This is a genomic window from Acetobacter garciniae (assembly GCF_017377735.1).
Lineage (GTDB): Bacteria > Pseudomonadota > Alphaproteobacteria > Acetobacterales > Acetobacteraceae > Acetobacter > Acetobacter garciniae.
Genome location: NZ_JAFVMH010000002.1, coordinates 689,814 through 746,107 on the forward strand (window position 1 = coordinate 689,814; position 56,294 = coordinate 746,107).

50 protein-coding genes, 1 other RNA gene and 1 pseudogene (2 of these 52 cut by a window edge) are annotated in these 56,294 nt (G+C 63.7%); 30 read left to right on the forward strand and 22 right to left on the reverse strand.

The features are described from left to right. The 6 genes from uvrB to J2D77_RS07030 form a co-directional block, all read left to right on the forward strand. Positions 1–494, forward strand: the 3' portion of a protein-coding gene (uvrB, locus tag J2D77_RS07005) for an excinuclease ABC subunit UvrB (protein WP_207845528.1). Its footprint begins 1,783 nt before the window's first position; 494 of the gene's 2,277 nt are visible here — the last part of the coding sequence; its start codon lies off the left edge, out of view; the stop codon is at positions 492–494. A 111-nt stretch (positions 495–605) separates the two neighbouring features. Further along, positions 606–1,271 carry a 2OG-Fe(II) oxygenase gene (locus J2D77_RS07010; protein ID WP_207845529.1) on the forward strand — a complete coding sequence of 222 codons (666 nt, stop codon included), beginning with the start codon at positions 606–608 and terminating at the stop codon, positions 1,269–1,271. Positions 1,272–1,330: 59 nt separating this feature from the next. Continuing rightward, entirely contained in the window at positions 1,331–4,102 is a 2,772-nt protein-coding gene (locus J2D77_RS07015) for a M16 family metallopeptidase (RefSeq protein WP_230975560.1), read from the forward strand. A gap of 167 nt (positions 4,103–4,269) precedes the next feature. Continuing rightward, a complete protein-coding gene (locus J2D77_RS07020; RefSeq protein WP_207845530.1) occupies positions 4,270–4,773 on the forward strand; it encodes a hypothetical protein in 504 nt (167 codons plus the stop codon). A 236-nt stretch (positions 4,774–5,009) separates the two neighbouring features. Continuing rightward, on the forward strand, positions 5,010–6,560 hold the full coding sequence (locus tag J2D77_RS07025) for a hypothetical protein (protein ID WP_207845531.1): 1,551 nt from the start codon (positions 5,010–5,012) through the stop codon (positions 6,558–6,560). Further along, entirely contained in the window at positions 6,557–7,336 is a 780-nt protein-coding gene (locus J2D77_RS07030; protein WP_207845532.1) for a glycosyltransferase family 2 protein, read from the forward strand. The genes J2D77_RS07025 and J2D77_RS07030 overlap by 4 nt, the downstream gene beginning before the upstream one ends. 112 nt (positions 7,337–7,448) lie before the next feature. On the opposite strand, the gene J2D77_RS07035 is transcribed toward J2D77_RS07030, so the two are convergent. Both J2D77_RS07035 and J2D77_RS07040 read right to left on the reverse strand, forming a co-directional pair. Next, positions 7,449–8,774, reverse strand: a complete 1,326-nt coding sequence (locus tag J2D77_RS07035; RefSeq protein ID WP_207845533.1) for an NAD(P)/FAD-dependent oxidoreductase — start codon at positions 8,772–8,774, stop codon at positions 7,449–7,451. A 146-nt stretch (positions 8,775–8,920) separates the two neighbouring features. Then, a complete protein-coding gene (locus J2D77_RS07040; RefSeq protein WP_207845534.1) occupies positions 8,921–9,970 on the reverse strand; it encodes a lysine-2,3-aminomutase-like protein in 1,050 nt (349 codons plus the stop codon). Positions 9,971–9,990: 20 nt separating this feature from the next. Between J2D77_RS07040 and epmA the strand changes: the two genes are divergently transcribed. The 3 genes from epmA (at position 9,991) to J2D77_RS07055 (ending at position 12,497) form a co-directional block, all read left to right on the forward strand. Further along, positions 9,991–11,016, forward strand: coding sequence for an EF-P lysine aminoacylase EpmA (gene epmA / locus J2D77_RS07045; protein ID WP_207845535.1), 1,026 nt, complete (start codon positions 9,991–9,993; stop codon positions 11,014–11,016). 87 nt (positions 11,017–11,103) lie between these two features. Continuing rightward, positions 11,104–11,523: a hypothetical protein gene (locus tag J2D77_RS07050; protein WP_207845536.1), complete on the forward strand. Its 420-nt coding sequence runs from the start codon at positions 11,104–11,106 to the stop codon at positions 11,521–11,523. A gap of 2 nt (positions 11,524–11,525) precedes the next feature. Beyond that, entirely contained in the window at positions 11,526–12,497 is a 972-nt protein-coding gene (locus tag J2D77_RS07055; RefSeq protein WP_207845537.1) for a fasciclin, read from the forward strand. 246 nt (positions 12,498–12,743) lie between these two features. Here J2D77_RS07055 and J2D77_RS07060 read toward each other — a convergent pair whose 3' ends face one another. Genes J2D77_RS07060 through J2D77_RS07070 form a run of 3 tightly spaced genes read right to left on the reverse strand, consistent with a single transcriptional unit; the run spans position 12,744 to position 15,058 of the window. Next, on the reverse strand, positions 12,744–13,424 hold the full coding sequence (locus J2D77_RS07060) for a thiamine phosphate synthase (RefSeq protein WP_207845538.1): 681 nt from the start codon (positions 13,422–13,424) through the stop codon (positions 12,744–12,746). A 34-nt stretch (positions 13,425–13,458) separates the two neighbouring features. Next, a complete protein-coding gene (locus J2D77_RS07065) occupies positions 13,459–14,373 on the reverse strand; it encodes a class I fructose-bisphosphate aldolase (RefSeq protein WP_207845539.1) in 915 nt (304 codons plus the stop codon). Positions 14,374–14,428: 55 nt separating this feature from the next. Beyond that, on the reverse strand, positions 14,429–15,058 hold the full coding sequence (locus tag J2D77_RS07070) for a hypothetical protein (protein WP_207845540.1): 630 nt from the start codon (positions 15,056–15,058) through the stop codon (positions 14,429–14,431). Between the two features lie 54 nt (positions 15,059–15,112). Between J2D77_RS07070 and J2D77_RS07075 the strand changes: the two genes are divergently transcribed. The 5 genes and pseudogenes from J2D77_RS07075 (at position 15,113) to J2D77_RS07095 (ending at position 17,567) form a co-directional block, all read left to right on the forward strand. Then, a complete protein-coding gene (locus J2D77_RS07075; RefSeq protein ID WP_207845541.1) occupies positions 15,113–15,517 on the forward strand; it encodes a hypothetical protein in 405 nt (134 codons plus the stop codon). A 3-nt stretch (positions 15,518–15,520) separates the two neighbouring features. After that, positions 15,521–15,751: pseudogene (locus J2D77_RS07080) on the forward strand (cell division protein ZapA); the annotation flags it as partial. 117 nt (positions 15,752–15,868) lie between these two features. Then, positions 15,869–16,024, forward strand: a non-coding RNA gene (gene ssrS, locus J2D77_RS07085) — 6S RNA. After that, positions 16,011–16,706 (forward strand): 5-formyltetrahydrofolate cyclo-ligase, encoded by a 696-nt coding sequence (locus tag J2D77_RS07090; RefSeq protein ID WP_207845542.1) that lies wholly within the window; start codon positions 16,011–16,013, stop codon positions 16,704–16,706. Before ssrS ends, J2D77_RS07090 begins: the two co-directional genes overlap by 14 nt. Before the next feature lie 30 nt (positions 16,707–16,736). Beyond that, positions 16,737–17,567, forward strand: coding sequence for a TIGR00282 family metallophosphoesterase (locus J2D77_RS07095; RefSeq protein ID WP_207845543.1), 831 nt, complete (start codon positions 16,737–16,739; stop codon positions 17,565–17,567). Between the two features lie 60 nt (positions 17,568–17,627). On the opposite strand, the gene J2D77_RS07100 is transcribed toward J2D77_RS07095, so the two are convergent. Together J2D77_RS07100 and J2D77_RS07105 are read right to left on the reverse strand one after the other, a co-directional pair. Continuing rightward, complete coding sequence (locus J2D77_RS07100; RefSeq protein WP_207845709.1) at positions 17,628–18,473, reverse strand: TIGR01459 family HAD-type hydrolase; 846 nt, start codon at positions 18,471–18,473, stop codon at positions 17,628–17,630. Positions 18,474–18,499: 26 nt separating this feature from the next. After that, on the reverse strand, positions 18,500–19,576 hold the full coding sequence (locus J2D77_RS07105; protein WP_207845544.1) for a quinone-dependent dihydroorotate dehydrogenase: 1,077 nt from the start codon (positions 19,574–19,576) through the stop codon (positions 18,500–18,502). A gap of 165 nt (positions 19,577–19,741) precedes the next feature. Between J2D77_RS07105 and J2D77_RS07110 the strand changes: the two genes are divergently transcribed. Further along, complete coding sequence (locus J2D77_RS07110; protein WP_207845545.1) at positions 19,742–20,416, forward strand: hypothetical protein; 675 nt, start codon at positions 19,742–19,744, stop codon at positions 20,414–20,416. A 97-nt stretch (positions 20,417–20,513) separates the two neighbouring features. Then, positions 20,514–21,593, forward strand: coding sequence for a DNA polymerase IV (gene dinB / locus J2D77_RS07115; protein WP_207845546.1), 1,080 nt, complete (start codon positions 20,514–20,516; stop codon positions 21,591–21,593). Positions 21,594–21,673: 80 nt separating this feature from the next. Here the strand turns inward: dinB and ggt are convergent, their stop codons facing one another. The 3 genes from ggt to J2D77_RS07130 all read right to left on the reverse strand — a co-directional run bounded on the left by ggt (position 21,674) and on the right by J2D77_RS07130 (position 25,721). Further along, the gene (gene ggt, locus J2D77_RS07120) at positions 21,674–23,482 is read right to left on the reverse strand and encodes a gamma-glutamyltransferase (protein WP_207845711.1); all 1,809 of its coding nucleotides are present in this window, start codon (positions 23,480–23,482) and stop codon (positions 21,674–21,676) included. A gap of 92 nt (positions 23,483–23,574) precedes the next feature. Continuing rightward, a complete protein-coding gene (map, locus tag J2D77_RS07125) occupies positions 23,575–24,375 on the reverse strand; it encodes a type I methionyl aminopeptidase (RefSeq protein WP_207845547.1) in 801 nt (266 codons plus the stop codon). Between the two features lie 266 nt (positions 24,376–24,641). Then, the gene (locus J2D77_RS07130) at positions 24,642–25,721 is read right to left on the reverse strand and encodes a D-alanyl-D-alanine carboxypeptidase family protein (protein ID WP_331000077.1); all 1,080 of its coding nucleotides are present in this window, start codon (positions 25,719–25,721) and stop codon (positions 24,642–24,644) included. A 372-nt stretch (positions 25,722–26,093) separates the two neighbouring features. Here J2D77_RS07130 and clpS point away from each other — a divergent pair, with 372 nt between their 5' ends. Beyond that, positions 26,094–26,474 carry an ATP-dependent Clp protease adapter ClpS gene (clpS, locus tag J2D77_RS07135; RefSeq protein ID WP_207845549.1) on the forward strand — a complete coding sequence of 127 codons (381 nt, stop codon included), beginning with the start codon at positions 26,094–26,096 and terminating at the stop codon, positions 26,472–26,474. A gap of 186 nt (positions 26,475–26,660) precedes the next feature. After that, positions 26,661–29,012 carry an ATP-dependent Clp protease ATP-binding subunit ClpA gene (clpA, locus tag J2D77_RS07140; protein WP_207845550.1) on the forward strand — a complete coding sequence of 784 codons (2,352 nt, stop codon included), beginning with the start codon at positions 26,661–26,663 and terminating at the stop codon, positions 29,010–29,012. 233 nt (positions 29,013–29,245) lie between these two features. Here clpA and J2D77_RS07145 read toward each other — a convergent pair whose 3' ends face one another. Beyond that, complete coding sequence (locus J2D77_RS07145; RefSeq protein ID WP_220556025.1) at positions 29,246–29,776, reverse strand: hypothetical protein; 531 nt, start codon at positions 29,774–29,776, stop codon at positions 29,246–29,248. Positions 29,777–30,060: 284 nt separating this feature from the next. Next, entirely contained in the window at positions 30,061–30,975 is a 915-nt protein-coding gene (locus J2D77_RS07150; RefSeq protein ID WP_207845551.1) for a polyphosphate kinase 2 family protein, read from the reverse strand. 105 nt (positions 30,976–31,080) lie between these two features. On the opposite strand from J2D77_RS07150, the gene J2D77_RS07155 reads away from it, so the two are divergent. Further along, positions 31,081–31,689 carry a YqgE/AlgH family protein gene (locus J2D77_RS07155; RefSeq protein ID WP_207845552.1) on the forward strand — a complete coding sequence of 203 codons (609 nt, stop codon included), beginning with the start codon at positions 31,081–31,083 and terminating at the stop codon, positions 31,687–31,689. A gap of 156 nt (positions 31,690–31,845) precedes the next feature. On the opposite strand, the gene rapZ is transcribed toward J2D77_RS07155, so the two are convergent. Next, positions 31,846–32,832 (reverse strand): RNase adapter RapZ, encoded by a 987-nt coding sequence (gene rapZ / locus J2D77_RS07160; protein ID WP_207845553.1) that lies wholly within the window; start codon positions 32,830–32,832, stop codon positions 31,846–31,848. A 249-nt stretch (positions 32,833–33,081) separates the two neighbouring features. On the opposite strand from rapZ, the gene J2D77_RS07165 reads away from it, so the two are divergent. Beyond that, entirely contained in the window at positions 33,082–33,543 is a 462-nt protein-coding gene (locus J2D77_RS07165; RefSeq protein WP_207845554.1) for a RidA family protein, read from the forward strand. A 4-nt stretch (positions 33,544–33,547) separates the two neighbouring features. Here J2D77_RS07165 and J2D77_RS07170 read toward each other — a convergent pair whose 3' ends face one another. Next, positions 33,548–35,377 carry a stimulus-sensing domain-containing protein gene (locus J2D77_RS07170; RefSeq protein ID WP_407927085.1) on the reverse strand — a complete coding sequence of 610 codons (1,830 nt, stop codon included), beginning with the start codon at positions 35,375–35,377 and terminating at the stop codon, positions 33,548–33,550. Between the two features lie 41 nt (positions 35,378–35,418). Next, the gene (locus J2D77_RS07175) at positions 35,419–36,132 is read right to left on the reverse strand and encodes a response regulator transcription factor (RefSeq protein ID WP_207845555.1); all 714 of its coding nucleotides are present in this window, start codon (positions 36,130–36,132) and stop codon (positions 35,419–35,421) included. A gap of 236 nt (positions 36,133–36,368) precedes the next feature. Here J2D77_RS07175 and J2D77_RS07180 point away from each other — a divergent pair, with 236 nt between their 5' ends. From J2D77_RS07180 to J2D77_RS07215, 8 genes are all read left to right on the forward strand, one after another. Further along, complete coding sequence (locus J2D77_RS07180) at positions 36,369–36,935, forward strand: nucleotide exchange factor GrpE (protein ID WP_207845556.1); 567 nt, start codon at positions 36,369–36,371, stop codon at positions 36,933–36,935. Positions 36,936–37,163: 228 nt separating this feature from the next. After that, entirely contained in the window at positions 37,164–39,068 is a 1,905-nt protein-coding gene (gene dnaK, locus J2D77_RS07185; RefSeq protein WP_207845557.1) for a molecular chaperone DnaK, read from the forward strand. Positions 39,069–39,214: 146 nt separating this feature from the next. Continuing rightward, positions 39,215–40,351: a molecular chaperone DnaJ gene (gene dnaJ / locus J2D77_RS07190; RefSeq protein WP_207845558.1), complete on the forward strand. Its 1,137-nt coding sequence runs from the start codon at positions 39,215–39,217 to the stop codon at positions 40,349–40,351. Between the two features lie 5 nt (positions 40,352–40,356). Continuing rightward, complete coding sequence (gene dapB, locus J2D77_RS07195; RefSeq protein ID WP_207845559.1) at positions 40,357–41,148, forward strand: 4-hydroxy-tetrahydrodipicolinate reductase; 792 nt, start codon at positions 40,357–40,359, stop codon at positions 41,146–41,148. A gap of 192 nt (positions 41,149–41,340) precedes the next feature. Then, positions 41,341–42,528, forward strand: coding sequence for a methionine adenosyltransferase (metK, locus tag J2D77_RS07200; protein WP_207845560.1), 1,188 nt, complete (start codon positions 41,341–41,343; stop codon positions 42,526–42,528). A 42-nt stretch (positions 42,529–42,570) separates the two neighbouring features. Next, positions 42,571–43,296 carry a tRNA (guanine(46)-N(7))-methyltransferase TrmB gene (trmB, locus tag J2D77_RS07205; RefSeq protein WP_207845561.1) on the forward strand — a complete coding sequence of 242 codons (726 nt, stop codon included), beginning with the start codon at positions 42,571–42,573 and terminating at the stop codon, positions 43,294–43,296. A 95-nt stretch (positions 43,297–43,391) separates the two neighbouring features. Continuing rightward, the gene (purH, locus tag J2D77_RS07210) at positions 43,392–44,969 is read left to right on the forward strand and encodes a bifunctional phosphoribosylaminoimidazolecarboxamide formyltransferase/IMP cyclohydrolase (RefSeq protein WP_207845562.1); all 1,578 of its coding nucleotides are present in this window, start codon (positions 43,392–43,394) and stop codon (positions 44,967–44,969) included. Positions 44,970–45,102: 133 nt separating this feature from the next. After that, the gene (locus J2D77_RS07215; RefSeq protein WP_230975563.1) at positions 45,103–45,879 is read left to right on the forward strand and encodes an OB-fold nucleic acid binding domain-containing protein; all 777 of its coding nucleotides are present in this window, start codon (positions 45,103–45,105) and stop codon (positions 45,877–45,879) included. A 228-nt stretch (positions 45,880–46,107) separates the two neighbouring features. Here J2D77_RS07215 and glyS read toward each other — a convergent pair whose 3' ends face one another. Continuing rightward, positions 46,108–48,168 (reverse strand): glycine--tRNA ligase subunit beta, encoded by a 2,061-nt coding sequence (glyS, locus tag J2D77_RS07220; RefSeq protein ID WP_207845563.1) that lies wholly within the window; start codon positions 48,166–48,168, stop codon positions 46,108–46,110. A gap of 4 nt (positions 48,169–48,172) precedes the next feature. Then, entirely contained in the window at positions 48,173–49,057 is an 885-nt protein-coding gene (locus tag J2D77_RS07225; RefSeq protein ID WP_207845564.1) for a glycine--tRNA ligase subunit alpha, read from the reverse strand. A 307-nt stretch (positions 49,058–49,364) separates the two neighbouring features. On the opposite strand from J2D77_RS07225, the gene J2D77_RS07230 reads away from it, so the two are divergent. Beyond that, complete coding sequence (locus tag J2D77_RS07230) at positions 49,365–50,108, forward strand: DUF2076 domain-containing protein (protein ID WP_207845565.1); 744 nt, start codon at positions 49,365–49,367, stop codon at positions 50,106–50,108. 209 nt (positions 50,109–50,317) lie between these two features. On the opposite strand, the gene J2D77_RS07235 is transcribed toward J2D77_RS07230, so the two are convergent. The 4 genes from J2D77_RS07235 to J2D77_RS07250 all read right to left on the reverse strand — a co-directional run bounded on the left by J2D77_RS07235 (position 50,318) and on the right by J2D77_RS07250 (position 54,311). Beyond that, positions 50,318–50,863 carry a helix-turn-helix domain-containing protein gene (locus J2D77_RS07235; RefSeq protein ID WP_331000078.1) on the reverse strand — a complete coding sequence of 182 codons (546 nt, stop codon included), beginning with the start codon at positions 50,861–50,863 and terminating at the stop codon, positions 50,318–50,320. A 171-nt stretch (positions 50,864–51,034) separates the two neighbouring features. Further along, the gene (gene lnt / locus J2D77_RS17245; protein WP_230975564.1) at positions 51,035–52,912 is read right to left on the reverse strand and encodes an apolipoprotein N-acyltransferase; all 1,878 of its coding nucleotides are present in this window, start codon (positions 52,910–52,912) and stop codon (positions 51,035–51,037) included. Positions 52,913–53,028: 116 nt separating this feature from the next. Continuing rightward, positions 53,029–53,877, reverse strand: coding sequence for a GNAT family N-acetyltransferase (locus tag J2D77_RS07245; protein ID WP_207845567.1), 849 nt, complete (start codon positions 53,875–53,877; stop codon positions 53,029–53,031). Continuing rightward, the gene (locus J2D77_RS07250) at positions 53,874–54,311 is read right to left on the reverse strand and encodes a Fur family transcriptional regulator (RefSeq protein WP_230975565.1); all 438 of its coding nucleotides are present in this window, start codon (positions 54,309–54,311) and stop codon (positions 53,874–53,876) included. The genes J2D77_RS07245 and J2D77_RS07250 overlap by 4 nt, the downstream gene beginning before the upstream one ends. 343 nt (positions 54,312–54,654) lie before the next feature. On the opposite strand from J2D77_RS07250, the gene J2D77_RS07255 reads away from it, so the two are divergent. Then, positions 54,655–54,891, forward strand: a complete 237-nt coding sequence (locus tag J2D77_RS07255) for a sulfurtransferase TusA family protein (protein WP_207845720.1) — start codon at positions 54,655–54,657, stop codon at positions 54,889–54,891. A 183-nt stretch (positions 54,892–55,074) separates the two neighbouring features. Here the strand turns inward: J2D77_RS07255 and rho are convergent, their stop codons facing one another. Beyond that, positions 55,075–56,294 carry the 3' portion of a transcription termination factor Rho gene (gene rho, locus J2D77_RS07260; protein ID WP_207845569.1) on the reverse strand. It continues 79 nt past the right edge of the window, so the window shows 1,220 of its 1,299 coding nt (coding positions 80–1,299); its start codon lies off the right edge, out of view — the gene reads right to left on this strand; the stop codon is at positions 55,075–55,077.

Here is a 56,294-nt window from a genome sequence, read left to right on the forward strand (position 1 = left end):
CCGACAAGATGACGGACTCGCTGGCTTACGCGGTGGAGGAAACCGCCCGGCGGCGCGAAAAGCAGACTGAATGGAATACGGCGCACGGTATTACGCCCCAGAGCGTGCGCAAGCAGATCGGCGATATCGTGAGTTCTGTTTTTGAACAGGATTACGTGACGGTCGCCCCCGACCAGGATACGGGTGTGGCCGAATTTGTCGGCAAGGATCTGGGGGCCGCCATAGCCGGGCTGGAAAAACGCATGCGCGAAGCCGCCGCCGAGCTGGAGTTTGAAACCGCAGGCCGCTTGCGCGATGAAATCAAGCGGCTGGAAGCCCTGCAACTGGGGATCGAGCCCCCACCCCCCACGCCAAGCGCGCAAAAGCCCGGAACGCGGCGCAGCGCCAAGCAGCAGGTGCCGCGCCCGCTGGGGCCGGGCGGTGGCGGATACGAACCCAAAGCCCGGGGCGGCAAGGCTGGCGGCGGCAAGGGGCGCGGCCGCAGCCGGGCCTAGGGCAGGGGGCGAAAACCCGCGGGGCTTGTCTCGGGCCCGCAACCCTCCTACCGTCGGGGGGGTAGAGAGAGGGGTTTTTTGCCTCTTTGGAATGTTCCGAGCACTTGAGCGATGACCGTGTCAGATACCACCATCCAGCCGGATTACGAGGCCCTGTCCAGCGCACCCGTGTGTTCCGATCCTTTCGAGCATGTGCTGGTGCCGCATTTCATCCGCCAGGCCGATTTGCACTGCCTGTTCGCCAGCCTGCCGCATATCCCCTCGGGCGGGTCTTTCCCGCCCGGTTCGCTGTCGCTTTCGCCGCTGGTGCAATCCCTGGTGCGGGAAATGGAAGGGCCAAGGCTGCGCCAGATGATTGGCGACAAGCTTGGCCTGGATCTGTCGGACGCACCCTGCATGCTGACCATGCGGGGCCGCACGCGTGAAAAGGACGGGCGCATCCATACGGATTCCCTGGCCAAACGGGTGACGATCCTGCTGTACCTCAACCCCTCGGACGATACCTGGACCCGGCAGGAAGGGTGCCTGCGCCTGCTGCGCGGCCCGCACGATATAGAGGATTACGCGCGTGAAGTGCCCCCCGTGGATGGCACGTTGCTGATCTTCCCCAACGGCCCCACTACATGGCACGGGCACCGGCAGTTTGTCGGGCAGCGTTATACCATACAGCTCAATTACATGACGCGTGACGCCATGGCGCGGTCCGAACTGCGCCGGCACCGGCTGTCCGCGCTGGCCAAGACCATGGCGTTGCCCGGTCTCGGTTCCAAGGGGTAGCCCCACGGCTAACCCTTGCGACCGCGCTTAAATTTCCAACAAGAACAGGAAGCCTGCTTATGATGTGTACTGCCTCAACGATCCGTCGCAAACGGTTGGCTCTGCTTGGCGTGGCCATGGCAGCCATGGCCGTCGCAACGGGGGGTGGTGCAATCTGGCCCTGCGCGCCCGCACAGGCGCAGGAAATGGAACACGACATGGGGCCGGGCATGCCCTCTGCCCTTGTGCCCGCGGTGCTGAGCAGCGCGCAGGTGGTCCGCGCCACCCTGCCCAACGGGTTGAAGGTGGTGATCGTGCCCGACAGGCTGGCTCCTGTGGTAACGACCGAAATCAATTACCTGGTGGGCTCGGCCGAAGCCCCGCAAGGCTTTCCCGGCACGGCGCACGCGCTGGAACACATGATGTTCCGTGGCAGCAAGGGGCTGGACAAGGACCAGTTGGCGGCAATCGGCACCCGGCTTGGGGGCAGCTACAATGCCGATACGACCGAGGATGTCACCCAGTATTTCTATACCGCACAGGCGCATGACCTGCCGGTTCTGCTGAAAATAGAAGCCCTGCGCATGAACGGGCTGAGCCTGTCGGAAGAGGACTGGAGCAAGGAACGCGGCGCCATCGAGCAGGAAGTCTCGCGCGATCTTTCAAGCCCGGCTTATCTGTACCTGTCGCAGTTGCAGGAAATCCTGTTCGCGGGCACGCCCTACGCGCATGACGCATTGGGCACACGCCCGTCCTTCGACAAGACGAAGGCTGCCGATTTGCGCGCCTTTTACGAAAAATGGTACGCGCCCAACAATGCTGTTCTGGTCATTGTAGGCGACGTCAACCCCGTGACGGCCCTGCAACTGGTGCAGGACACGTTCGGTTCCATACCGCGCAAGACCCTTCCGGCCCGCTCACCCGTCAAGCCCGTGCCGCCGCCCGCGAAAACCCTTTCCCTGGCGACGGATTATCCGGTCGGGTTCGCAACTTTGGCCTACCCGCTGCCGGGTTCCTCCGCCCCGGATTTCGCGGTGGCGGATATCCTGTCCGATGTCCTGGGCAGCCAGCGTGGTGCCCTGTATGACCTCGTGCCCCAGGGCAAGGCGCTGTTCGCCGGGTTTGAATTCGCGCCCAAGAAAGAAGCGGGCTTCGGCCTGGCCCTTGCCGCCTTTCCCAAGGGGGGGGATGCGACAAAAGCCATGAACGACCTGCGCGGCGTCATGGAGACGATCCGCAGGCAGGGCGTTCCCGCCGAACTGGTGGAAGCCGCCAAGCGGCGCGAGATCGCGCAGCTTCAGTTCGCCGCCAATTCGGTCAGCGGTCTGGCATCCATCTGGTCCAACGCGCTGGCTTTCCAGGGCCTGGATTCGCCGGGCGATCTGGTGGCCGCGTATCAGGCGGTCACACCCGAGGCGGTGAACAAGCTCGCCGCCCGGCTTCTGGACCCCGCCCATGCGGTCTCCGCCGTGCTGAGCCCCGAAAGCTCGGGGCAGGCTGTCGCGGGCTCGGGCTTTGGCGGGGCGGAATCCTTCGCCAGCGCGCCTGACAAGCCGGTCAAGCTGCCAGATTGGGCCGAAAAGGCATTGGCCCAGCTTGAAAAACCCCAGCCCACGCCCCTGCCTTCGGTCGCGACCCTGCCCAATGGCCTGACCCTGATCGTCTGGCCATCGCATGTCAGCCACACGATCCAGCTTTCGGGCCAGATCAGGCAGGCCCCGTCCTTGCAGGAACCCGCCGGGCGCGACGGCGTGCATGACATAACCGAGGCCCTGTTCTCTTACGGCACGACCACGCATGACCGCCTGGCGTTCCAGAAGGCGCTGGACGATATTCCCGCCTGGGAAGATGCGGGTGGTTCCTTCTCGCTACGCGTGCTGACACCGGATTTTGAAAAAGGCGTGGCCCTGCTGGCCGAGAACGAACTGCATCCCGCCTTCCCCGAAAAGGACTTTACGGTCGTGCGCATGCAGACCGCGCAGTCCCAGGCGGGGGAACTGGCATCTCCCGGTCATCTGTTCAACAGGGCCGTGAAAATTGCCGTCCTGCCACCCAAGGACCCGGCCCTGCGTGAGGCCACGCCGCAAAGCATCCTCAGCGTGACGCATGATGACGTCATGCGGTATTACCAGCAGGTCTGGCGCCCGGACCTGACCACCATTGTCGTGACCGGCGACATAACGCCCGAGAAAGCCCGCGCGGTTGTCGAAAAAGCCTTTGGCGGCTGGAAGGCTGAAGGGCCCAAGCCGGTTGTCGATCTGCCCACCGTGCCGCTCAGCCACGCATCGCGCGCGACCGTGCCCGACAAGAGCAGCGTGCAGGACGAAGTGATCCTGGCGGAAACGCTGGGGCTGACCCCGACCCATCCCGAACACTTCATGCTCCAGCTCGGGAACGAGGTTCTGGGCGGGGGGCTGTTTTCTTCACGCCTGTATCGCGACCTGCGGGTCAAGACCGGCTATGTCTATTCGGTCGGCAGCGGGTTTGAATGGGGGCGCACGCGCGGCCTCTATACGGTGACATTCGGGGCCGATCCCGACAAGGTGGGCAAGGCGCGCGCCGCCGTATTGCGCGATATCAAGGCCATGCAGGCTGCCCCGCCCACGGGGGAGGAACTCTCCCTTGCCAAGGCGTCGCTTTTGCGCAGCCTGCCGCTGGGCCGCGCCAGCCTGGACCGGATCGCCGCACAATATCTGCACCTGGCGGAGCTTGGCCTGCCGCTCGACAATGCTGACCGGGGTGCGCTGGCATACTATGGTGCCTCGGGTGCCGATATTCAAAAGGCGTTTCGCCAGTGGATGCGCCCGGACGATCTGGCGACAGTCGTGAAAGGCCCGGCCCCTACCCTGTAAGTGGCAAAACCGTTCCGATCGGGCGCAAAGATGCTGCCTGTTATGGGAGTCTTTACCCTTTGTGGCCTATCCAGGCCGGAGTTGCAGGGAACACGGCGCTGTAACTCCGGCAGGGGATAGCCTGCCTGCCCCGATCAATCGGGCAGCGCCGCCAGGCGGAGCAGGCCATGACAAAAGCGACACAGACCCCCGTGCCTTCAGCCCCAGCGGCATCTGCCCCAGCGGCACCGGACACGACGCATGCCAGCTTGCGCATGCGCCCCCCGCGCGACCGGTCGGCCGGGCCGCCGCAGGGCATGGTATCTCCGCCGAACAACGCCCCGGCTGCAACACCTGTGGCGGCACAGCAGCACCGGGCGGTGGCCGAACAGGTCGTGCAGGCGTTGCAGGTCCAGGCGGATAGGGTGGAACAGCAGGCACTCAAGGAACGTCAGGACGCCATTTTCTTCGACGGGCAGTGGTATCTGAACGCCTATCCCGATATTGGCGCCGCCGGCATGGAACCGGTGGAACATTTCCTGAAATATGGTGCACAGGAAAAAAGAAACCCGAACGCCATCTTCAACAGCATGGCCTATCTGCGGGCAAACCCCGATGTGGCGGCTTTTGGCCCCGGGCCGTTCCTGCATTATGTCTGTTTCGGCTTTCGGGAAAAACGACCCTTGCGGTAGCGGGCTTTGCCGGTTCCTGAAGCTTTTTGAAAAAAAGCTTCACCAAAAACTTTTATCTATAAAGCAGATATTTTCTGGGCAGAATTTCGAGGTCGCCTGTTAGAAAAATATCAAGAGTATCGGGTCTATAAAATCACCTTGGAGCGTATGGCACGAGAATATCGTGGCCGGTCCTGTCCCGATGTGTCGAACGGCGCTGGCAAGGCTTTGTCCTGCAGTCATTCCTGGAAAGCATGATGGTGATTCTGACAGCCTGGAACAAGAAAGATATCAAGACCATAAGCGAATCAGGGCTGTTCGATGCCGAATTCTATACCCATGACAATACGGATGCCCAGCAATCCGGCCTGGACCCGGTCGTTCATTATGTTCTGTCCGGCGTAAAGGATGCTAGGAATCCGAACGAGAATTTCAATACCGTTATTTATTATAATCTTTACAGGAATGTCATAGGGCAGAACGAAAACCCGTTCGCCCATTATATCCGTAACAATAATCATCTCATGTTTTTTGAAAAAGGTCTTCTCCAGGATTATTCTTACGAGACGATTACAAAGCTCATCACCCGGTTCAGGACCTATCCTTTTTTTGATCCTGATGACTATATTCGCATGAACAGCGATCTTTCAACGGCGCATATTCCCGCACTCCAGCATGCCGTTCTGTATGGCATAGCCGAAGGGCGCGAGGTTTTTTCCAAACGCGCCATTGTCCGTTTTCTGGGCAATGCCTGCAAGAAGCCGCTGGACTACACCCTGTCGGGGGCCGAAAAAATCTCTGCCGGTCCGCAATCCATAGGGGTTTTCCACCACAGCGCGGGCAATTCCTTTATCGTGGAACTGGCTGAATGCCTTGTCGGGTATTTGCGCGACAGCGGCTTGAACGCCACCGTCATGACGGAAAAAACAGCGGCGGCGGATGCTCCCGATCTTTGTATTTTCTGCGCACCGCACGAATTTTTCTTTCTCGACGGCAACGAGACCTGGAAGCGCGATGAGATCATTCAGAAATCCATCATGTTCAATACGGAGCAACCGCAAACCGTGTGGTTCACACGGGGTATTCTGTATATCCTGATGTCTGCCGGTGTCATGGATCTGTGCCACCAGAACCTGGACGGTTTTGCCCTTTCCGGATTGCCGGTTTTCCATTTCGACCCACCGTTGAAACCGCAGGCCTGCCGCCTTCTTGCAGCGGACCGAACGCACCCGCTCTTTCGGGTTCTGCCCAAGGCGGCCCGGCAGGGATCTTCGCCCTTCACGCCTTTTGCCGAGCGCAGTATCGATATCAGTTTTTTCGGCAATGCCTCAGCCCGGCGTGAACGGTTTTTTGCCCGCGCGGCACGGTTCTTTTCCGATTATCGGTGCTTTTTCTATTACCGCAAGGCAGACGGGCCGATCCCGTCCACGGGGGCTTACGATATTCTCTCCCGTCTGCCACGGCTTGTTGCGGAAAATTCAAAAATTGCCCTGAATATTCACAGGGACGATAACTGTTTTTTTGAATGGCACCGTATCGTCGTGCAAGGCATGGCATCGGGTGCGGTCGTCGTTACGGAAGACTGTTTCGCTCATCCGCTTTACAAAAGCGGCGTGCATTTTCTGGCCGAATCCCCGCGGCATATTCCCAACCTGGTCGAATGGCTGGTGCGCACGCCAGATGGCCAGGAAACCGCCAGCCGGATCCAGGCCAATATGTTTGCCGTCTTGCAGGACCAGGCCATCGCCCAATCCAAGACCCGCGACCTGCGGCGATATGTATCGAGCGTGTGGAGTGCGGTGCAATGAGCGTTCTCAAGCCCTGGGACCCCGTACCTGATATTGCCTTTTTGCATAAGAAAAAAACCAGAAAGCCCAAGAACCTGGTTTCCGTCTGTGTGACCAATTTCAACTATGCCGCACTGATTGGCGACTGCCTGGACAGTATCGCCCGGCAGACCCATCGCGATCTTGAAATTGTGGTGGTGGATGACTGTTCTGGCAAGGATGCGTCCGTGCAGGTCATAACGGACTGGATGGCGGAGAACAGGGCCCGGTTCTACAGCTTGAAATGCCTGGTGAACCGCCGCAATCAGGGGCCGTCCTTTGCGCGGAACATGGCGTTCGAGCATGCCCTGTCGGATGTGGTCTTCATTATCGACGCGGATAATATGGCCTACCCCACCGCATTGGAAAAACTCTATGCAGCGCTTCAGGAAGGGCCGTTCCCCGCCGTTTATCCCCAGCTTGAGGAATTTGGCGGCCGGCAGGGCGTAGGCAGTGCGGATCTATGGGACGCCACGCGCATGCGCCGCAACAACTACGTTGATGTCATGGCGCTGATCCGCAAGACGGCGTGGGAGACGGTAGGTGGTTTCAGCCATATCGAACGTGGCTGGGAGGATTACGATTTCTGGCTGAAATTCATCGATCACGGGCTGGAGCCCGCCTACCTGCCGGAGATTCTGTGCCGCTACAGGGTGCATGACCAGTCGCGCACGGCCACGGATGCGCTGGCGGCCCATTACGACCTGGAACTGGTCATGGAATTCCGCCACCCGAGTGCGGACAATGCCGAACCCTAGGCCTGCCGAATAAAAGTTTTTGGTGAAGCTTTTTTCAAAAAGCTTCAAAGAACGTCGAAATTTGTTTAAAAAAAATACCCGGGAACTTTTATATATTTACAGGGTATTTCGTTCAGAACCCGCCGACAATGCTCAGTCTGGTGCCATCCGTAAAGCGCGACAGGCGGAACGGCGTGGGGTCCACCACCGGGGTGCGACCCGTGGCAAGGTCGGCCGTCAACTGCCCGGCTCCGGGGCCAATACCAAAGCCGTGGCCTGAAAAGCCGGTGGAAATGGTCAGTCCCGGCACGTCGGGCACGGCGTCGATCACCGGCACCGCGTCGGGCATGACATCGATCAGCCCGCCCCAGTGTTGCAGCACATGAATGGGCTCGGCCGCGGGGAACATGGTCTGCAACGCAGCGACCGCGCGCCGTGTCAACCTGATGTCGGGCATGGGGTCCAGCACGCGGGTTTTTTCGAAAACCGTAGGTGTATCCAGCGCCCAGCGGCGGGGGGTGAGCAGTTCGATCAGGAACCGGTTGTCCAGCCGGGGCCTGACCATGTCGTGTTCGGCCTTAAAGGCGGGCAGGTACTGCCGGGCCAGCCGGAACATGTCCGGGACGATGGGCACGCTCAGGTTCATGGTGGGGGCTATGTTGTAGCCGCCATCGTCGCGCTTGCGATACGCAACACTGCCCAGATAGGCCGAGGTTTCGGGCAATCCGTCAACGGGTGCGGTACGGCACACGGAAGACAGGATTTTCATCTGCGGCAGGTCCACGCCCATATTGCCCAGGAACAGGCGCGACCATGCACCCCCGGCCACGACGACCTGGCTGGTCCTGATATAGCCAAGCTCCGTCACCACGCCGCAGATCCGCCCGGCCTGGCGTTCGATCCCGCGGACGGCGCAATGCTGGATAATCTCCGCCCCCAATGTGCGCGCGGCCATGGCAATGGCGGGGGCCGCACGCTGGGGTTCGGCCCGTGCATCTGTCGGGTTGTACAGGCCCGAGCGGTAGGGCGCCCGCAATCCGGGCAGGATGTCGCGCATTTCGGCAGCACTGACGATACGGCTGCCGATCTGGAAAGGTTGCGCATCCTGCACGAACTGTTCGTGGCGCTTCTGGTCGGCAGCGTTTCGGGCCACCGCCACCACGCCGCAGACCGTAAAGCCGGTATCGAGCTTGCGGGCGGCAAATTCGTTCCAGACCCTGAAGCTTTCCATCATCAGCGGCAGTTCACGCGGGTCGCGGCCGTTACGGCGCACCCAGCCCCAGTTGCGGCTCGACTGTTCTCCCGCGATATGGCCTTTCTCGCACACGATGACCGACACGCCCCGCTGGGCCAGCGCATATGCCGTGCAGACGCCTACGATCCCGCCCCCGATGACCACGACATCCGCATTGGGCGAAGGCTTGGCGTCGGTGCTGATTTTCGTGACTTCGGGGCCCATGTCCTGCTTCCCTGCGCGTTGCCTATACCGCCGTGGCGGGTGCATTGCAGGCTAAAACGGGGCCGCACATCTTGGCAACCTGTGCGGATACGAAATGACAGGCATGGCAGCCCGGCATCGGGCAGGGTTGTGTCGGCGGGCCGGGCCTAAAGCCGGTCGAGCGTGTGGGTGCGGCCCACGGGGTCACGGACCTGCAAGGGGCCCTGCACGTAATCCGGCCCCAGCGGGACCTTGCCGTAGCCGCCGGGAATATCCAGCACATAAAGGGGCCAGGCCAGGCCCGTCACCCGCCCGCGCAGCCCCGCCAGCAGGCGCTGGCCTTCCTCTACCGGCACATGAAAGCGCGCGGTACCCGGGGCGGGGTCGAGCTGGTGCAGGTAATAGGGACGCATGCGCTGTTCCACCATGGCGCGGAACAGGTCTTCCAGTGCGCGTTCGCTGTCGTTCACGCCGCGCAGCAGGACGGACTGGCCAAGCAGGGGAATGCCCCTGCGCACGATCCGGCGCAGGCTTTCGCGTGCGGCGGCGGAGAATTCCCGCGCGTGGTTGATATGGACCGCCATCCACACCGCCTTGTCGGTTTCAAGTGCGTCCAGCAGGGCAGGGGTGATCCGTTCGGGGGCGGCCACGGGCACGCGGGTATGCAGGCGAATGGTGGTGACATGGGCCATGTCCGCAAGGGCCGCCATGATGGCGTGCAGCCTGCGCGGCGAAAGCATGAGCGGGTCGCCCCCGGTAATGATGACCTCGCGGATCTGCTCATGCGTGCGCAGCCAGTCCAGCGCGCCCGCAAGGGCCGCATCGTCCAGCACACCGCCATCGGGGCCCACATGTTCGCGCCGGAAACAGAACCGGCAATAAAGCGGGCAGACCAGCAGCGGCTTGAGCAATGCGCGATCGGCGTAGCGGTGGACAATACCCGGCACGGGGGAAAGGGCATCATCCCCGATGGGGTCGGTGCGTTCCTCGGGCGTGATGTCCAGCTCCCCTGCGGTGGGAACGACCTGGATCCCGATCGGATCGTCCGGGTGTTCGATCAGTGCTGCAAAGGCGGGGGGAATGGCGGTGGCGTAATGGCGCGCGACCTCGGCCAGGCCTGTCGCCTGTTCGGGTGCTGCCAGGCCCGCCTGGATCAGATCCTCGGGCGTGCGCAGCGTTCTGGCCGATGCAAAAGGGGGGTTGACCGCGCTAGACATGTACCGCCTCTACTCTGCCCATGTCCGCTAGCGCAACTCCTCATCCTGTCCCCGGCGGGGCCGATCCGCAGCATATCCGCGACCGCCTGCCGTATCTGCTGCGGCGCAATCTGGTCCAGCGGGGGGCCCGCGCCTTTCTGGAAAGCCGTGGCTGCGTGGAGGTGGAAACACCCTACGCCGTGCCCACACCGGGGGAGGAGGTGCACCTACTTCCCTTCCGTACCCTGCACGAAGCCCCGGATGGCGCACGAAAGGCGCTGTTTTTGCATACCAGCCCTGAATTTTGCATGAAGCGCATTGTCGCGGCCACGGGTCTTTCGGTGTTCCAGTTCGCCCGGGTCTGGCGCAATGGCGAAGGCAGTGCGTTGCATGCGCCCGAATTCACCATGCTGGAATGGTACCGCCCCGGGCTGACACTGGCGGGGCTGATGGACGAGACAGAAGCCCTGCTGCGCGCGGTCCTGCCCCCTACACTGCGTTATGGCGATGCAAGCCTGGACATGGGCGGCCCGTTCGAACGCCTGAGCATGCAGGACGCCTTCGCCCGGCATGCGGGGCTGGACCTGCTGGCCACCGGGGATGATGCAGACCTGCTGGCCCAGGCCGCAGGCTGCGCGCGACGTGCGGGGGAAAGCTGGGAAGACCTGTTTTTCAGGCTGCTGCTTGAACGGGTGGAACCCGCGATCGGGCGCGAACGTCCTACATTTCTGACCCATTGGCCCGCAAGCCAGGCCGCCCTGGCCCGCAAGGACCCCCACGACCCGCGCGTGGCGCTCAGATTCGAACTGTACGCAGCCGGAATGGAACTGGCCAACGCGTTCGAGGAACTGACGGATGCAGCCGAACAGCGCAGCCGGTTCATGGCGGACCGTGCGGCGCGCAAGGCCCAGTACCCCGCGCGGGACGACTGGCCGATGGATGAGGCCCTGCTGGCGGCCCTGGCGCATATGCCGCCCTGTTCGGGCATAGCGCTGGGGTTCGACCGGCTGAGCATGCTGGCCTGCGGCACCACGCGCATACAGGACGTCTTGTGGATAAACCACTAGTCTGCAACATTTGTCTTGATTAAGACGTTTCAGTAACTGTGGGTACTGTAACTGTCACAGAACATCTTGCCAGGATTCGGGTCTGTCATGACACATAGAAACAAATTGCTGCTGGTAGGATTGCTCACCCTCGCGGCCTGTCAGGTCCCGACCGAGAAGCAGCGCCGCGAACTGGATTCCATGATCGGCAAGCAGGCCGCCGACGTGGTTCGGACATTCGGCGTTCCCACCCGCCAGTTCATTACCGGTAATCACGCGTTTCTGGCCTATATCACCCAGGAAACCAGCTATTCCTCCATGCCCATGGGCGGTTGGGGCGGTGGCTGGGGCGGTCCTGGCTGGGGTGGTGGCTGGGGCGGCGGCGGCTGGGGTTGGGGCGGTGGCTGGGGTGGCGGCTGGGGCTGGGGCGGCAGCATGGGCACCGCCTATACCTATTCGTGCCAGACCACCTTCGAACTCGTGAACGGTGTTGTCTCCTCCTGGACAATGCGGGGCGACGGCTGCTGAGCATGCCTGCTGCCCCCTGTCCGGGCCCCGATACGCCCGCTGACGCGCCCACTGACGCGCCCACCGGCATGCCCCATGGCACATCTGCCGGCACCCCCGCTGACACGGCCATTGCCACGCCTGCTGCCAAGCCAGCGGTCAGGCCCCGCATCCGGGGTGGGGCCGCGTGGGTTGGTGTTGCCGGCGCACCCCGGCGGGTAGCGGCTGTTGCCCGTAGGGGCGGATTAGGGGTGGGCGTTGCGGGTGTATTGCTGCTGGTGTTGCCCGGGTGCCAGAGCAAGGCCCGTCAGGATGTGTATACCACCCCCGCATCCACCTGTGCCGCCCTGCTGCCCACCGTTTCGGGCACGCGGACCTATGTTCCGGCCGGGGCTTCGGCGCGTGTCCAGACAGCGCATGAAGGGGCTGGGCTTACCGAAAGCCTGCACGGAGCACCCGATAGTGCGGTCGCCTATCCGGACCCCCAGACCCCGGTCTTCTGCGATCGCCCCTTATCCGACACGCTGCCGACTTCCATAGAAATGGCCGATTATGTCCATCTGCTGAACACCACGGGTACCATGCCCCTGTTGCAGCAGGGCGGACCGTTCACGGTCTTCGGCATACCCAATGGCGCGCTGGAGGCCTATAATGCGCGCCACCATGGCCTGCTGGTCGCGGCGGCCCGCACGCCCCAGGGCCTGGCGTGGGCCCGCGCACTGGTCGATTACAGCATTGCCCGCGGCAACTGGAGTGTTGCACGTATTCGTGCCGCCGTGGCCGCAGACCCTGCGCACCGCGCCGCTATTCCCACGCTGGGCGGGCTTCCGCTTTATGCGACGGTTGAAGCTGGCAGCGGGCAGATCGTGCTGGATAACGGCCAGGGCGTGATCAGCCGCCTGTGGGTCATGGGTGTTCCGCAATCCAACGGGGTGCTGTATTTTACCCAGTCCCTGCTTGTGCCCCCAACGGTGGGGCAGGGTGCGCATGGCTGAGCACGCGCGGGCCAGGGGCTGCTTCCATAATCAGCGGTAATAAGCCGGGCGGGCCAAGCGCCTGCCCGTAATTCACGTGCTGGCGGGCACGTGCTGGCGGGCGGTCAGGGAAGGCTCAGTCCGAACTGGTGCCGAAGGGGCGGCAATGGCCCCAGCCTGACTGGTGCATAATGGCTTGTGCAGGGCCGGTGACGCGGTTTGCCGAGGTCGCCGGGCTGCACGCTCTTGCTTCGCCCCGTAGGTCTTTCAGAGCGTGGGCCAGTCGGTGGGGTTGTCCCACCACGTGGCGGATGGCATGAGAAAATCCGCCGTGCCGGAGGCCAGTTGCCGTGCGTCGTCCGGCGTGCGCGCACAGGCGACCACGGGCAGTTCCATCATGACCGACCACCACTGCGCCAGTGCCGCCACGGGAGCATTTTCGGGCTCCGCATCGGCAGTGACATGGCCCCCGTTATCGCTGCCCGCGATCTCGGGCGGCTGCGTGGCGGCGGCCTGCGTGTTTTGTGTGTTTGCGTTGCTTGCAGCGTCGGGTTCGGGGCCGAAGCTGATATAATCCGCCCCGTCCTCACCCGCCTGCATGGCCGCATCGCGGCTGGTGCCGGCGGCCACGCCCAGTTGCAATTCGTCGCCCAGCATGCGGCGGACGTCACGCACGTTCAGCGCTGTGTAATTGGCGGAAAGATGCACCCCGTCGCATCCCGTCTGCCGGGCCAGGGCGGGCCTGTCCTCCAGCATCAGGGCAACGCCTTTGGGCTGTACTGCGGCCGCAATGGCGGTGATAACCGGCAGGGCTGCCGCATCCGTCAGGCCATCGACCAGCCGCAGCAGCAGGGCTGCGGGCTGGTAGCGGTCCAGTGCGCGTTCGACAGTTGGCAGGAAAGGCTGCGCATCCGCAAGGGGCGGGGTCACCAGATAAAGTTCAGGCACTATGTCTGTTTCTCCGCCCCGGCAGTGCGTGGGCTCAGCCCTTGAAGATGGTGGTGATCTGGTCCAGCAGGGCCAGGGCTTCGGCCTTGGGGCGCTGGAAGACGTTACGGCCGATGATGGAGCCAAAGCCGCCACCGTCCTGGATCCCCTGGATGGTCTTGAGCAGGCTGTCGCTGCCGGTATGTTCACCGCCGGAGAAGATCACGATGCGACGCCCCGCGAAGGAGGACTGCACCACATGGCGGATACCGGCCGCCAGGGTGGAGACATCGACATTGTTCTTTTCATAGACGGGCTTGCACGCATCCAGCGCCACGACATCGGTCGGGGGCTTCACCTTGATGATATGTGCACCGCAAAGGGCCGCCATATGGGCCGCATAGGCGCAGACATCGGCGGCGGTTTCGGCCTTCTTGTCCAGCAGCGGGCCGCGCGGATAGCTCCATACGATCACGGCAAGGCCTGCGGCCTTGGCTTCCGCCGCCAGTTCGCGCAGTTCTTCCATCTGCTCGAAGCAGTATTCCGAACCCGGATAAATGGTAAAGCCAATGCCCACGCAGCCCAGGCGCAGCGCGTCGGCCACGGTGCCGGTCACGGCCTGGTCCTTGATGGTGGACAGGCTGTTGGAGCTGTTGCACTTCAGGATCAGCGGAATTTCGCCCGCATAGGTCGCAGCCCCGCATTCCAGCATGCCAAGGGGGGCGGCAAAGCCGTTCAGCCCGGCTTCGATCGCCAGTTCGAAATGATAGTGCGGGTCATAGGCCGCGGGGTTGGCGGCAAAGGAGCGCGCGGGGCCATGTTCAAACCCCTGGTCCACCGGCAGGATGACAAGCTTGCCCGTGCCGGCCAGCTTGCCGGTGTTGAGCAGGCGGGCCAGATTCGTTTTGCTGCCGGGGTTGTCGCTCTCATACTGGCTGAGAATTGCCTTGACCTTCGGGGTAAGCGCCATGACGGAACAGTCCTTCCTTTGCCTTGGTGTCCGGCATCTTATTTTCCGGACGTTATTATTCGCAATAACCGTGCCTGATATACGCGACAAGAGATGAAGTGGCGTGTACGCCCGCTATAAGGTCAAATGATGGCGGAGAATGCGCAGCAAGCGTGCCGCCTTCCGCCGCGAAGGCCGCGCGGGCGGCAATACCCTGGCGGTCGTCCCCCGCAAGGACCGCCAGCCGCTGGCCATGGCTGAGGGCGAGAAGTGCGTGGGCCGGGCTTGCCCCGCAATCGAGCAGGTGCACGAAGGGCAGGGCGGTCGACTCTTGCAACGCCCGCATCAGCGCCAGCCACCATACAGCCCCCATGGCCGCCCCCGCCCCGGGTGGGGAAAGAAAACCGAACAGGGCCGAAGCGGGTGGGTGATCACCCGCCCCAACGGCCGGGCCCGCACCCGGTTGCACGTTCTCCCCCGTATCTGCCCGCGTATCGTCCCCCCTGCCGGGCGAAATGCCTGCCGGGCCGGGCACCGCCCTGTTTCCCGGCGCGTTCAGCGATGGGCAGGCCCGTTGGCCCGCCTGTTCCGCCCGCACCGCGTCGATCGCGTGCAGGACCCGCAGGCCTTGCGCGTGATCGGCAATGGTGAAGAAGAGCCGGGGCAGAAAAGAAAGGCGTGAAAATGGCTTGTTTTCCATAGGCATGCTTGACGCCATCGCGTTTGCAGGTGATTCCTGCCATACAGAAAGGGAAAAAGAATGCAGGATCAAGTCGTGCAGCCGTACTCCTCCCCCGAGAATGCCAGCACGGGCGTGACGCCGCTCAGCGCCCCCGCAACGGACGACCCCGTGCTCCGGCTGGACCGCGCCCTGCAACGCATATCCTTCGTTCTGGAAAAAAGCAGGCAGAAAAAAAGCCGGGGCGATACCGACCGGCACGAACTGCTGGCCAATGTGGATGCGCTGATCCTGCGCGTGCGTGAAGCCCTGGAACGCACGGCCCCGCCGCCAGCGGTGGAGGAAGGGCCTACGGACGGCACAGTAGCCGGTGTGGCCCCGCCCGATGTGTCCCGCGCAGCCGTGCCGCAGACGGGTGCGCCCCAGGCGGTGGCCCCGAACCCATCCGTGCCCCGCCTGGGCACATCGCAGGAACGGGAGGGCTGATCCATGGCTCTTGTATCGGTGCATATCAACGGCCACAGCTACACGGTAGGCTGCGAAAACGGTCAGGAACGGCATGTGCAGGTCATGGCCCAGCAGGTGGAACGCCGTGTCCAGCGCATGCGCGACCTGGGCTTTACGGGCGAAAGCCGCCTGCTTGTCCTGGCCGCCCTGGTCATGGCCGATGAAATCCAGGACCTGGCCAGCAACCGCCTGCCCGAAGCCACGGCCGAAGCCGCGCACGAGGCCGAACGCATGCGTGCCGAACGCGCATTGCAGGCCGCCCGCCTGACCGATCTTGCCGAACGTGCGGAAACCCTTGCAGCCGAACTGGAGCGCGCCTACATAGAGGATGCGGGGCTGCCCGACGCGTGAGGCATGTCATCCCCTGGGCCGATAAGCACTTCCTAGGGAGCTGGCTCTGTTGTGGCCCTGGTCACATTACCCGGCGCCCACCTGCAAACGCAGGTCCTGGAGGTTGAAAAGACCCACGGTCATGGTGGCTCCGCACTTATCCCATCATCAGGGCGATCCGCCCGAGATCGCCGAACATAAGGCGCGCCTGCGCGCACAATGCGTGGCCAGCCTGCGCGCCCGCGACAGGCGGCATGACGCGCGGGTACTCGCCAGCCTGCAGACATTGCTTGCCAGCCAGCTTTTTACCCTGCCGGGCAGGCCCGCCACCGGTCCTTGGGGGCATGATGGGCCGGACGGAACGACTCTGCACGATCCATCTACCGCCGCAGCGCCTGCGGCCAGCGGGCGGCCACCGGCCGTGGCCTGCGTGTGGCCCCTGCCGCATGAGCTTGATCTCACCCCCCTGTGCCACTGGCTGGACCGGCAGGGCGCAACGGTTCTCCTGCCAGACACGCCCCCGCGCGGAAACCCGCTGGTGTTCCGGCAATGGCGTCCGGACTGCACCATGCTGGCCGGCCGTTTCAGGACCCTGGTGCCCGACGGTCCCGTCATGCAGCCCGATATGGTGCTTGTCCCGCTTCTGGGGTTTGACAGGGCGGGTAACAGGCTGGGTTATGGGGGCGGATATTATGACCGCACGCTGGCCGCTATGCCGCATGTCGGGCGCATAGGCTATGCGCCCTCCACGCAGGAGGTGGCCGCCCTGCCCGCCGGGCCGCATGACCAGCCCCTGCCCTGTATCGTGACCGACAAGGAGACACTCTGTTTTGACTGACCAGCCACGCCGCGCCAGAAAGTCCCGCGCGTGAAAATTCTGTTTTTGGGCGATATTGTCGGCCGGACCGGGCGCGAAGCCGTTTTGTCCCGCCTGCCGGGACTGCGCCAGACGCTGGCGCTCGATCTTGTCGTGGTCAATGCGGAGAACGCCAGCCACGGTTTCGGCCTTTCCCCCGCCATAGGAACATCGCTGTTCGAAGCGGGCGTGGATGTGATCACCCTTGGCAACCACGCCTGGGACCGGCGCGACCTGATCGGCCATATCGATGCCGAACCCCGCATTGTCCGCCCGCTGAACTACCCGCCCGGCACACCCGGGCAGGGCAGCGTAGTGGTGGACCTGGCCGACGGGCGCAGGGCCCTGGTGGTCAACGTCATGGGGCGGCTGTTCATGGACCCGCTCGACGATCCGTTCCGCAGCATTACGGACCTGCTGGCCCGGCACCGCATGGGGGCCAAAGCGGCCGGGGGCACGGTACAGGCCGTGGTGGTGGATATCCACGCTGAGGCCACGAGTGAAAAATGGGCTTTCGGGCATATGCTCGACGGCCGGGCCTCGCTCGTGGTGGGCACGCATACCCATACCCCCACGGCGGATCACCGCATTCTGGCGGCGGGCACGGCGTTCCAGACCGATGCGGGCATGTGTGGCGATTATGACAGCGTGATCGGCATGGTGAAGGAACCGGCCATAACGCGTTTCGTGCGCAAGATGCCGACCGAGCGGCTGCAACCCGCCGAAGGTGAGGCGACCATTTGCGGGCTGATGGTCCAGACCGATGACAGCACGGGCCTTGCCGTGCGCGTGGCCCCCCTGCGCCAGGGCGGATTGCTGGCCCAGACCCTGCCCGATTTCTGATCCGCCTGCCCGGCGCAACGGGGGCGGTTGGGGTGCTTGCTTGCCGTGTGGCCGGTTCTGCTACCAGACCAGGCGGGGGACGGCGGCCACGGGGTGCAGGCCCGCGCCATGGACCTCGGCCGCGGCAAGTTCCGCGTCGTTGCCGATCATTTCCTGGTGAATGCCGCCAAGAATCCACAGGCTGTCCACCCCTGCGGCGGCGGCGCCCCTGATATCGGTTTCCAGCGCATCCCCAATGGCCAGGATACGTGTGCGTGGCACGTCCAGCATGGCCAGCACGGGTTCGTACACGCGGGGATAGGGTTTGCCGATCCAGCAGACATCTCCACCCTGTTCGGCGTAGGACGCGGCCAGCGCACCCGCGCAGATCTGGCGCACCCCACCTTTGATGACCACCATGTCCGGGTTGGCGCAGATCATGGGCAGGCCACGGGCCAGGCAGGTCTGGAGTTCGGGCAGGTAGGGGTCGAGCGAGCCCGCGCCGCGGTCCAGGTCCGGCCCGGTATTGATGACAAAATCCGCCTCCCGCGCGGAGTTGACACGCCGCAGGCCCAGATCGTCATACAGTTCCTGGTCGTACGTGCCGCCGATATGGAGCATGGTATGGCCCAGCCGGGCAAACCAGGGGTCCGTTTTCTCGCGCAGCAGGCGGTGGGTTTCCTCCCCGCTGGTCATGATCCCGTCATACAGTTCGGAGGTCACGCCAAACCCTTCAAGCTGGCTGGCCACCACATGGGCCGGGCGTGGCGCGTTGGACAGCAGGACCACACGCTTGTCCGCCTTGCGCAGGGCCTGCAGGCAGGCAATGGCCCCGTCGAACGGGCGCACGCCGTCATGGACCGTGCCCCACAGATCGACGATATACCCGTCATAATGCTGTGCCAGGTCCGCAAGTCCGCCCAGCATGGGCAGGGAAGGGGGAATGTGTGCGTTCACAGGTCTGCTCCGCGAATATCGGCCAGGGTTTCAATACCGTCGCGGCGCATGATGGCCAGCATTTCCTGCTTGAGCCGCGTGACAAGGGCCGGACCTTCATAGGCGAAGGCGGTGTAGACCTGCACCAGATCGGCCCCAAGGCGAATCCGCTTGAGGATATCGGCCCCGGTTTCTATGCCGCCTGCCGCCACCAGCGTCAGCCGACCCGCCGCCACCCTGGCCGCCAGATGCAGCACGGCGGTCGCGCGCGGGGCCAGCGGGCGGCCTGACAGGCCACCGGCTTCCCCCTTGTCGGGGCTTTGCAGGTGGGGTGGGCGGGCCAGCGTGGTGTTGCTCAGGATAAGCCCGCTGGCCCCACCCGCGATCGCGGCTTCGACAATGGGGGGAATGGCGTCGTCTTCCAGGTCGGGGGCCAGCTTGACCAGAATGGGCGGGCAGTCCCCACCGTGGCGGGCGGCTATGGCGTCCAGGATGCCCTTCAGCCGTGCCGCATCCTGCAAGCCGCGCAGCCCCGGCGTGTTGGGGGAGGACACGTTCAGCACGACGTAGTTCACATAGGGTTTTACCCGCGCGACCAAGGCCGGGTAGTCCCGTTCGGGGTCGGCCCCCGTCTTGTTGATGCCGATATTGGCCCCGATCGGCACGCCGGCCCCACCACCCTTGCCCGATGGCAGGGGGCGCGTCAGCCGGGCCAGCCTGACCGCGAACCGGTCTATGCCCTGGTTGTTGAAGCCCATGCGGTTGATGACGGCCCTGTCTTCCTCAAGCCGGAACAGGCGCGGGCGGGGGTTTCCGGCCTGCGGGCGGGGGGTTACGGTCCCCGCCTCCACAAACCCGAAGCCCAGCCGGGCGAGTGGGCGCAGCACGCGGGCGTTCTTGTCGAACCCCGCCGCAATGCCGATGGGGTTGGAAAACCGCATGCCCAGTGCGCGCGTGGCCAGGGCGGGGTCATCCTCGGGGCGGCGAAAGGGAACGCCCACCCCCAGCATCAGGGCATCGAGTGCGAGCTCGTGCATTTTTTCGGGATCGAACTGGCGCAGCACCGGCAGTGCTAGGGAGGTAAGGCTGGACATGGGCTGAGTACTGCCTCAACTCCCCCCGCAAGGAAAGAAAAAAACAGAGCGCCGCATGGCGGGCCAGGGCGGTGACTTTTCTTGGTTGCAAATGAGAATGATTATCAATAAAAGGGTGTTATCGCAGAACAGGGGGATGGAGGCGACCTGCCTCCAGGACATGCCATGACAGATTCGCCCGTTTTCCTGACCGACCTGCCCGCCTCCGAAAGGCTGACAGTATGGGCCATTCGCCGTCTTGCGGGGCAGGCCACCCCCCAGGCCGCGCCCCAGTCCACACAGCCGGGGCGTTGCATGGGGCGTGCGGTGCAGTCCTCATCATCATCGTCACGGGGCAGGGGGGCGTCATCGGGCACGGCGGCTGGGCTGTTCCTGCCCTGTTTCCGGCGCGAATTCCTGGCGGTTGCCCAGGCTTTTCACGAGGCGATGACCGATATCGCGGCCCTGGAAATGCCCCGGCTCGATATCCGTTCGGGCAGCATGCTGGCCGTGACCGAGACGGAATACGCGCTTTTGCTGGCCACGGCCGCCGGCCAGAACGAGCGCGAAGCCGAAATGCACGCCGTGCTGCGCCATGTGCTGCCCTTCGGGGGGCTACGCGCACGCATGGTCAGTGCGCTGGCAACGCTGGGGGCCTGCCTGGCCGGGGCGGGCTACTGGCTGTCGCACCATGTCGCGCGCATGCCGCTCTCGCGCATGGATGAACCGGGGCGTGGGGCAATGGTGGCTTACCCGCAGGCTTTGTCCCTTTCGCGCTGGCAGGATATCGGCCTGGGCGGGCCTGCCGCCCCCGGCCTGTCGCCGGTGAATTCCTACCTGGCCGATGCAACCCGCGCCTGAGCGGGAACGACCGTAATCGTCCCGGCAAATCCCGTGTTCGCACGGGTTGTTCCTCTTCTGTTCCAGAACGGGCGAGGGCGTGCTATGGGTTGTGGCCATGACGTCGAGCCTGCGCCGCATTATCCATATCGACATGGATGCCTTTTATGCATCGGTCGAACAGCGCGACAATCCTGCCTTGCGTGGGCTGCCTGTCGCTGTCGGCCGCAATCAGGAACGCGGTGTGGTGGCCGCGGCCAGTTACGAGGCACGTAAATTCGGGGTCCGTTCGGCCATGCCGTCTTTGCTGGCCAGCAGGCGCTGCCCCAACCTTGTGTTCACCCCACCCCGGTTCGAGGTGTACCGCGCGGTCTCGGCCCAGATCCACGCCATTTTTACCCGGTTCACGCCCCTGGTGCAGCCGCTTTCGCTGGATGAGGCCTATCTGGATGTCACGCATCCTTTGCTGGACAGGCCTTCGGCCACCGCCATCGCGCAGGAAATTCGCGCCCTTATTGCCCGGCAGACGGGGCTTACGGCCTCTGCCGGTGTGTCCTACAACAAGTTCCTGGCCAAGCTGGCATCCGATTATCGCAAGCCCGACGGGCTGTTCGTCATCCCACCCGGCAAGGGGGAGGCCTTTGTGGCCACTCTGTCGGTCAAGGCGTTCCATGGGGTGGGCCCGGCCACGGCGCGGCGCATGAACGCGCTGGGTATCCAGACCGGGGCAGATCTGCGGGCCTGCCCGCTGGACGTGCTGCAACAGCATTTCGGCAAGGCGGCGGCGTTCTATTATGGAATCGCCCGGGGGGAGGACAATCGCCCCGTGGACCCCGACCGCCCGCGCAAATCCCTGGGCAAGGAGACGACCTTCGACCACGACCTGCACGCCCCGGCCGATCTGGCCGATGCCGTGCGCGATCTGGCGGCCAAGGTCTGGGCAGGGTGCGAAAAGCGCGGGCTGTCGGGCCGTACCGTAACGCTGAAACTGCGCCATGCCGATTTCAACCAGGTCACACGCAGCAGTTCGGTCATGCAGCCGCTCAGAAACGGGCCGGAACTGGAGCAGGCCAGCCTGCAACTGCTGCGCGGCCTTTACCCCCTGCGCGCCCCCGTGCGCCTGCTGGGGGTGACGGTATCGGCCCTGTGTACCGCCCATTCCGCGGCCGAGCAGCTTAGCCTGCTCCCCCTTGCCTGAGACTGCGGCCCGTCTTCGGTTTCAAACAGGTGGGACCAGCCACTTACGGTTATGAGCGCCCACCGCGATCGCCTGCGGGGCTATTCCCCTATTGCCGCACCGCCGGGGTGGCGGCGGTCATAGCCGCCGTAATAGGGCGCGCTGCCACGCACGCCCAGCCTTGGGCCACCGACCAGAATCCCTTCGGGAATACCCCAGGGCGCATGGGGCGTGAAACGATAGCCCTCCTGCTCGAGTGTGTGCTCCACCTGCGGGCTCAGCGCGCCCGATTCCATTTCCACCACATCGGGCAGCCATTGTTCGTGCAGGCGGGGCAGGTCGATGGCCTGCTGGATATCCAGCCCGTAATCCACCACACCCAGCACCACCGACAGCACAATGGTGGGAATACGCGACCCGCCAGGGCTGCCGATGACCAGCACGGGCTTGCCCCCACGCGTAAGAATGGTGGGCGCCATGGAGGAAAGCGGTGTCTTGCCGGGGGCTATGGCGTTGGCCGTGCTGCCGGGAATGCCGAACATGTTGAAAGCACCCGGCTTGATGGAAAAATCATCCATCTCGTCATTGAGGAAAAAGCCCGCATCCCCCGCCATGACTTTCGCGCCGAACCAGCCGTTCAGCGTATAGGTGGTGGAAATGGCAAAGCCGCTCTTATCGATCACCGAAAACTGCGTGGTTTCCAGCTTTTCGGCGCTGGCCTGTCCGGGCTTCAGGGCGGTGGATGGTACTGCACGGTCGGTGGGGATCTGTGCGCGCACGGCGGCTATGTAGGACAGGTCCAGCAGGTGGGTCACCGGATTTTGCACAAAGGCCGGGTCGCCCAGGTCGCGCCTGTCCGAATAGGCATGGCGCATGGCTTCTATTTCACGTTGCAGGGCAGGGGCCGTATGCAGCCCCAGGGCGTGCATGTCGTAGCCCGAGAGAATATCCAGCATTTCGCACAGGGCCACGCCACCAGCGCTGGGTGGGGGGGCGGTTTCCACCAAATAGCCGCGGTAACTGCATTGCAGGGGGGGCAGGTCACGCGGCCTGTAGCCTGCGAAATCCGCCATTTGCAGCAGGCCGCCACCTTGCTGCGACGCGGCGATGACAGTGCGGGCGATCGGCCCCCGGTAGAAGGCGTCCGCCCCGTCGCGGGCGATTGTCTCAAGCGTGCGGGCCAGGTTGCGCTGCACAAGCCTGTCGCCCACCTGAAGGGGCGAGCCATCGGGCCGCAGGAAAATCCTGCGCGCGTAAGGGTCTTTGGCAAAGGCCTCGGTCGAGGTGTGGAGCAGTTCCACATCGCCCTCGCCCAGCACAAACCCGTCCCGCGCCAGGGCAATGGCGGGGGCCATCACCGTCTGGCGCGGCAGGTGCCCCCAGCGGCGGTGCACGTCCTCAAGCCCTGCGACAGTGCCGGGTACGGCCACCGCCTTCCAGCCCAGAATGGACTGCCCGGCTATGACATTGCCCTTGCTGTCCAGGTACATGTCCGGTGTGGCGGCGAGGGGGGCTTTTTCACGGAAATCGATGAAGACGGCGGGTTTGCCCGGCGGGCGCAGCAGCATGAACCCGCCCCCGCCAATATTGCCGGCCGCCGGGTACACCACGGCCAGCGCGTAGCCCATGGCCACGGCGGCATCGGCCGCGTTACCACCCTGCGCCAGAATGCGCGCCCCCACTGCCGAGGCAAGTTTCTGCGCGGATACGGCCATGCCGTGCCGGCCCTCGGCCGGGGCCAGGGGCGTGTACCTGCTCGCCTGGGCGGGGCCAAGGGCCAGCGGGTCGGGGTTGCTCGATGGCGTGGAACTGGAGAGTGCGGGTTGGGCCGTGCCGGGGCGTGGTGCGGGCAGGCTGGCCGCAAGGGCCGCCCCCGCCCGGTCCGTGCCCCGTGCGCCGGGTATGCCCATGGGCAGGGCGGGTGGCAGGCACGCAAAAAGGGCCGTGAACGCAAGGCCCGCAACAAGACGGGTACGGCTTGGGGGCCTGGCGTTCATGGCGGTTATCCTTTGGGCGTGTAGGGCGGGCAGGTATAGCCGGCAGGCGAGAGCGTGAAGATCTCGTACCCTGTTTCGGTCACGGCCAGCATATGCTCGAACTGGGCGGAAAGGGAGCGGTCACGCGTGACGGCGGTCCACCCGTCTTCAAGAATTTTCACGTCCGGCTTGCCGATATTGAGCATGGGCTCGATGGTGAACACCATGCCGGCCTTGAGCTTCAGCCCTTCGCCCGGGCGGCCGAAATGCAGGATATTGGGTTCGGCATGGAAGGTCCGGCCAATGCCATGGCCGCAGAAATCCTCCACGATCGAATAGCGCTGCTTTTCCGCATAGCTTTGAATGGCATGGCCGATATCGCCCAATGTCGCACCGGGGCGCACGACCTCTATGCCGCGCATCAGTGCTTCATAGGTGGCGCTCACCAGCTTGGCGGCCTTCACGGCAACCTTGCCCACGGTATACATGCGGCTGGTATCGCCAAACCAGTCATTGAGCTTGGGGGTGACATCGATATTCACGATATCGCCCTCCTGCAACAGCCGTTCGCCCGGAATGCCGTGGCAGACCACATGGTTGATGGAAATGCAGCACGACTTGGGATAGCCGCGATAGTTCAGCGGCCCCGGCGTGGCCCCATGCGCCAGCGTATATTCGTGAATAATGCGGTCCAGTTCCCCTGTGGACATGCCGGGGCGCACGTAGGGGGTGATCATGTCGAGCGTTTCAGCGGCAAGACGGCCTGCGGCGCGCAGCCCTTTGTAATCTTCTTCAGTATGGATAACGATACCGCCTCTACCCGCCATGTCCGACCCTCCGTCTCAACTGTGTCGTCACGCCGTCCGTGCCGGCGCGTTTTTTTGCAAGGCGGCAAAGATGGAGATGGCGGACCATAAAGGCAACCCGTTTTCAGCCCCCAGCAGGCGCATAAAATATCCGGCCCGCCTGCAAGGCAGGGGGCAGAGGATATTCGCGCCACCCATCAGCCGGGCGGAAAAGCCAGCCAGCCCCACCCATCAGCTCCGCCAGTGACAGGGCCGCCAGTGACAGCCCCGCCAAGCAGGCGCGCCTGTCAGGTCCGGTTGGCTGCGGCGGAACGCCGGGCGGTCAGGTGGTGGGTTTCCACTGTGGAAATGGCACGTACCTTCGCACCCACCAGCCTGACATGGTGGCCATGTGCGGCAGTGGTCGCGGCAGCCCGATGTCCGTGGCGGACAGCATGGGGGGCGGGGGCCTCCGCCACTTCAAGCGGCCGATGCCGGGTGCTTGCTGCCATGACAAGGGCGCGCCGTCCATTCCGGCCCGTGGCATGCGGGCTGGCGTGGGCCAGCAGCAGCGGGCGCGCGACGGGGGCGACCCCTTCGGCGTCAAAACCATGGTCGAGCTGGTCCGCCATCGCCAGCGAACGCTGGGTGTTGCTGGCCGCCCCCATGACAACGCCGACCAGGCGCACGTTATCGCGCACGGCCGAGGTTACGAGGTTATGCCCAGCTTCCTGCGTGTAGCCGGTCTTCATGCCGTCGGCCCCCACATAGGCTTTGAGCATCGGGTTGTGGTTGGGAATGATCCGGCGGTGGAAGCGGAAGGATTCGGTGGAAAAATAATGGTAATATTCCGGGAAATCCGCGATCAGCCTGCGGCCCAGCGTTGCCAGGTCGCGCGCGGTGGTCATCTGTTCGGGATCGGGCAGGCCGGATGCGTTGCGGAAGGTCGTGTTCGTCATGCCCATGGAACGGGCCTGCTGGGTCATCATGGCGGCGAACTGCTGTTCATCCCCCCCGCCGATCAGTTCGCCCAATGCACAGGCGGCGTCGTTGGCGGACTTGGTCACCAGGGCCAGGATGGCCTCTTCCACATTCAGATGCGTGCCCGGCACCAGCCCCAGCTTGGACGGTTCCATGGTAGAGGCATGGATGGAGACCGGCACGGTCTGGTCAGGCGTGATGGCCCCGGCCTTGAGCGCGCGGAAGGCCATGTACAGGGTCATGAGCTTGGTCAGGCTGGCGGGGTAGCGGCGCAGGTCCGGGTCGGCCTGCGACAGCACGGCCCCCGTATTGGCATCCACCACGATGGAGCTGATCTGCCCGGCGTACTGGGCGTGGGCCTTGCCCAGGGTTACGGCGCTCAGGGCGATACCGGTGAGAAGACCCACCCATCTGCCGCGAGCGCGCTGCGTTTTCGCGGCTGTTGCGTCGGTCCGATGGGGTGCCTGCCCATACGCGTGTTGTTTCGCCACTGTTACCCCCGCCTGCTCACTGTAAAGCACTATTCCGCCTGTTGTTCAGAATCGCAAGGCCGCGACTGCAAAAAACTGGAGCGGCGTGAGGTGGCATGCGGTTTGTCGCACAACAGTTTGTTCATGACATGTTGATGTCATCTATGGCACAAATATGGCGATTCCTGTGCAAGAAAGCCGGGTTTTCCGCCCATTTCAGGTCTGCCCGGCCTTTTATCCGGCTTGCGCTTTCCAATATGATGGAAAAGAAGGGTCTTTCTAAAACCAGCTTGTTGGAGTTCTACCGTTATGGTCTCGCGTCGTTATCCTGATTTGCATACGGGCAATGGGCCGTCGCGGCGTGGGGGCGGCGGTACGGAGTCGGACCGGGAGGACGCGGATATCGGCGTGGTGGTGCGTGCCAAGCCCAAGACCCGCAAGCCGGCCATGTACAAGGTGCTCATGCTCAACGACGACTACACGCCCATGGAGTTCGTCGTGTATGTGCTCGAACGCTTTTTCCAGAAAAACCGGGAGGAAGCGACCGATATCATGCTCAACGTCCACAAGCGGGGCGTTGGCGTGTGCGGCGTGTTCACTTACGAGGTGGCGGAAACCAAGGTGTCCCAGGTCATGGATCTGGCTCGCCAGAACCAGCACCCGCTGCAATGCACGATAGAAAAAGACTGAAGGGCGAAGGCGCAGGCCCGGCCCGGGGCCCCGTTTTGGGCGCCCCAAAAGCGGATGTGACAATTTTTCTGCGCTTATGACTCGCAATTCCGGACGAAGCGGCCAAATATACTTTTCAGGGCATCCGGTCGTGGCGCTTCATGCTTCTGCCACGTCGGTAAAGCCTGGGGAAAGGAGCGTCTCGTCATGTTGTCACGCAATTTGGAGCAGACGCTGCATCGGGCACTTATTCTGGCCGGGGACCGGCATCACGAATATGCGACGCTTGAGCATCTGCTTCTTGCCTTGGTCGATGATGCGGATGCCGTCACGGTATTCCGGGCATGCGGGGTTGATCTCGATCGCCTCAGAACCGATCTGACCGGTTTTCTCGACAAGGACCTGGCGGGTCTGGCATCCGACCGTCCGACCGAGCCCAAGCCGACGGCGGCATTTCAACGCGTTATCCAGCGTGCGGCCATTCACGTCCAGTCCACCGGCCGGGACGAAGTCACGGGTGCGAACGTGCTTGTGGCGCTGTTTGCCGAACGCGAAAGCCATGCCGTCTATTTCCTGCAACTGCAGGACATGACACGGCTGGACGCTGTCAATTTTCTCTCGCACGGGATTGCCAAGGCGCCTGATCGCTCGACCCGTCGTCCGGTCACAGGCACCGGCCCGGGTGCCGACAAGGGCGAGGAACCCGAACGCAGCAGTGCCGAAAGCAAGCCGCAGAAGAATCAGGACGCGCTGTCGACCTATTGCGTCAACCTCAACGACAAGGCGACGGCAGGCAAGGTCGATCCGCTGATCGGGCGCGATACGGAAATCGAGCGCACGATCCAGATCCTGTGCCGGCGCACCAAGAACAACCCGCTTTACGTGGGCGATCCGGGCGTGGGCAAGACCGCCATTGCCGAAGGCCTGGCCCGCCGGATCGTGGAAGGCAACGTGCCCGATGTGCTGTTGCAGTCCACCATCTATTCGCTGGACATGGGCGCGCTGCTGGCCGGCACCCGCTACCGTGGCGATTTCGAGGAACGGCTGAAGGCGGTCGTGACCGAGCTTGACCAGGACCCGCACGCCATCCTGTTCATCGATGAAATCCATACGGTGATCGGGGCCGGGGCGACATCGGGCGGGGCCATGGATGCGTCCAACCTGCTCAAGCCCGCCCTGGCGGCTGGCACGCTGCGCTGCATCGGTTCGACCACGTACCGCGAGTTCCGCCAGCATTTCGAGAAGGATCGCGCGCTCGTGCGGCGCTTCCAGAAGATCGACGTGCCCGAACCCACCATCGACGATGCGGTCAAGATCCTGCGCGGGCTGAAAGGCAGCTACGAAAAGCACCACAAGGTGCGCTACACGGACGAGGCCATTCGGGGTGCTGTGGAACTGTCGGCGCGGTATATCCATGATCGCAAGCTGCCCGACAAGGCCATCGACGTGATTGACGAAGTCGGTGCGTCGCGCATGCTGCAACCCGAAGGCCGCCGCCGCAAGACGGTGAACCTGAAGGACGTGGAAGACATCATCGCGCGGATTGCCCGTATTCCGCCCAAGAGCATTTCCGCCGACGACAAGGAAGTGCTGCGCTCGCTCGAGCGTGACCTCAAGGGTATGGTGTTCGGGCAGGATCAGGCGATCGATGCGCTGTCGGCCGCCATCAAGCTGGCCCGTGCTGGCCTGCGCGATGCGGAAAAGCCGATCGGCAACTACCTGTTTTCCGGCCCTACGGGTGTCGGCAAGACAGAGGTGGCCCGTCAGTTGGCGACAGCTTTGGGGATCGAGCTGATCCGCTTCGACATGTCGGAATATATGGAACGGCATTCGGTGTCGCGCCTGCTGGGCGCACCGCCGGGTTATGTCGGGTTCGACCAGGGCGGCCTGCTGACCGATTCCATCGACCAGCACCCGCACGCGGTCCTGCTGCTTGACGAGATCGAGAAGGCGCATCCCGACCTGTACAACGTGCTTTTGCAGGTCATGGATAACGGCAAGCTGACCGATCATAACGGCAAGACGGTGGATTTCCGGAATGTCATCCTGATCATGACCACCAATGCCGGTGCGTCCGACATGAGCAAGGAGGCCGTGGGCTTTGGCCGCCAGGTGCGCGAAGGTGAGGATGAAGAGGCGATCAAGCGCCTGTTCACGCCTGAATTCCGCAACCGTCTGGATGCGATCATTCCCTTCGCGCATCTGACACAGGAGATCGTGGGCCAGGTGGTCGAAAAGTTCGTGTTGCAGCTTGAAGCCCAGTTGGCTGACCGTAACGTGACGATCGAACTGTCTTCCGCCGCCAAGGAATGGCTGGCCGAACGGGGCTATGACAGGCTTTACGGGGCGCGTCCGCTGGGGCGTGTCATCCAGGAGTCGATCAAGAAACCCTTGGCGGAGGAACTGCTCTTCGGCCGCCTGGCCAAGGGTGGCGCGGTCAAGATCGGCCTGAAGAACGGCGAGCTGACCTTCGATATCGTGGAGAATAGCGGGGCAGGCGCCCTGGGTTCAGGCGAGGACGAGCGTGGCAGCGAACGCGAGGAAGAAGCCGCCGACTAAACGGCTTTCGTTTTCTTCGCAGCTAACAGACGGTCGGTCAGAGTATTCTGGCCGACCGTTTTTTATGGATACCCGTTTAGGCGAAGGTCGGAAAAACCTGGCTCACGAAATAGTCCGTAAAAGTCTAAAAGTTTTTGGGTGTCGCCTTTTTTCAAAAAGGCGACGTTCTTTGAAGCTTTTTAAAAAAAGCTCCACCAAAAACTTTTATCAATTTTTCATCAAAACCCCGGGCCTTAATCGTATTTCGTGCCATTGACGGTAACAAAGCCGGGGATCGGCCAGGACCGGCCCGTGCCGCGATGGGTCCAGTCAATGCCCTGGCTGCGGTAGGAATCGTAATAATACCGCCCGACCACTTCCACCTTGTCGCCCTTGCTGACCCACGGCCATGCTGGCGTGTGCATTTCGTCCAGATTGGTGACGATACGGATGGAAATATCGGGCGCGACCGCAACATAGAAATAGCCATGCACGCCGCTGCGGGTCCGGCTTGAATGGGCGGCCACGGCCACGACCGTGCCGCAGATATGCACTGCCACATCGCCCTTGGGGCCGCCATTTTCAAAAGCCTGCTGCTTGGCCTGGAAGTCAGCGTTATCGCAGATGGCCGCAACGCTGGTGGGCGGTGCGGCTTCGGGCTTGTGGCTACGGTGTCGGGCCAGCGCCGCAGGGGCTGCGGCCTGCATCAGCAGGGCACTTGCCACAAGGCAGGCCGCGGGCAGGGATAAATGCCCCCCCCTGCGCGGCGGGGGACCGGCGGGCATGGAGGTGGCAGGGCGAGGGCGGTAAAATCCGGTCATGATAGGCAAGCCTGACTGTGCGAATAAAACTGCACTGGCATGGCGGGCCGCCTGGCCAATGTCAAATGGCGGGCATGCACATTCCCTTTGCCGTGACCGCGTTACCGAGCCTGTCAACATGCCCAAGGTGCTGCCTCGCGGCGGCGAGTCTTGTCATTTCCAGCCTCTGTGCGGCTGCTTTGCGTCTCACCCGCTGATGGCTCTTCCCTGCCCTGAAGGTGGCTGGCACCGCACGGGCCGTTTTCCGCTCAGGCTTTGGAATGGCTGGCCTGTTTTTCGTTCCGCAGGGTGGTGCGGTAATCGTCGATCTGCTTGGCGATTTCGGGGGCCAGTTTGGGGGTCACCTGATGCAGGCCGCGCAAGGCGCGAATAATGGTGCCGATCACCACCAGCCTTGCGTACCATTTATGGTTGGCGGGCACGATGGTCCAAGGCGCGTAGGGGCGGGCGGTATGGGTTATGGCCTCCTCATACGCGGTGCGATAGCTGTCCCAGAATTCCCGTTCGCGCAGGTCAGCGGGGGAGAATTTCCAGTGTTTGTCGGGCACGTCCAGCCGGGCCAGCAGGCGTTCGCGCTGTTCCTCGCGCGAGATGTGGAGAAAGAACTTGAGAACAACCGTGCCCTGGCGGGTCAGGTAGCGTTCCAGATGGCGGATATCGCTGTAGCGCCCGTCCCAGAATTCCGGGGTGTTGGTGGCGCAGGGCAGGTGTTCGTTCTCAAGAAGCTGTGGGTGGACCTTGGTAACCAGCACGTCCTCATACTGGCTGCGGTTGAAAATGACGATGCGCCCGGCCTGCGGTGCGGCGGCGTGGATACGCCATAAAAAGCCGTGCAGCAGTTCCGTGGGGCCGGGCTGCTTGAAGGATGTGACAGCCACCCCCTGCGGGTTCACGCCCGACATCACATGCTTGATGGTGCCGTCCTTGCCCGCCGTATCCATGCCCTGAAGGACAATCAGCAATGACCGGGTCTGGTTGGCGTAAAGCAGTTCCTGCAAGGTCTGGAGCAGGCCCTTGACCTTCTTGAGCAGCTTTTTCCCGTCCTGCTTGTGCAGGCCCAGATGCCCGTCATCGTTGGGGTCGTGGTCGCTGAGCTTGAAGTTATGGCCATGGGTGACCTGGTAACTGTCGAGAGCGTCGAGAAAATGCGAAAGCGTTGTCATGGGCTCAAGCCTGCTGCAAGGATCGGGTTCTGTAAAGCCTACAGGATGGTTCGAAATTACGGCGTTAATCTTGTCAAAATCGTCAAAGACCTCATATTTCCAGGTATGACATCCTTGCATTCCGCTCTTTGTGCCAATGCGATGCTCGAAGAAGGCGTCTCCCTCGCGGGCATGCTGCTTGTGGCCACCCCAATGCTGGGGGAAACACCGTTTTCCCAGAGCATCATCTATCTATGCGCCCACACGACCGAAGGCGGGGCCATGGGACTGGTCGTCAACCGCCGCCTGGCCCGACCCGACCTGACCGAACTGCTGGAACAGCTTCATATCCGGCCCGCGCCGTCCATGCGCCGCATCGGCCTGTGCGCCGGTGGCCCCTTGGACGAAGGCCACGGGCTGGTGCTGCATTCCTCCGACTGGAAAGGGGAGGAAAGCATGACCGTGACCTCCAACGTCACGCTGACCGCCAGCATGGACGTGCTCAAGGACATTGCGGGCGGGCAGGGCCCGCGCGATGCGTTGCTGGCCATGGGCCATGCGGGATGGGCGGCTGGCCAGTTGGAGCAGGAAATCCTGCATCATGATGCGTGGCTGGTAGCCCCCGCCACGCGCGACCTGCTGTTCGGCCTGGACCAGACAGCCAAATGGCGACGGGCCCTGGCCTCCATCAGGATTGATCCCGCCCGGCTGAGTTCCCAGACCGGACACGCCTGAAAAACGGCCCCCGGGGGTGTTCCCCGGCTGGGCCCTGAACGGCGGTCCTCACATAGGTTCTGACCGGCTGAGGCTGAAGGTGTAGCCCCCGGGGAATATGGCCGCAGGCCTGTCAGTTCCGTTGGTCCGGCAGCGCGTCATGGCCTGTGCCGTGTCTCAGCTTGCGGGAACCTGGGGCATGTCGGGCTTGAAGCCTTCTACCGGCTTTCTGGCCCAGCGCCAGGAGGTCAGTCCCTGGCGGGCCAGTTCGCGGTGCATGATCATGATCGGCCATTGCCCGGCCCCTTTATAGGCCCCCATGCCATCGGGGGCGGCCAGGCGTGCGGCAAGGGCTTCGACAATGGTGACCGAGCGGTGCCGCCCGCCCGAACAGCCTATGGCGATGGTGGCGTATTTCTTGCCTTCCTGCACGAAGCGCGGCAGCACAAGCTGGAGCATGGCGTGGATCTGGTCCAGGAACGGCGCATAATCCGAATCGGCCATGACATAGGCCGCCACATCCGCATCCAGCCCGGTCTTGGGGGCGAGTTCGGGCACGTAATGCGGGTTGCGCAGGAAACGCGCATCCAGCACCAGATCGGCTTCGCGCGGCAGGCCGGATGGATAGGCAAAGGACATCAGGGCCACGGTCAGCCCTTCGCTGCCTCCCCCTTCCCACGGGCTGAACCGGCTTTCGACAAACCGGCGCAGTTCCGGCGGGGGCATGTCGGTGGTGTCGATCACCAGGTCGGCGGCGGCGCGCAGCGGGGCTGTCAGGGCGGTTTCGGCCTCGATTCCCTCGGTTACGTTGCCATGCAGGGCCAGCGGGTGGCGCCGGCGCGTGGCCGTATAGCGGCGCAGCAGCACGTTTTCATCCGCGGTGGCGTAGATCAGTTCCACGCGCAGATGCGGGTTCACGCGCAGCCGGGCCACGGCGTCCAGCACGGCCGTGGCGTCGAAGCCCCGGGTGCGCGAGTCCACGCCAATGGCGACCGGCCTTTCCGCACGGGCGACAATATCGTCGAGCATGCCCAGCGGCGGATTATCGATGACCTCGTGATCGAGATCTTCCAAAATCCGCAATATGGACGATTTCCCTGCCCCGGACAGGCCGGAAACCAGCAGAATGCGGCGTGGCGCGGGCGTGTCATCCGCCGAAAACATTGACGGCTTTTCCTCTCCATGGGTCGGGAAGGTGGTGGCTTGGGGCAGACAGGCTGCGCGAGGAAGTGGTCACCTTCAAGGACGACGCGGTACTTTAGAGCAAATTCCGGCCGGGTGAGAAGGCTTTACTCATCAAATCAGGCATCACTTCAGGGCGGGGCGGTCATTCCTTTTTTGAAATAAATATCGCCTTCACATGCAAAGAAAAATTGCGGTCGGACCGTTCCTCGCCTAAATCATGCTTCCGTGATGACAGACAGACGAAACGTGGCGCGCAGCCAGGGTGACGACCAGTCCACCCCTGCGCCAGCACCCCATTTGGAAAAGGGTCGTGCGGGCCGTACCCGTGGGGGCAGGCCCCGCCCACAGGGCCCACGTGTCAGCCAGACACCTGACGGGCTGGTTATCAGCGGGTTGCAGGCGCCTTCGGGCGGGGCCATGGATGTGGCCGATCAGTGCCGTGCGGCGTTGGATCTGGGGACGGAACTGCTGGCGGCCCACGGGTTCGCCATGCGCGATGTCACGCAGCTTGTCTGTATTATTGGCGATGCGGATGGCTTTCCGGGCTGCTTTCCCGTCCTGCGGCATTATTTCGCATCCGCCTCCCCGGTCCTGACCCTGATCTGGCTCAAGGATGGCGGAGCCGGCGCGCCTGCCATCACCTTCGATCTGGTGGTCCACCAGCCCCTTGGGGAAGACGACGTATTATAGTGCTTCAGCGCTGCGGGCCCGGTGCCCGGGGAAGCTGGATGGTAAAGCACGCGCCGCGGACATGGCCCTGGCCGTCATGCAGGTTTTCCACGGTGATCGCACCGTGCAGCGCTTCCACGATCTGGCGGCTGATGGACAGGCCCAGCCCCGAATGCTGGCCGAAATTCTCGTCCTTGGGGCGTTCGGAATAAAAACGGTCGAAAATTGAATCGAGCTTGGCCTGCGGAATGCCCGGCCCTTCATCCGAGACGGAAATGTTCACCATCGTCCCGTGGGCTGCGGCGTGCAGGACAATGCGCCCGTTCGGCGGGGAGAAGGAAATGGCGTTGCCGATCAGGTTGCGCAGGACCTGAACCAGCCTGTCTTCCACGGCCAGGACTTCCAGCGGGCGTTCGGGCGTATCCTGGTGGATATCGGTCACGATCACGGGCTGGCCGTCCTGGCGGGTGGCCTGGTGGATTTCGGCCAGCACGCTCAGCAACGGCCCGATGGCCACGGGCCTGGCCTTGGCGCGCGACATTTCGGCATCCAGGCGGCTGGCATCGGAAATATCGGTAATCAGCCGGTCCAGGCGGCGGACATCGTCGTTGATGATCGTCAGCAGGCGGCGCTGCTGGTTCAGATCCTCGATCCTGAGCAGGGTTTCGATGGCCGAGCGGATGGAAGAAAGCGGGTTCTTGATTTCATGGCTGACATCGGCCGCGAAGCGCTCGATCGCGTCCATGCGCTTCCACAGGGCCTGCGCACTGGCCTGCAGGGCGCGGGCCACATCCCCGATTTCATCACGCCGGGCCAGCAGGCGGGCGGGCACCGTGCCCGTGCGCCCCGTCGTATCGCGCATGATCTGGGCGGAAGCGGCAAGCCGCAAAAGCGGGCGCGCAATCGTCAGGGACAGGTACCATGACAGCAAGACCGTCAGGATCAGCGCCATGAACACGAGCGAGAGAATCGTGGAGCGGATGGTGAACAGCGACCGGTCCACCTGCGAGGCCACGCGTGTCAGTTGCAGGACGCCCACCGTATGGCCGTCATGGATCACGGGTTCGGCTACCGTAATCAGCAACCGCCCGCGTGCGGTGCGCCGGATATAGGGCGGTGTTTCGGGCTGGGGGTGTGGCATGCCTTCGGGCATGACGATCCCCCCGGGCCCCGGCGGGCCGGGAGGGCGTTCGGGAATGTCCTCCTCATCCGTCTGGAGCGTGACGATCTGCGGGTTATGGCTCGACCACAGCCAGGTCAGGAACCGTTCGTACAGCCCCGGCTGCATGGACGGGGGAAAGGGAATGGTGCGGGCATGGCGCTGCGCCATGGGGGGAATGGGTGTGTCCTGCGTGTCCGAGACATCGATCAGGTTGTCCGCCACAAGCCGCCCGTCGGGTCCGAACAGGCGGGCATGGGCGGTGGGGCTTGGTTCTGTCAGGCGCTGCACCAGCGGGCGCGCGAGGGAGGCTTCGAGCACGTAGCCGTTATCGGCCGGGTTCGCAGCGCGGCCGTGAACGCTCTTGACCGCACTCTGCCCCAGCGCCCCCGCGTAAATGCGGGCCTGTTCGCGCAGGCCGGTCACTTCCGTGCTCAGCAGGCTGTTGCGGAACTGGTTGAGGAACAGCAGCGTTACCCCCAGCAGGGCCAGGGGCAGGATATTGACCAGCAGAATCCGCCGCATGAGGGGGGAGACCAGCCGCGTGCGGGACGCACGATAGGCGGCGGTTGCCTCGACACTGTTCCTGTGGGGGCGTTGCCCGGGCATGCGCAGCCCCCGCAGCGGGCCTGTGCGCAGGGAACCCAGCCTGTCCGCCAGCGGCGCAAGAAGGGGAATGCGGGGCCGATCCGTCATGGGGCAGAACAGGTCATGCGGCCGGGCGGGGCATGCCGCCTCTAGTCCTCACGGTAGCGGTAGCCGATGCCGTAAAGGGTCTCGATCTGGTTGAAGTCGTCATCCACCTGGCGGAATTTCTTGCGCACGCGCTTGATGTGGCTGTCTATGGTCCGGTCGTCCACATAGACCGTATCGCCATAGGCTGCGTCTATGAGCTGGTCGCGCGACTTCACCAGCCCCGGGCGCTGCGCCAGTGTCTTGACCAGCAGGAATTCTGTCACGGTCAGGGGTACGTCTTCCCCTTTCCAGGTGCATTTGTGGCGCAGCTCGTCCAGGGCCAGTTCGCCGCGGATCAGCGCGCCACCGGCCGGTGCGCCATTGGCTTCCGCACGGCTGGCGTCGTTGCGGCGCAGCAGGGCGCGGATGCGTTCAAGCAGCAGCCGCTGGGAAAACGGCTTGGTGATATAGTCATCCGCCCCCAGCCGCAGACCCATGAGCTGGTCGACTTCCTCGTTCTTGGACGACAGGAAAATGACAGGCAGGTTGGAGCGGGTGCGCAGGCGTTGCAGAAGCTCCATGCCGTCCATGCGGGGCATCTTGATATCCAGCACCGCCAGGTCGACCGGATAGGCCGTCAGCCCCTGCAAGGCCGATTCCCCGTCCGTATAGGTGCGGACATTGAAGCCTTCGGCCTCAAGCGTCATCTGAACCGATGCCAGAATGTTGCGATCGTCATCAACCAGCGCAATTGTCTGTTTGGTGCGCTCAGTCATTGTTTACGTATTCCTTCACAGCCATCGCGCAGGCGAAACAGATTAGGCTTGGCGGGCGCACCGTGCCAAGGGGCGGGGCGGAGGAATAACGCTGTTTTTTCCTCCCGCCCGCTGGACCGCGCACCAGACCGCGACACGGACCGCCCGACCTGCCAGGTGCAGGAGCGGTAAAATCATGCCCCGGATGCGGTGGCAAGGTCTTGTCGGCTGCGGTGGTGTTGCTTACCTATTGAAATATGACCCAAGATACAGATCCCACCCAGGTCGAGGCACCGGCGGAGCCGACCCCGGCCGAACAGACAGCCCCCCAGGCCGAACACCCTGGCCAGGGGGATGCGCGCATTCTCGAACTTGAAAACGCTGTTGCGGAGTTCAAAGAAAAATGGCTGCGCGCCGAGGCTGAAAACCACAACCTGATGGCCCGCGCCAAGCGCGATGTGGAGGATGCCCGCCAGTACGCCGTGCAGAAATTCGCGCGCGACGTGGTGGAAGTGTCCGAAAACCTGCGCCGCGCCCTGGCCAGCCTGCCCCCCGCCCAGGAGGGGGAGGATTCGGTCGTGCAGAAGATGCGTGAAGGCATTGAAAGCACCGAGCGGTCCTTCCTGGCCATCCTGGAGCGGCACGGCATCAAGAGCGACGACCCGGCAGGCAAGCCGTTCGATGCCAACCTGCACCAGGCCATGGCCGAACAGCCCAGTGCCGAGCACGCCAACGGCACGGTGATCCAGGCCTGGACCCCGTCGTGGACCCTGCACGGGCGACTGCTCAAGCCCGCCATGGTCGTTGTCGCCAAGACACCCTGAGCGGGCTTGGCGGCAGGTAGCCGGATGAAGGCGGGGCACATGCCGGAGGGGGGCGAAAAATCCTGTCCCGGCAGGGGGCTCCGTCTTGAAAAAGGGAAAACGCTCCCCTACATCCAAGAGTGTCATTCAGCGCCGTTCCGATGGTTCATGGGGCGACGCTGGCATAGATAAATAAAAGGGGCCTTCCGTGGTGCTTCGGGCCGCGAGAGGTCGCTGGAGGGAATATACATGAGTAAAGTTATTGGTATTGACCTTGGCACCACCAACTCCTGCGTGGCCGTGCGTGAAGGCAATGAAACAAAGGTTATCGAAAACAGCGAGGGCGCGCGCACGACGCCGTCCATGGTCGCCTTTACCGAAGGCGGTGAAATGCTGGTCGGCCAGGCCGCCAAGCGCCAGGCCGTAACAAACCCCACCAACACGCTTTATGCGGTCAAGCGCCTGATCGGTCGCCGCTTCGACGATGCGACGGTCCAGAAGGACAAGGGCATGGTGCCCTATGCCATCGTCAAGGGTGACAATGGCGATGCCTGGGTCGAGGCACGCGGCACGAAATACGCGCCTTCCCAGATTTCCGCCTTTATTCTTGGCAAGATGAAGGAAACGGCCGAAGCGTATCTGGGTGACAAGGTGACTCAGGCCGTCATTACCGTTCCCGCCTACTTCAACGACGCCCAGCGCCAGGCCACCAAGGATGCCGGTCGTATCGCGGGTCTTGAAGTGCTGCGTATCATCAACGAGCCGACCGCGGCCGCACTCGCCTACGGGCTTGAGAAGAAGAGCGGCGGCACGGTTGCGGTCTATGACCTTGGCGGCGGCACGTTCGACGTGTCGGTCCTGGAAATTTCCGACGGCGTGATCGAGGTCAAGTCCACCAACGGCGATACGTTCCTGGGTGGTGAGGATTTCGACAACCGCGTGATCGCCTACCTGGCCGATGAATTCAAGCGCGAGCAGGGCATCGACCTGCGTTCGGACAAGCTGGCTCTGCAGCGCCTGAAGGAAGCGGCTGAAAAGGCCAAGATCGAGCTTTCCTCCTCCAAGGAAACCGAGATCAACCTGCCCTTCATCACGGCCGATGCGTCCGGGCCCAAGCACCTTGTGCTCAAGCTGACCCGTGCGAAGCTGGAAAGCCTGGTGGACGACCTGATCGCCCGCACGCTTGAGCCCTGCAAGGCGGCGCTGAAGGATTCCGGCCTGTCCGCGTCCCAGATCGATGAAGTCATCCTGGTCGGCGGCATGACGCGGATGCCCAAGGTGATCGAGACGGTCAAGGAATTCTTCGGCAAGGATCCGGCCCGCAACGTGAACCCGGATGAAGTGGTGGCCATCGGTGCGGCCATTCAGGGCGCTGTGCTCAAGGGTGACGTGAAAGACGTCCTGCTGCTGGACGTGACGCCGCTTTCCCTGGGTATCGAAACACTGGGTGGCGTGTTCACCCGCCTGATCGATCGCAACACCACCATCCCGACCAAGAAGAGCCAGGTGTTCTCCACGGCGGATGACAACCAGGGTGCTGTGACCATCAAGGTCTATCAGGGCGAGCGCGAAATGGCGGCTGACAACAAGCTGCTGGGCAATTTCGACCTGACCGGCATTCCGCCCGCACCGCGTGGTGTGCCCCAGATCGAAGTCACGTTCGATATCGACGCCAACGGCATTGTCTCGGTCTCGGCCAAGGACAAGGCGACCGGCAAGGAACAGCAGATCAAGATCCAGGCGTCTGGCGGTCTGTCCGATGTCGATATCGAAAAGATGGTGAAGGATGCCGAAGCCAACGCGGCGGCTGACAAGGCCAAGCGCGAGCAGGTGGAAGCCCGCAACAGTGCCGAAGCCCTGATCCATCAGGTCGAGAAGTCTCTGGCCGAAGCGGGCGACAAGGTTCCCGCGGCGGAAAAGACCGAGGCGGAAGAAGCTGTCGCCGCCGTCAAGTCCGCCTTGGAAGGGAGTGACGCGGAAGCGCTGAAGAGCGCGACCGAGCGCCTGACCCAGGCTGCCATGAAGGTGGGTGAAGCCGCCTACAAGGCTGGCCAGGAAGGGCCGGAAGCCGGTGCCGCCCCTGCCGGCGCCGCGGACGAGAAAGAAATTGTCGACGCTGACTTCGAAGATGTGAACGACAGCAAGAAGTCCTGATCGGACGCAAGTTTACGGGGTGGCCATATACCAGGAATGGCCATCCCGCCTGAGAGTTACGGCGTCCGTGCTTCCTGAAGGCGGGCGCCTTTTTTCATTCTGGAGAGTTGCTGTGCTCAGGCAAGAGGCAGCCCAAGAGGACATCCATGGCCACGCAGGTTGATTACTACGAAGTTCTTGAAATTTCCCGCACCTCTTCGGCCGAGGAAATCAAGAAATCCTATCGCAGGCTGGCCATGCAGTACCATCCCGACCGCAATCCGGGCGATGCGGCGGCCGAAGCCAAGTTCAAGGAAATCAACCAAGCTTACGACGTTCTGAAGGACGAGCAGAAGCGTGCGGCCTATGACCGTTTCGGCCATTCCGCCTTCGAAGGCGGGGGCGGTGGCCCGGGCGGGTTCGATTTCAGCGGCTTTGGCGGCGGCGGGCTGGGCGATATTTTCGAACAGATGTTCGGCGATATGATGGGCCGGCGCGGCGGTCAGGCGCGCAGCGGCAACGATATCCAGACCCAGGTCGAAATCACGCTGGAAGAAGCCTTCTCGGGCGTGAAAAAGGACGTGCGCGTCATTACCCGCGTGGCCTGCGAAAGCTGCCACGGCACCGGCTCGGGCGATGGCGAGGCAGGGGTGCAGACCTGCCCAAGCTGCCATGGGGCGGGCAAGGTGCGGGCCCAGCAGGGCTTTTTCATTGTCGAACGTCCCTGTCCGACCTGTCATGGGGCCGGCAAGATCGTCAAGGATCCATGCAAGACCTGCCACGGGGAAGGCACGGTCGAGCGTGAGCGCACCATTGCCGTACAGGTTCCCGCTGGGGTGGAGGACGGCACGCGCATCCGCCTGACGGGCGAGGGCGAGGCCGGCGGCAATGGCGTGCCCCCCGGTGACCTGTATGTGCATGTCGCGGTGGCCGAACACAGTCTTTTCCAGCGCGACGGGGCCAATATCTATTGCCGCGTGCCATTGCGCATGGCGCAGGCCGCCCTTGGCACGGAAATCGAGGTACCGGTCATAGATGGCAGCCGCACCAAGGTGAAAATTCCGCCCGGCACGCAGACGGGTGCGCATTTCCGGCTGCGCGGCAAGGGGTTTTCGGTGCTCCGTTCGAGTGCGAGGGGCGATATGTATATCCAGGTCACGGTGGAAACGCCGCAGAACCTGACCAAGCGCCAGCGTGAGCTTCTGGAGGAATTCGAGACCGAAGCGGGCGAGGACGTCAAGCACAGCCCCGAACACACCGGCTTTTTCCGCCGTGTCCGCGATTTTTTTGAAGGAACGGAATAAGCCCGATGCGTATTGGCATAGCTGGCATCACCGGCCGGGTCGGCCGCCTGCTGGTGCAGGAAGTCCTTGCAGCGGGCGCTGTTCTGGCGGGGGGCACAACCCGCCATCCTGAACAGGCCGGGGATCTGGCCCGGATACTTCCCCAGAACACGCCCCTGCTTGCGGACATGGCCGAACTGGCCCGTATCAGCGATGTAGTGATCGACTTCACCCATGCCGATACGGTCATACCCAATGCCAGGGCGCTGGCCCAAGGGGGGGCTGCCTGGGTGCTGGGCACGACGGGGCTTTCCCCCATGCAGCTTGATGCCGTGCGGGAGGCTGCGGGCCATATCGCCGTAGTGCATGCTGCCAATTTTTCGCCCGGCGTCACGCTGGTGCAAAGGCTGGCCACCATGATGGGGCGCGCCTTGCCCGCCGAGTCCTACGATGCGGAAATTGTCGAAATGCACCACCGCCAGAAAGTGGACGCGCCTTCGGGCACGGCCCTGGCGATAGGCGAGGCCGTGGCCCGCGGGCGGGACGTGGCTTTGGCTGAAGTGCGTGAAAGCGGGCGCGACGGCCATACCGGCCCGCGCAAGCCCGGTGCGATCGGCTTTGCGGCCCTGCGTGGCGGGCAGATCGTGGGGGAGCATGAGGTACTGTTCACCTCGGCCGATGAACAGATCAGCCTGGCGCACAAGGCGTTTGACCGGCGTATTTTTGCAACCGGTGCCGTAAGAGCGGCGCTGTGGCTCGAAAACCGCGATTCGGGTTTGTATAATATGGAAGACGTGCTGGGTCTCCCACCTCTTTAGCGTGTTTTTTGCAGCCCATACGGGTATATGTGCAGACTGCGGGGCAGAAAACCGGCGCCGACCCCCATCCGGCCCGTTCAACCCCTTGACCATTGGCGCCTATACCGCCATACGCGGACCATCCCCTTTGTTGATCACGGGGGATGGTCACCTGTTTCCTTTTTCACTCTGCGTGGGGCGAACGGCACCATTATGCGTAAAGACGGCGATTTTCTGTTTACTTCGGAATCCGTTTCCGAAGGCCATCCCGACAAGGTAGCTGACCGGATTAGCGATACCGTTCTGGACGCTTATCTGGCTGCGGACCCTGAAGCCCGCGTGGCATGTGAAACGCTGGTGACAACCAACCGCATCGTCCTGGCAGGGGAAGTGCGCGGCCCCGCCAGCGTGACGTCCGAGCAGCTGATCGAAGCGGCGCGTGAAGCGGTCAAGGATATCGGTTACGATCAGGCCGGTTTCTCCTGGCGGCATGCGCATGCGGCGAACTACCTGCATGCCCAGTCGGCCGATATCGCCGTGGGCGTGGACAGCACCGACGACAAGGACGAAGGTGCGGGCGACCAGGGGATTATGTTCGGCTATGCGTCGAACGAAACCGACACCCTCATGCCGGCTCCCCTGTATTACGCGCACCGCATCCTGCACCAGATCCGCGATCTGCGTCGCGCGGGCGATCCGCGCGTGGCGGGGCTGCAGCCCGACGCCAAAAGCCAGGTCACGCTGCGTTACGTCAACGGCCGCCCGGTGGGTGCGACCTCGGTCGTGATTTCCACCCAGCATGATGAAGGCGTGAAGCAGGATGCGCTGCGTGAAGGCCTGCTGGCCATCACGCGTGACGTGCTGCCCGAAGGCTGGATGCCGCCCGAGAGCGAATTCTACGCCAACCCCACCGGCGTGTTCGTGATCGGTGGCCCCGATGGCGATTGCGGCCTGACCGGGCGCAAGATCATTGTGGATACCTATGGTGGCGCGGCCCCACATGGCGGTGGCGCATTCTCGGGCAAGGATCCCACCAAGGTGGATCGCTCGGCCGCCTATGCGTGCCGTTACCTGGCCAAGAACGTCGTGGCGGCCGGGCTTGCCGATCGCTGCACGATCCAGCTTTCCTACGCCATTGGCGTGTCGCATCCGCTGTCCGTCTATGTGGACCTGGATGAAACCGGCAAGGATGTGGACGAAGCCCGCCTGGGTGACGTGCTGCGCCAGGTCATGGACCTGACCCCGCGCGGCATTCGCAAGCATCTGCGGCTCAACCGTCCGATCTATGCCGTGACCTCCGCCTATGGCCATTTCGGCCGCACGCCGGACGACGCGCTGGATACCTTCACCTGGGAACGTACCGACCTGGTCGACGCCCTGCGTGGCGCCCTGAAGGCCTAAGAAGGCAAGGTGTCGATGCCGGAGGTCAAAGGTCAGGCTGCCATGGCCCGTGCCGTAGGCAGCCAGCCTGAAACGGCGGATGTCAAACCCCCGCCCGAGCGGCTTTATGGCCGCCAGCGCGGTCATCCGCTCCGGCCCCGGCAGGAACGCCTGCTGGAGGAAACGCTGCCCCGGCTGCGTTTCCCGCTTGAACAGGCGGCCCATCCGGCTGCCGTGTTCGGTCACAAGCCCGAACAGATCTGGCTTGAAGTCGGGTTTGGCGGGGGCGAACATGTCCTTGCCCAGACCCGCGCCCACCCCGAAGTGGGCTATATCGCCTCCGAAGTGTTCCATAACGGGTTGTGTTCCCTGCTGACGCATCTTGTGCCCATGGAGCAGGAAGCCACGGCCCCGCTGCCCGACATGCTGCGCCTGTGGGACGATGACGCACGGCTGGTGCTGCGCGCGCTCCCCGAAGCCAGCCTGGACCGGATGTTCCTGATGTTCCCCGACCCGTGGCCCAAGGCCCGCCATGCCAAGCGGCGTTTCGTGCACCCGCAGAACGTGGCCCTTGTCGCCCATGCCCTTAAACCCGGCGCTGTCTGGCGTGTTGCAAGCGATGACCCGACCTATCAGGCCTGGGTGAATGACGTCATGGCCGAGCAGACATATTTCGATGCGCCGCCCCCCGTGGCCGAGCGGCCCGAAGGCTGGTTCCCCACCCGGTACGAGGCCAAGGCCATCGCCGCCGGCCGCCAGCCGCTTTACTGGACATTCACCCGCCGTTAAGGGTGCCCGGATTTCAGTTTTCTCAGGCTGGTTCCTTCCGCGCGGGATGATGGTGCCAGCCGCATTTCGTTTCCGCCGTGCGAAAGGTCCCAACCATGAGCCAGACGACGCTGCCCATCCGCCGCGCCCTTGTTTCCGTTTCCGATAAAACCGGCCTGCTCGATCTGGCGCGGGCCCTTGCGGCCCAGGGTGCGGAAATCCTCTCGACCGGGGGGTCCGCCAAGGCCCTGCGTGAAGCCGGGGTGCCGGTGACGGATGTGTCCGATTATACGGGCTTCCCCGAAATTCTGGATGGCCGGGTCAAGACGCTGGTTCCCAAGATCCACGGTGGCATTCTGGGGCGGCGCGACCTGCCTGCGCATCTGGCACAGATGGAAGAGCACGGCATCGGCCCGATCGACCTGGTGGCGGTGAATCTCTACCCGTTCGAGAAAACCGTGGCCTCGGGCGCGGATAGCGAGACCTGTATCGAGAATATCGATATCGGTGGCCCCGCCCTGATTCGCGCCGCCGCCAAGAACCATGCCCATGTGGTGGTGCTGACCGACCCCGCCCAGTACGAAGGCCTGATAGATGCGCTGGGCGATGGCGGCACCACGCTGGAAGCACGCCGTGCCTATGCCGGGGCGGCCTATGCCCGCACGGCGGCCTATGATGCAGCCATTGCCACTTGGTTTGCCGAACAGGCGCAGCAGCCTCTGGCAGAGCGGTTCATTCTGGCGGGCCAGCGCGCCGAAATCCTGCGTTATGGCGAAAACCCGCACCAGCAGGCCGCCTTCTACCGCGACGGCAGCACCCGGCCCGGCGTTGCATCCGCCGTGCAGGTGCAGGGCAAGTCCCTGTCCTATAACAACATCAACGATACCGATGCGGCGTTCGAGGCCGTAGCCGAGTTCGACAGCCCGGCCGTGGTCATTGTCAAGCACGCCAATCCCTGTGGTGTGGCCGTGGCCTCCAGCCTGTCCGATGCATGGGACCAGGCGCTGAAATGCGACCCGGTTTCCGCCTTTGGGGGTATTGTGGCCCTGAACGGCACGCTCGATGCCGCCACGGCCGAGAAAATTTCCACCATCTTTACCGAGGTGATTGTCGCCCCCGATGCGCAGGATGAGGCAAAAGCCCTGCTGGCGCGCAAGAAAAACCTGCGCCTGCTGCTGACCGGCGGCCTGCCCGACCCGGCCGCGGGCGGCATTGTCGTGCGCTCGGTCGCTGGCGGCTTCCTGGCCCAGACCCGCGATAACGGCCGTGTCATGCCCGCCGACCTGAAGGTGGTGACCAGGCGCGCCCCCTCCGCGCAGGAAATGCAGGACCTTCTGTTCGCGTTCCGGGTCGCCAAGCATGTGAAGTCCAACGCCATTGTCTACGCCAGGGACGGGGCGACGGTTGGTATCGGTGCGGGGCAGATGAGCCGCGTGGATTCAGCGCGCATTGCCGCGAGCAAAAGTGGGGAGGCCGCAAAGGCCGCCGGGCAGGATACGCCGCTGACCCAGGGTTCGGTTGCGGCCTCCGATGCGTTCTTCCCCTTCGCCGACGGGCTTGAAACCATTGTGGCGGCAGGGGCGACCGCGGTTATCCAGCCCGGCGGGTCCATCCGTGATGATGAGGTCATTGCCGCAGCCGATGCGGCGGGCATTGCCATGGTGTTTACTGGTATGCGCCATTTCCGGCACTGACACGCTATGCGCGCTCTTGCGGGAAATGCTTTTCGTGGCGAAGAATGGCAGACGAGTCCCGCCCCATGTGCGTAACATGCGGCGCGGGGCCTGTTTCTGGCCCATTGGGGCCGCGATTTTCATAGTCGGTTGAATGATGCGCCATCTGTCTTTTTTCTGTGCGGCTCCCCTGGCTGCTGTCCTGGCTTTTTCCACCGCTGTGGCGGCCCCTGCCCACAGGCGGGTGGTGTCCCCCCAGATCGAGACGGCCCCCCCTGCCGCCGCAGCCCCCCAGCACAGCACGCAGGGTGTGTATGACCTTTCCCCCCTGCCGGTGTTCACGGGCAAGATCGAGCAGTTCCTGCCGTCCTCCCATGGCGGGATCATCGGCTTTATCCTGACCGATGGCACGCAGGTTTTTGTTTCCGTGGCGGAAGGGCATAGTTTTGCGGGGCTGATCAAGCCGGGCGATACGGTGCAGATCAGCGGGCTCAAGGGGGTCGGGCTGCCGATCATCCGCGCGTTCGAGGTGACAAGCCCGCGCGGGCGCAGCGTGCAGGACAATTTCATCAGCATGCCGCTGCATTCGACGGAAATGATTTCCGGCCCCGACCTTGTCCAGCATGGTGAGGTCTGGATGCCGCTCTATAGTGTGGGCGGCAAGCTGACGGGTGCGGTGCTCAAGGACCATTCCGTCATTTACCTGTCCACGGCGGAAGCCGCGCGGGTGGCCAACCTGCTCCAGCCCGGGCAGATGCTCTATGCCGTGGGCACGGGCAGCAGTGGGGAACTGGGTACTGCGATCGATGCGCGCGAAATCGGCCCGTCGGCTGACAAGCTGGTCTCCGTAACCGTGGGGGAAGCCCCCCCGCCCGGCCCGCCGGCGGGGAGCGCGGGTTACGACGTCATTCCCGGTGCCGGGGACCACTAATCCGGTTTCCACGCGCATGGCATGGTCGAAGCCTGCGTGAAAGACCGCGTCTTTGCGGCGTTTCGACAGGATTGAAAAAAGGGCGGTCCCGGAAGTGGGACCGCCCTTTTTTATTGAATGCCGTGGGGGAGCGTTTTTTGCCGCAAGCGAGCCCGGCGGGGCAGGTCTTGCATGGACCCGAAAACTCCCCGCGAACCCGCTCATGCGGCCGCCCGCTGCTGGTGGCCTTCAGCCTTCGATCTGGCTGAAATCGGCGATCAGCCGCATCATCCGTACGAGGCGGGAGAGCAGTTTCAGCCTGTTCAGCCGCAAGGCAGGTTCTGGCGCGTTGACGGTCACCTGTTCGAAAAAGCTGTCCAGTTCCGGGCGCAGGCTTGCGGCCTCGCGCATGGCATCGGTAAAGCGTTCTTCGGCAAAGGCGGCTTCCACCGTCGTTTCCACCCGCTCCAGCGCTGCGAACAGGGCGCGTTCTTCGGATTGCTGGAACAGGGCGGGGTCGGGCGTGCCTTCGTGCGGGCCGTCTTTCTTGTCTTCTATGCGCAGGATGTTGGCCGCGCGCCGTGTGGCAGCCAGCAGGTTCTTACCGTCTTCGGTCTCCAGCATGGCTTGCAGGGCCTGTGCACGGGCCAGAAGCCGCACGATGTCGGTATCGGTATTGCCGACCGAAATCGCGGCCAGGCAGTCATGCCGAGCCCCCTCCGCGCGAAGCTGCACGCGCAGGCGTTCGGCCATGAACTGCGGCAGCAGGTCCAGGTCCGGGGCGTCGCGCAGGTCGGCGGGCAGAGCTTCGGCCGCCAGCGTGAACAGCTTGACCAGGTCCAGCCGCAGCCCGTTTTCGCGGATCAGGCGGATAATGCCTAGGGCGGCGCGGCGCAGGCCGAACGGATCGCCCGAACCCGAAGGTTTTTCACCTGCCGCAAAAAACGCGCACAGCATGTCCAGCCGGTCGGCCAGCCCCAGCACGACGGAAACCGGGGCCGTGGGCACCCCATCCCCCGGGCCGCGCGGCGTGTATTGTTCGCGCACCGCCTGGGCGACGGCTGGGCTTTCTCCGTCATGCGTGGCGTAATACCCGCCCATGAGCCCCTGCAATTCGGGGAATTCGCCCACCATGCCGGCGGTCAGATCGGCCTTGCTCAGCAGGGCGGCGCGTTCGCATTCGGCAACGGGTGCCCCCACCATGGGGGCCAGAAGGCCCGCCAGACGCGTGATGCGGCGCGTGCGCTCACCCAGTGAGCCAAGCCTGGCGTGGAAGGTCACGGCATCCAGCAGGCCCAGGCGGGATTGAAGGCTCTGCTTGCGGTCCAGATCCCAGAAATGGCGGGCATCGGCAAAGCGGGCGCGCAGCACACGTTCGTTCCCCGTCACGATCAGCGTGCCATCGTCCGTGGGGGCGATATTGGCGACAAAGGCAAAGCGGGGTGCGGGAGAGCCATCGCTGTTGCGCAGGGCGAAGTAGCGCTGGTTGACGCGCATGGATACCTGCATGACCTCAGGCGGCAGGTCCATGAACACGGTGTCGATCCGGCCCAGGAAGGGAACGGGCCATTCCACCAGCCCTGCGACTTCATCCACCAGCCCCGCATCGGGGACGACAGACAGCCCTTCGGACGTGGCCAGGGCGTTCAGCCCTTCCGTAATGCTCTGGCGGCGTTCGGCCGCATCCACCATGACATGGCGGGCTTGCAGGGTTTCCACCCAGTTGGCCACACCGCTGACCGCGACCGGCCCGGGGTTGAGGAAACGGTGCCCTTCCGTCAGCCCGGCTGCTTCAAGACCGTGGCCGTTATCCTCCCCGTGCGCGAGGGAGAAGGGAACAACCTCCCCATCCAGCAGGCACAGGATCCGGCGCAGCGGGCGCACCCAGGTAAAGGCGCTGCCCACGCCCCAGCGCATGGATTTGGGCCACGGAAAATGGCGCAGCAGATCGGGCAGGCAGGCCGCGATATGCGCGCGGGCACTCAGCGCGGGTTCGTCGCGTTCAAGCAGCCAGAAACCGTTGCTGAGCACGAGCGCATCCCGCGTGACGCCATGCTTGCGCGTGAAGCCTTCAAGCGCCTTGTCGGGCGCACCCTCACGCGGGCCGCGTTCGGAAATGGTGCGGCCCGGCACTTCATGCGTGACGGTGAAGGACGCAGCGATCCGGCGCGGGCCGGTATAGGCCACGCCATGGGTGGGGCTCAGCGGGGCCACGGCATCGCCCAGCAGGCGGAGCAGGGTTTCACCCCCCTGCTGCTGCATGCGGGCGGGGATTTCTTCGCAGAACAGTTCAATCAGCAATTCGGGCATGGTGTTATTGGTCCTCGCCAGCCAGCCAGGTTTCGCAGCACAGTTTCGCCAGTGTGCGCACGCGACCGATATAGGCCGCGCGTTCGCTGACACTGATGACACCGCGCGCATCCAGCAGGTTGAACAGGTGGCTGGCCTTCAGGCACTGGTCGTAGGCCGGCTGGGCCACCCCGGCTTCGGCCAGGGCAACGCTTTCCTTTTCTGCATCCTTGAAGTGCTGGAGCAGGATGGCCGTGTCGGTCAGTTCGAAATTATGGCGCGAATAGTCCTTTTCGGCGCGTAGGAACACGTCCCCATAGGTCAGGCCCGCACCGTTGAAGTCCAGGTCATAGACATTTTCAACGCCCTGCACATACATGGCCAGCCGTTCCAGCCCGTATGTCAGTTCGGTCGATGGCACGCTGACAGGAATGCCGCCCACCTGCTGGAAATAGGTGAACTGCGTCACTTCCATGCCGTCGCACCAGACCTCCCACCCCAGGCCCCAGGCCCCGATGGTGGGGTTTTCCCAGTCATCCTCGACAAAGCGGATATCGTGGCGTTCGGGGTCGATGCCGATGGCGCGGTAGCTGTCGAGCAGCAGTTTCTGGCTTTCCTCCGGCGTGGGTTTGAGTAGCACCTGATACTGGTAGTAATGTTGCAGGCGGTTCGGGTTTTCGCCGTAGCGCCCGTCGGACGGGCGGCGGCAGGGCTGCACGTAGGCCGCCCGCCACGGCCGGTTGCCAAGGGCGCGCAGGGTCGTGTGCGGCGAAAGCGTGCCCGCGCCGATTTCCTGATCGTAGGGCTGGAGGATAGCGCAACCCTGTTTCGACCAGAACTGGTGCAGGGTCAGGATCAGGTCCTGGAAGGAAAGAGGTCGCTCTGTCGGGCGGGGAGACGCCGGGTCCATGATCGGGATGAAACTCCGCAAATTAGACTGATATCGGATGCGTGGCTGGCACGCGGCGGCACACCATACGCTCCCCCGCCCCGAACAGGAAGAGAGGGCAGGCCCGCGCCGTGCGCTCCGGTCTTCTTGCGGCACCTCCATGGCAGGGGCGGGAAGGGGGGCTTGCGACGGGCACCACGGCGTAATCTTGGGCAATGGCGCGGGTCGTGCCCCTTGTAACGCCCTTGTGTCCTTGCCACATCTTGGTCAAGGTATGCTGCTACGTACTGCGCAGCACAGCAGCCCGTCGCGGGCAGGAAGGGATGGAATGACCAACGAGGAACGCGATCTTATCGAGAAATTCTTTGCCCGTGTGGGTGGTTCGCCCCAGGGTTTTGGCAGCGTGCCCGGCACGCAGCCCGCCCTGTCACCGATCGATCCGCAGGCTGACCAGTTGATTGCGCAGGGTTTCCAGAAATATCCCGAAGCCCGTTACCGCATTACCCAGATGGCGGTCGTGCAGGAAGCAGCCCTCGTGCAGGCGCAGAATCGCATCCAGCAGTTGCAGGCCCAGCTTCAGCAGGCGCAGCAGGCCTTGCAGGCGGCCCAGCAGCAGGGCGGGCAGAAATCGGGCGGGTTCTTTGGCGGCCTGTTCGGCGGCGGCCAGCAGCCCCAGGCGGCCCCGCAGGCAGCGCCCCCTCCGGGTTGGGGTGGCGCACCGGCACCGGGTTACCAGCCCCAGCCCATGCCTTACGGCATGCGCCCGTCCATGTTCCAGGGCGGATCGGGTTTTCTGGGTGGCGCGCTGAGCACGGCCACGGGTGTGGCGGGCGGCATGCTGGCCGCCAATGCGCTGAGCAGCCTTTTCAGCGGTTCGCATGAAAGTGCCGGCGGCTTTGGGGCCGGGCAGGGTGGTGAGACCATCATCAACAACAATTATGGCGATGGCGCTTCCGCAGACCCGTTCGGCGGGGCGGGCACGACGGCGGACCAGGATTTCAGCACTGGTGGTGATGCGGGCGGCGATTTCGGTGGTGGTGACTGGGGTGGTGGGGACGATCAGAGCTTCTGACACTTCAGGCCAGACAGTCCTATGACGAAAAGGGGTGGCACACTGTGCCGCCCCTTTTTTGTTGTGCGCGCGGACCGCCTATAATTCCGTTTTGGCGCAGCAGCACCCGGTCACGGGCATAATACTGGCGTGGCCGGGCAGTACCCCTGCTTGAGGCGTGGGCTGTTCAAACTGTTTTCGGGACGGAAGGAGCCAGGCCGGAGGCCGCTTCAGGACTGGCCGGTCGTGTCCGGTTCGTCGGCCGACATGGACTGGACAAGCTCCAGCACCTTCTGGCGCAACGCGGGCTGGCGGATACGGTAATAGGCCCGCACCAGTTCCAGCGTTTCCTTCTTGCCCAGAAGCGTTTGATCCTCATTCGTAACTGGCGGGCGCGGTGCTGCCGTCGCTGGGGCGAAGGGTTTGCGCGTGTCGGAAAAACCGCCAAAAGCCGGGGATGGCGGGGGAATTTGCAGCGCTCCCGCACTGTCGGGCTGGGCTTGCGGGGGCAGCATGTCGTCGAAAAAAAAGCTGATCGGCACATCCAGGACGGTCGCGATGTCATAGAGCCGCGAAGCCCCTACCCGGTTTGCCCCGCGTTCGTATTTCTGGATCTGCTGAAAGGTGACACCCAGCGCTTCGCCCAGTTTCTCCTGCGACAGCCCCAGCAATGTCCTGCGCAGGCGAATGCGTTTGCCCACATGGGCGTCAATGGCGCTGGCATGGGACGAACCAATCGTGACGTTCTCGGTAAGGCGGGTTTCTGTTGGTGTCACGCTAGAGCTTTCCCCAACACGAGAAAAAGGAAGAGAGCGGCCCAACTCGGCAGGCGCAGGATTATAGGGCGCGCCGCAGATCATGCGCTAGTGACTTCTGCTGGACGCCAGATGAACGATTGTTTAGGTAACGGGTTGCACACCCGCTTGCCAGCCTGCCGCCCGCACCTGTTACGCGGGCTTTCGCCGCCGTGCCGCAACACCTGCCAGCAGGCCCACAAGCACGCTGAGCCCCAGTGGAATCGCCTGGCCGAAATGGCTGAACAGGGGCGGGGCAAGTGGCGCGGGCAGGGGCACGACCAGTACTGCCGCGTGCCCCCATCCCGCCCGCGCCAGCCTATGGCCCCTGCCGTCATAAGCGGCGGAAATGCCCGTATTGGCGGCGCGTGCCACGGGCAGGCCTTCCTCCACCGCGCGCAGGCGCACCGATGCCAGGTGCTGGCGTGGCCCGGCACTGTCGCCGAACCAGCCGTCATTCGTCACATTGGCCAGCCAGCGGGGCCGGTCGGCGCGGTCGATGATCTCGCCCGAGAAAATGACCTCGTAACAGATCAGCGGTCCCACGGCGGGAATACCTGCCAGGTGCCAGGTTCGCGGTCCGGGCCCAGCCGCCATGCCGCCCTGGGGCACGATCTGCAACGGTATGAACGGCGGCTGGTATTCACCGAAAGGAACAAGCCTTGCCTTGTCGTACACGGCCTCCACCGCACCATCGGGGGCCAGGGCAAGGACGGAGTTGCGATAACGCTCATCCTCATCGGCCCGCAATGCGCCGATCAGCCCCGCATCGGCCGGGTTGGCCCATTCCATGATGACCTGCCGTGCACGGGGGCTGTCCTGCAACAGCGTGTAGCCGGGGAAAGAGGTCTCGGGCCACAAAAAGACGATGGGCCTGTAATGCCCGGCTGTATCCATCTGTGCTGTGCCACCCTGGCCGGGAGGGACTTGTCCAGCAGGCGGTTGCCCAATAGGCGGTTGTCCGGGAGACGGTTGTCCAGCGGGTGCTTGGGAAGCGGCAGACTGCTGTGCGGGGGAGGGAGCAGGTTGGCGTTGTTCCGGCGCTGCCTGCCCGGTTCCTGCGCCCGTTGGGGGCGGGGCTGCGGCAAGCTGTTCCGTAGCGATGGGGCTTGCGGCAGGGGCCTGCGCATTCGCCCCCGTCAAGGGCATGGCCTGCGCGTTCTGGATCGCCTGGGCGTCATGCACGCCCTGGGCCGTCAGGCGAAGGTAGCGTTCGAAGATTTCACGCGGGTTCTGGCGGCCCATTTTTTCGGTTTCGGGCACGTTGCCCTGTACGATCACGGTAATCGGCCCGTTCTCGCCCACGGGCGTGACCGTGTAAAACCGCGCAGCCCCCGCCCCGATCCAGGCCAGCGCGAAAAATGCGCCCCCCAGCAGTACGAACGCGCGCTGCCGGGCGGAATAGCGGGGTGCTTCGGTGCCATGACGTGGGCCGTCCACAATTGCTGCGCCACACAGGCTTGCCAGCAGAACAACGACAAGCGTCATCCCGTCCTCTCCGATCCAGGCGGCGGGCTGGATCAGGATATCGCCCGCAAGGCCCGGAATGGCCAGGCAACTGCCCAATGCGTTCCATGTAAACCCGCTGAAGAGGAAGGTGCGGCTCATATCCGCGATCGTCCAGGCGGCGGCGAAAAAGGCCAGCCGACCCAGGCCGGGGCGCACCAGCAGGCTGAGCATGGCGGGCACGGCCACTGTCGGGGCCAGAATGAGCGCGCAGCCGATGGAGGGAAAAGGCACGAACCACCAGAACTCGGCCGCGCGCACCATGACGGCGTTGACAAGCCAGTACAAGCCCGTGGCGTAGAACCCGAACCCGAACAAAGCCCCCGCCCATGCCGCGCGCCGCCAGCTTGTGGCAGCGTTCAGGTACCGGCCCAGCAGCCCGAATGTCAAAAGCAGGACCGGCAGCACATGCAACGGCGGCAGGGCCAGCGCGCTCAGCGCCCCCAGCCCCAGCATATACACGGCAAAACGCAGGCGTTGAGGTATGCTGCGCCGGTAACGGGCAAGAAATGTCTGCACGGTCATAAGGGTGCGTTCAGCACGCTGCCCCGCTGTTCAGCCACCCCGCAGGGGCTTGCGCCAGGCCGGACGCGGGCCAGTATGTCCGCGCAGCCAGGAACGGAGTGGCTGCATGGACAGGATCAGTCCAGCGCGTCACGCAGCCTGCGTTCGTAATGGCGGTAGTATTTGTCGGCCAGCAATTCGCTCTTGACCAGAATGGCCACATCCGTGGTGTTGAACTGCGGGTCGATAACCGCGCCATCCCCCACATAGCCGCCCAGGCGCAGATAGCCCTTGATCAACGGCGGCAGGCCCGCAAGGCATTTGCGCACGTTCAGCGCATGCGGGTCGGTGCGCAGCATTTCCACCCGGTGGCTTTCCAGGGCGCGCACCCGCAGGGCCGGGGGGGCCAGGTGGTTGTGGTAGAGATAGGTCAGCTCGTCCGCTATGCGGTCGGGGTCCGTGCCAGGCAGGCTGGCGCAGCCGAACAGCAGGTCGATCCGGTGCAGGAAGATGTAGGAGGCAATGCCCCGCCACAAAAGCTGCATGGCCGTGCGACCGCGATAGTTCTTGTCCACGCAGGACCGGCCGACTTCAAGCAGCTTGCCGGGAAATTCCTGCAAGGGGGTGATATCGTATTCGCTCGAGGAATAGAACCGGCCGATCTTGGCTGCGGCCTCGCTCTGGACCAGGCGATAGGTGCCGACCACGCCGCGCGCGTCCGAGGCAATGGCGTTGTCGATAACCAGCAGGTGGTCCGCCACGGCATCGAATTCATCGATATCGCGTTTCAGCAGCCGGGCTTCGGGGTTGCCGGTGGCCCCCATTTCCTCATAGAACACGCGGTAGCGCAGGGCTTGTGCGGCATCGCGCTCGTCATCCGTGGCGGCTATGCGCACACTCAGGCTGCCGCCGCGCAGTTCGGGGAAAATGGTGCGGTCCAGGTCCAGGGTCGACAGTCCGCCCCCGCTGGCGCGTGCGGAACTCATGCGACGTCTCCCTTCTTGTGAACCTTGGCGACCTTCTTGCCCGCGACCCGGGCGGGGGCCTTGGCAACGGGCTGTTTTTTCCGGCCGAACAATTCCAGGCGCATGGAAACAAATTCGAACCCGAGACGGTCCGCCAGTTTCTTCATCAGGTTTTCATGCTCCGGGTCTTCAAATTCGATTACCCTGCCGTTATCGACATCGATCAGGTGATAGTGATGCCGACCGTGTTCGGTTGCTTCATATCGGGCCCGTCCGCCGCCAAAATCCCGCCGTTCGAGAATGCCTTTCTCTTCCAGCAGGCGGACTGTCCGGTATACCGTGGCAACGGAAATACGCGAATCAAGCACCAGGGCCCGGCGATAAAGCTCCTCGACGTCCGGGTGGTCATCCGCTTCGGACAGGACTCGGGCGATAACACGCCGCTGTCCTGTCATTTTCAGGCCGTGTTCGATACATAACTGCTCAATTCTTGACTCTGCCGCCTGTATCTTCAAGGTCGCAAACCCTGCCTTACGTTGCCATCTTCATGTTCATCAATTAGGTAGCCGAACTCAGAGGCGTTTGTCCAATTTTACCCTGCGGTGCCCCCATTTTCCGTACCGCAACACGCCGCCATGATCGATTTGGCCTTATGGATCATGGCTCGCCCGCTCCCCACCGCAGGGGCGCGGATTTTGAAAAGGCCTTTTGGGAGAAGGGAGTAGTCCCATGCGCGATGCCGATACGCCCGGGCCTGCACCGCAACGGGATGCGGGTTGCGCAACCGCAGCACCCGACATGCCGGTTCTGGATATCACGCGTGAGAACTGTCCCATGACATTCGTGCGCACGCGCCTTGCACTGGACAGGCTACCCCCCGGTGGCATGCTGGCCGTGCGGCTGAAGGGGGATGAACCCCACCGCAATGTCAGCCGTTCCGTGCGCGCGCTGGGGCATGAGATCATGGCCGATACGGCCCAGTCCGATGGCAGCGTAATGCTGAACATTCGCAAGGCTTGCGACCCGGGCGCGTAACAGACGATCCGTGTCAGGCCACAGGCAGGCTTTGTCGGACCCGGTTTCCCCCAGCGCGAACAGGGCCGGGCAACAGGGCGGGCGCAAGAAAGCCAGAGCGGATAAGCCTTGCCAGAAAAACAGAACGGCCCGCCCGGAATGAACCGGGCGGGCCGTTTGCGCAAATACCGGGCCGTTCAGGGCTCAGTTGTTCATGGCTTCGAAGAAGTCGTTGTTGGTCTTGCTGTATTTGAGCTTGTCGAGCAGGAAGTCCATGGCGTCCATCGTGCCCATGGGGGCCAGGATGCGGCGCAGCACCCACATCTTGGACAGTGTCGCACGATCGACCAGCAGTTCTTCCTTGCGGGTGCCGCTCTTGGTGATGTCGATGGCCGGGAAGGTGCGCTTGTCCGCAAGCTTGCGGTCCAGCACCAGTTCCGAATTGCCCGTGCCCTTGAATTCCTCGAAAATCACTTCGTCCATACGGCTGCCGGTATCGATCAGCGCGGTGGCGATAATGGTCAGGGACCCGCCTTCCTCGATATTACGGGCCGCACCGAAGAAACGCTTGGGGCGCTGCAGGGCGTTGGCATCCACACCGCCGGTCAGCACCTTGCCCGATGACGGCACGACGGTGTTGTAGGCACGTGCGAGGCGGGTGATGCTATCCAGCAGAATCACCACGTCGCGCTTGTGTTCGACAAGGCGCTTGGCTTTTTCCAGCACCATTTCCGTCACCTGCACATGGCGGTGGGCGGGTTCATCGAAGGTGGAGGCAATGACCTCGCCCCGCACGGAGCGGGCCATGTCCGTCACTTCCTCGGGGCGTTCATCGATCAGCAGGACGATCAGGAACACTTCGGGGTGGTTGGCGGTAATGGAGGAGGCAATGCTTTGCAGCATGACCGTTTTGCCCGAACGCGGCGGTGCCACGATCAGCGCGCGCTGGCCCATGCCAATGGGGGAAACAAGGTCGATCACGCGCGGGGTAAAGTCTTTCTGCGCGCCTTTCTTGCCCTTTTCGCCCTTGGGCTCGGGGGCTGTTGCCTCGCTCTCCACTTCCATCTGCAGGCGCCGCTCGGGGTAGAGCGGGGTCAGGTTGTCGAAGTTGATACGGTGGCGCACGGCATCGGGCGGCTCGAAGTTGATCGTGTTGATCTTGAGCATCGAGAAATAGCGTTCGCCGTCGCGCGGGGCGCGAATCTGGCCTTCCACCGTGTCACCCGTGCGCAGGGCGAAGCGCCGCACCTGGGTGGGGGAGATGTAGATGTCGTCCGGGCCGGGCAGGTAGTTGGATTCGGGCGCACGCAGGTAGCCGAACCCGTCATGCATGATCTCAAGGGTGCCTTCGCCATAGATGGCCTGGTCGTTGTCGGCCAGCGCCTTGAGAATGGCGAACATCATGTCCTGCTTGCGCAGGGAGG

What these genes read in the sequence shown, in the direction of transcription:
- rapZ (WP_207845553.1), bottom strand. Translation starts at nt 32,832, where the DNA reads ATGTTTTCGGCGGATGACACGCCCGCGCCACGCCGCATTCTGCTGGTT.
- glyS (WP_207845563.1), bottom strand. Translation starts at nt 48,168, where the DNA reads ATGCCCGAATTGCTGATTGAACTGTTCTGCGAAGAAATCCCCGCCCGC.
- J2D77_RS07075 (WP_207845541.1), top strand. Translation starts at nt 15,113, where the DNA reads ATGCAGGATCAAGTCGTGCAGCCGTACTCCTCCCCCGAGAATGCCAGC.
- J2D77_RS07025 (WP_207845531.1), top strand. Translation starts at nt 5,010, where the DNA reads ATGGTGATTCTGACAGCCTGGAACAAGAAAGATATCAAGACCATAAGC.
- J2D77_RS07040 (WP_207845534.1), bottom strand. Translation starts at nt 9,970, where the DNA reads ATGTCTAGCGCGGTCAACCCCCCTTTTGCATCGGCCAGAACGCTGCGC.
- J2D77_RS07030 (WP_207845532.1), top strand. Translation starts at nt 6,557, where the DNA reads ATGAGCGTTCTCAAGCCCTGGGACCCCGTACCTGATATTGCCTTTTTG.
- J2D77_RS07250 (WP_230975565.1), bottom strand. Translation starts at nt 54,311, where the DNA reads ATGACAGGACAGCGGCGTGTTATCGCCCGAGTCCTGTCCGAAGCGGAT.
- J2D77_RS07255 (WP_207845720.1), top strand. Translation starts at nt 54,655, where the DNA reads ATGCCGGTTCTGGATATCACGCGTGAGAACTGTCCCATGACATTCGTG.
- ggt (WP_207845711.1), bottom strand. Translation starts at nt 23,482, where the DNA reads ATGGGCATACCCGGCGCACGGGGCACGGACCGGGCGGGGGCGGCCCTT.
- J2D77_RS07035 (WP_207845533.1), bottom strand. Translation starts at nt 8,774, where the DNA reads ATGGGCCCCGAAGTCACGAAAATCAGCACCGACGCCAAGCCTTCGCCC.
- J2D77_RS07090 (WP_207845542.1), top strand. Translation starts at nt 16,011, where the DNA reads ATGGTGGCTCCGCACTTATCCCATCATCAGGGCGATCCGCCCGAGATC.
- epmA (WP_207845535.1), top strand. Translation starts at nt 9,991, where the DNA reads ATGTCCGCTAGCGCAACTCCTCATCCTGTCCCCGGCGGGGCCGATCCG.
- clpA (WP_207845550.1), top strand. Translation starts at nt 26,661, where the DNA reads ATGTTGTCACGCAATTTGGAGCAGACGCTGCATCGGGCACTTATTCTG.
- map (WP_207845547.1), bottom strand. Translation starts at nt 24,375, where the DNA reads ATGGCGGGTAGAGGCGGTATCGTTATCCATACTGAAGAAGATTACAAA.
- J2D77_RS07155 (WP_207845552.1), top strand. Translation starts at nt 31,081, where the DNA reads ATGACATCCTTGCATTCCGCTCTTTGTGCCAATGCGATGCTCGAAGAA.
- J2D77_RS07180 (WP_207845556.1), top strand. Translation starts at nt 36,369, where the DNA reads ATGACCCAAGATACAGATCCCACCCAGGTCGAGGCACCGGCGGAGCCG.
- J2D77_RS07245 (WP_207845567.1), bottom strand. Translation starts at nt 53,877, where the DNA reads ATGAGTTCCGCACGCGCCAGCGGGGGCGGACTGTCGACCCTGGACCTG.
- metK (WP_207845560.1), top strand. Translation starts at nt 41,341, where the DNA reads ATGCGTAAAGACGGCGATTTTCTGTTTACTTCGGAATCCGTTTCCGAA.
- lnt (WP_230975564.1), bottom strand. Translation starts at nt 52,912, where the DNA reads ATGACCGTGCAGACATTTCTTGCCCGTTACCGGCGCAGCATACCTCAA.
- J2D77_RS07015 (WP_230975560.1), top strand. Translation starts at nt 1,331, where the DNA reads ATGATGTGTACTGCCTCAACGATCCGTCGCAAACGGTTGGCTCTGCTT.
- J2D77_RS07105 (WP_207845544.1), bottom strand. Translation starts at nt 19,576, where the DNA reads ATGTCCAGCCTTACCTCCCTAGCACTGCCGGTGCTGCGCCAGTTCGAT.
- J2D77_RS07215 (WP_230975563.1), top strand. Translation starts at nt 45,103, where the DNA reads ATGATGCGCCATCTGTCTTTTTTCTGTGCGGCTCCCCTGGCTGCTGTC.
- J2D77_RS07070 (WP_207845540.1), bottom strand. Translation starts at nt 15,058, where the DNA reads ATGCCTATGGAAAACAAGCCATTTTCACGCCTTTCTTTTCTGCCCCGG.
- J2D77_RS07050 (WP_207845536.1), top strand. Translation starts at nt 11,104, where the DNA reads ATGACACATAGAAACAAATTGCTGCTGGTAGGATTGCTCACCCTCGCG.
- J2D77_RS07055 (WP_207845537.1), top strand. Translation starts at nt 11,526, where the DNA reads ATGCCTGCTGCCCCCTGTCCGGGCCCCGATACGCCCGCTGACGCGCCC.
- J2D77_RS07175 (WP_207845555.1), bottom strand. Translation starts at nt 36,132, where the DNA reads ATGACTGAGCGCACCAAACAGACAATTGCGCTGGTTGATGACGATCGC.
- dapB (WP_207845559.1), top strand. Translation starts at nt 40,357, where the DNA reads ATGCGTATTGGCATAGCTGGCATCACCGGCCGGGTCGGCCGCCTGCTG.
- trmB (WP_207845561.1), top strand. Translation starts at nt 42,571, where the DNA reads ATGGCCCGTGCCGTAGGCAGCCAGCCTGAAACGGCGGATGTCAAACCC.
- purH (WP_207845562.1), top strand. Translation starts at nt 43,392, where the DNA reads ATGAGCCAGACGACGCTGCCCATCCGCCGCGCCCTTGTTTCCGTTTCC.
- J2D77_RS07100 (WP_207845709.1), bottom strand. Translation starts at nt 18,473, where the DNA reads ATGCTGGGCGGACTTGCGGACCTGGCACAGCATTATGACGGGTATATC.
- J2D77_RS07230 (WP_207845565.1), top strand. Translation starts at nt 49,365, where the DNA reads ATGACCAACGAGGAACGCGATCTTATCGAGAAATTCTTTGCCCGTGTG.
- J2D77_RS07170 (WP_407927085.1), bottom strand. Translation starts at nt 35,377, where the DNA reads ATGACGGATCGGCCCCGCATTCCCCTTCTTGCGCCGCTGGCGGACAGG.
- J2D77_RS07150 (WP_207845551.1), bottom strand. Translation starts at nt 30,975, where the DNA reads ATGACAACGCTTTCGCATTTTCTCGACGCTCTCGACAGTTACCAGGTC.
- J2D77_RS07110 (WP_207845545.1), top strand. Translation starts at nt 19,742, where the DNA reads ATGACAGATTCGCCCGTTTTCCTGACCGACCTGCCCGCCTCCGAAAGG.
- J2D77_RS07225 (WP_207845564.1), bottom strand. Translation starts at nt 49,057, where the DNA reads ATGGACCCGGCGTCTCCCCGCCCGACAGAGCGACCTCTTTCCTTCCAG.
- J2D77_RS07165 (WP_207845554.1), top strand. Translation starts at nt 33,082, where the DNA reads ATGACAGACAGACGAAACGTGGCGCGCAGCCAGGGTGACGACCAGTCC.
- dnaJ (WP_207845558.1), top strand. Translation starts at nt 39,215, where the DNA reads ATGGCCACGCAGGTTGATTACTACGAAGTTCTTGAAATTTCCCGCACC.
- J2D77_RS07065 (WP_207845539.1), bottom strand. Translation starts at nt 14,373, where the DNA reads ATGGCGCTTACCCCGAAGGTCAAGGCAATTCTCAGCCAGTATGAGAGC.
- J2D77_RS07010 (WP_207845529.1), top strand. Translation starts at nt 606, where the DNA reads ATGACCGTGTCAGATACCACCATCCAGCCGGATTACGAGGCCCTGTCC.
- dnaK (WP_207845557.1), top strand. Translation starts at nt 37,164, where the DNA reads ATGAGTAAAGTTATTGGTATTGACCTTGGCACCACCAACTCCTGCGTG.
- clpS (WP_207845549.1), top strand. Translation starts at nt 26,094, where the DNA reads ATGGTCTCGCGTCGTTATCCTGATTTGCATACGGGCAATGGGCCGTCG.
- J2D77_RS07145 (WP_220556025.1), bottom strand. Translation starts at nt 29,776, where the DNA reads ATGCCCGCCGGTCCCCCGCCGCGCAGGGGGGGGCATTTATCCCTGCCC.
- J2D77_RS07020 (WP_207845530.1), top strand. Translation starts at nt 4,270, where the DNA reads ATGACAAAAGCGACACAGACCCCCGTGCCTTCAGCCCCAGCGGCATCT.
- dinB (WP_207845546.1), top strand. Translation starts at nt 20,514, where the DNA reads ATGACGTCGAGCCTGCGCCGCATTATCCATATCGACATGGATGCCTTT.